This window comes from Micromonospora thermarum (assembly GCF_012034245.1).
Lineage (GTDB): Bacteria > Actinomycetota > Actinomycetes > Mycobacteriales > Micromonosporaceae > Micromonospora > Micromonospora thermarum.
Window position 1 is genome coordinate 1 of the sequence record NZ_JAATEO010000037.1, and the last position, 52,027, is coordinate 52,027.

A 52,027-nucleotide genomic window follows, 5' to 3' on the forward strand; every position below is an offset into this window, starting at 1 on the left:
GGTGCGGGCGCGGCGCCGGGTGGTGCGGGCGCGTCCGGTGGTCCCGGACTGGTGTCCGATCGTGCGGGCGCGGCGCCCGGTGCCGGAGCGGCGTCGGGTGCGGCGGGGTGGGGCGGCACCGCCTCGACCGCACCGCCCGGACCGGGCCGGTCGCCCGGTCCGCTGGAGACCGTCGCCCCCCGGTACGGCGCGGCGAGCCTCGCCGACGTCCTCCCCGCCGCGCTCGCGGTGCTCGGGGTGCCCGGCGTCACCGACGCGCTCGGCCTGACCGCGGCGCTGGCCGGCGTCCGCCGGATCGCCGTGCTGCTCGTCGACGGCCTCGGGTGGTACCAGATCCCGACCGCCGCGCCGTACGCGCCGACCCTGGCCGGTCTCACCGCCACCGTCGGCCGGCCGCTCACCTCCGGCTTCCCGTCCACCACCCCGACCAGCCTGGTGACCCTGGGCACCGGGGCCGCGCCCGGCGCGCACGGCGTGCTCGGCTTCACCCTGCGGGTCCCGGGGACCGACCGGGTCCTCAACCACATCGAGTGGGCCGGCGACCCGGAGCCGCTGCGCTGGCAGCCGGTCCCGACCCAGCTGGAGCGGGCACGGGCCGCCGGTGTGCACGTGACGGTGGTGAGCCGGCCGGAGTTCGGCGGCAGCGGGCTGACCGTGGCGGCCAACCGCGGCGGCGACTACCGGGGCGCGGCCGGCGTCGACGCGCTGGGCCGGGAGATGCTCGCCGCGCTGACCGCCGGGACCGGGCCGACCCTGGTCTCCGGCTACCACCCCGACCTGGACCGGCACGGCCACCTCAGCGGGGTCGACTCGGTGCCGTGGCGGATCGCGGCCGCCGACGTGGACCGGCTGCTGGCCCGCCTCGTGGACGGGCTGCCACCGGACGCCGCGCTGCTGGTCACCGCCGACCACGGGCAGCTCGACGTCCCGGCCGGTCACCGGTTCGACCTGGACACCGATCCGCGCCTGCGCGACGGTGTGGCCGTGGTCGCGGGCGAGCCCCGCGTCCGCTACCTGCACGTCGGGCCCGGCGCCCGCGACGACGTGGTGGCGACCTGGTCGGCGGTGCTCGGTCCGGCGGCCCGGGTACGCACCCGGGAGGAGGCGGTGGCCGCCGGCTGGTTCGGCCCGGTGCCCGAGGAGCACCTGAGCCGGATCGGGGACGTGGTGGTGGTGTGCAACGGCACGTACGCCGTCCTGGCCACCCGCTCCGAGCCGCCGATGGCGAGCCGGCTGGTCGCGTACCACGGGGCGGACACGGCCGCCGAGATGACCATCCCGCTGCTGGTCGTGCGGGGCTGACCCGGCGTTTCGTCGGGCACCGCCGCTAGCCTTCCGGCATGGGCCGCAGCCAGTCGTTGCCCCGGGGCGGCGATCCGCGCTTCGGGCCGGACGCCGACGACTCCGGTTGCCCGGTGCTGCACGTCGACATGGACGCGTTCTTCGCCTCCGTCGAGGTGCGCCGCCGGCCGGAGCTGCGCGGCCGGCCCGTCGTGGTCGGCGGCGTCGGCCCCCGCGGCGTGGTCAGCTCCGCCAGCTACGAGGCCCGACGGTACGGCGTCCGCAGCGCCATGCCGACCATGCGGGCCCGTGCGCTCTGCCCGCAGGCGGTGTTCCTGCCGCCGGACTTCACCGCCTACTCGGCGGCCTCCCGAGCGGTCATGCGGATCTTCCGGGACGTCACCCCGCTGGTCGAGCCGCTCTCCCTGGACGAGGCGTTCCTCGACGTGGCCGGCGCCCGGCGGCTGTTCGGCCCACCGGCCGAGATCGCCCGGCTGATCCGCGAGCGGGTGGCGAGCGAGCAGGCCCTCACCTGCTCGGTGGGGGTGGCGCCCAGCAAGTTCGTCGCGAAGCTGGGCTCGACCCGGGCCAAGCCCGACGGCCTGCTGGTCGTCCCCGCCGCCCGGGTGCTCGACTTCCTGCACCCGCTGCCGGTGTCGGCGCTGTGGGGCGTGGGGGAACGCTCCGCGGAGACGCTGCGCCGGCTCGGCCTGACCACGGTCGGCGAGCTGGCGCAGGCGCCGTACGGCATGCTGCGCCAGGCGCTCGGCGACGCCGCCGCCCACCACCTGCACGACCTGGCGTGGGGGCGCGACCCGCGCCGGGTCACCCCCGAGCACGTGGAGAAGTCGATCGGCGCGGAGGTGACGTTCGACGCCGACGTGGCCGACCCGGAGGAGATCCGCCGCGCCCTGCTCGGGCTGGCCGAGAAGGTCGGTGCCCGCCTGCGCCGTGCCGGCCAGGTCGGGCGGACGGTCGCGCTGAAGGTGCGCCTGGCCGACTTCCGCACCGTCAGCCGCTCCCGCACCCTCGACGTGCCGACCGATGTCGGTCGGGAGATGTTCGACACGGCCTGGGCGCTCTTCACGGCCCTCGACCCGGGTGAGCCGATCCGCCTGGTCGGCGTACGGGCCGAGGGGCTCTCGGCGGCCCGGGAAACCCCGCGCCAGCTCGCGCTCGGCGCGCCCGAGCGCGGCTGGCGGGAGGCGGAAGCTGCCGCCGACGCCGCCGCTGCCCGTTTCGGGCGGTCCGTCATAGGTCCGGCCAGTCTGCTCCGAGTCCGAGATCCGCGCCCGGACGAAAATCCGCGCCGGCCATAGGTCGTCCCGCTTTCCGACGCGCGGGGCCCCTCGTAGACTTGCGGGTAAGCAGCCAGTTGGCTGCCACGGTCTGTCGGCCCGACCGGGCCGACCCACGTGACCGGGGAGGAGTGCCGTGCCGCTCTCGGAGCACGAGCAGCGGCTGTTCGAGCAGATCGAGCGGTCGCTTGCCGAGGACCCCAAATTCGCCTCGGCCGTGCGCGCCAGCGACCCGCGTTTCCACGCGCGGCGTCGCCTGCTCGTCGCTGCCGGCGTGGTCGTCGTCGGCCTGGCCCTGTTGGTCTACGGCGCGGTGATCAAGACTCCGCCGCTGGCAGTGGCGGGGTTCGTCGTCATGCTGGCCGCGTTGGGCTTCGCGGTGCAGTCGCATCGGCGGGCGCAGTCACCCGACCTGCACGTCGTGGGCGGGACGACCACACGTCGCCGTCCGCGCGGGCGGACAGGTCGGCGTCCGTCGATCCTGGACCGGATGGAGGACCGGTGGCGGCAGCGCCCGGAGGGGCACCGCTGACCCCCTCCTGACCCCACCCCGGCGTCGCCGGGGCGGTCGCGTCGCCCGCGCTCCGGCGACGCCTCGCGCTTCCGTGCGCCCTGACGACCGCACCGAGCCCTCGCCTCGTCACGCCCCGCCCGCTCCTGCATCAAGATCGTGCTCAAACCAGGACGTAGTGGCCTCGCGGTGTCATGGTGTCAACGAGGCCACTACTTTCCGTGTTCGAGCACGATCTTGCTGGGTCGGGAGGGGGTGCCCGTCGAGAGCGTTCGAAGAAGCCGCCCCCCAAGGGGGCGGCTTCTTCACACGCGGAGCGGTGCGCGAGGGTGTCAGCGGGCGAGGCGGCTGGCGAGCAGGCGGCGCGGGCTCCAACGCAGCGTCGCCTGCCGGACCCGCCCGTAGGACGCCACCAGCCGGGCCGACCCGTCCGCCGTGGCGATACGCCAGCGCAGCAGCACCGACGGGGGGAGGACCGCCGCCACCAGGCGGGTGCGACGGTCGGCCCGCGCGGCGAGCGCGCCGCGGACCCGGCGCAGCGCCGGCAGCAGCGGCTCCCCGGTGAGCGGGTTCCGGGCGTACCGGGCCCGCTCCTCGGCCCGGCCGAGCAGGCGGACCGCAGTCGTCGCCTCGGTGTCCTCGGTGAGCGTCTCCCGGGCGAGCCGCTCGGCGGTGGCGCGGGGGGTCTCCGTCCGGTCGACCCGGAGGCGGAAGTCCACCAGGGTGTCGAGCAACTCGTCCCAGGCGGCGTGCGCGTCGGCCCGCGCCCGCTCCGCGTCGGCCAGGACCACCATGCGCCGCCCGTCGGCCGGCGCCCCGACGACGTCCGGCTCGGCGGCCTCGGGGACCGGTGCCGGGGCCCGCCCACCGCTGCGCCGCCGGCGCAGGGCGAGCCGCCGCAGCGCCGGGACGGCGAGCAGCACGAGCAGGGCCAGTACCCCGGCCGCCCACCACAGCCACACCGGCACCGACTGGGTCGGCGTCCCGGAGTCGACGGGCAGCCCCGAGGACGGGTCCTCCTGTCCCTCGTTGCGGCGCTCCGCACTGGGCGTGGCCTCCGGCTCCGCCGGGCCGGCCGTCGCGCCCGGCTCGGGGCTCTCCTCCTCCGGGGCGTCGGTGTCCGGTGCCCAGGCGGACCGGGCGGCGCCCTGGACGCCGTACGCGGGCGTGGCGTCGAACGGCACCCAGCCGAAGCCGACGAAGTAGACCTCGGTCCACGCGTGCAGGTTGCGGTTGGTCAGGGTGTACGTGCCGCCGCCGGAGTTGGCGCCGTTGGTGAAGCCGAACGCCACCCGCGCCGGGATGCCGACGGCGCGGACCAGCCACGCCATCGCGGCCGCGTACTGCTGGCAGAAGCCGACCTTGTTGTTGAGGAAGTTGACGATGTCCTGGCCGCTGGTGCCGCCCTCGGTGCTCAGGGCGTAGCTGAACCCGTTGTCCGCGGAGAAGTAGTCGTAGATCGCCCGGACCTTGTCGTACTCGGTGTTCTTGCCCTTGGTCAGGGTGTCGACCAGCGTCTCCACCTCCGCCACCCGCGGCGGCTGCAACTGCCGGCGCAGGCTGTGGTCGGCCGGGAGGGCCCGGGCCTGCCGCAGCGCCGCCGGGCTGTACGTCGTCCGCACGTACTCGAACGCGTAGCGCTTCTCCCGCGACGTCTCCCGGCCGGAGAAGACGACCTGGAGGTTCGTGTCGTAGGACCAGTTGCCGTTCAGGTCCTCGGTGCGCACCGGGTCGCCGTACACCGGGAGGTACGGCATGGCGAGGTTCTTCGTCACCTCCACCGTGGCCCGGTACCGGTTGCGCTCGACCCCGGCCCGGTCCGGCTCCTGCGGGCCCGGCAGCTCGCGGGTCACCGGGCGGCCGGTGGGGGTGCGGACCCGGAAGCCGTCCGGCCGCAGCTCGTCGGCGGCGCCGAAGCGCAGGTAGAAGGGCGCGGGCTCGTTGGTGGTGACCTTCACCAGGTCGGCGACCTCACGTTCGTTGAGCTGCCCGCTCAGCGCCGCGAAGAGGTCGATGCGGCCGGGCGAGCCGCCCTGGCCGGGCCGGCCGGTGCCGTCACCGGTGCCGGAGCCGATCGTGTCGAGCAGGCCGCCGGTCATCCCCGGCACGGCCAGCGGCACGGCGACGGCGACCGCCACGCCCACCGCCGCGAGCCGGCGACCGGCGGACGCCAGCGGGGATGCCTCCCACACGTCCACGCCCCGGCCGTCGCCGGTGAACCGCCGGCCGAACCGGCGGACCTTGTCGACGTTGTCGGTGACGAGCAGCCACAGGTACCCGGCCGCGCCGATGACGAACGGCACCGGGGGGACGCTGTCGACGTAGACCGCCACCGGCACCGAGTAGACGGCCAGCATCGGCAGGCCGGCGAGCGCCGGCCGGCGCATCCCGACCGCCACCAGGTCGACCAGGACGGCCACCCCGCCGATGCCGAGCACCGTGATGAACAGCAGCGGGTCGGTGTCCGGCACCTTGACGCCGTACGTGCGCATGTCCTCCATCGACGCCGCGGCCAGGGATCCGAAGTGCTCGAAGGTGGCCGGCGTGGGCACCAGGCCGAGCAGCTCGGAGCCGGACGGGAAGAGCCACGTCAGGGCGAGCGTCAGGCCCGCCGCCATGCTGAGCACCTGGCCCCACAGCGGCACCCGGCCCAGCCGGGTCAGCGCCGCGGCCGCGGCCACCACGGCGACCGCGATGGTGGCCTGGATCAGCCACGTCCAGCGGTCGAAGATGGCCGACAGCGGCGCCGCGGCGAGCAGCGTCGCGGCGGCCGCGACCAGGCCCAGGTTCCGGTGGGCGATCATGAGGGGAGCCTTCCGTTCATCGCATGCCGCCGGCGACCGTCTCGGCCAGGGCGGCCCGCACGGCGAAGCCCTGCGAGCCCCGCGCGGCCTGCGGCCACAGCACCGGCAGCCGGGTGCCGTGGTCGACGCCGATCACCCGCCACCCGCTCTGCAGCAGCGCGAGGGCGGCGGTGCCGTGCGCCTGGTCGGCCTCGGCCCGTGCCTTGGCCGGCAGGTTGAGCCAGGTCGAGCTGTCCAGCAGGAACGCGACGCAGGTCGCGCCGTTGCCGCGTAGCCCGGCCAGCACCTCCGCCTCGGCGGTGCTCAGCGTCCCGAACAGGCCGATGATCAGGCCGCCGTCGGAGCGCTGCCGGACCCGCTGCACCAGCGTGGTGATCTCCACCCGCTGGGCGAGGCGGACCTCCGCGAGGTGGTCGAGGAGCACGCCGTCGCCGGCCAGCTCCGTCGCGTCGACGTCCGCGCCGGAGCCGGTCACCAACCGCAGCTTGTAGCCGCCCTGCCGCAGGTGCACGGCGATGCTCGCGGCGGCGGAGACCGCCCACTCGAAGCTGGCGGTGGGCCCGTCGCCGCGGTGCCCGTACGCCCGCGTGTCGAGCAGGACGGTCGCGCGGCTCTCCCAGGGCTGCTCCTCGCGGCGCACCATCAGCTCGCCGGTGCGCGCGGTCGACTTCCAGTGCACGCGCCGCAGGTCGTCGCCCACCCGGTACTCCCGGGTCGCCGCGTCGTCCTCGCCGTGCACCGCCACCGACCGGGCCCGGCTGTCGCCGCTGCCCGCGTACTCGCCGGGAAGCCGGACCGTCGGCAGCGGGTGGACCTGCGGGATGACCGTCAGCCGGTCGGTGCTGGGGAAGGCCCGGGTCAGCTCGCACAAGCCGAACGGGTCGGTCATCCGGACCACCAGCGGGCCGACGTCGTAGCGCCCGCGCACGTCGGCGCGCACCGTGTACGCCACCGAGCTGGCCTGGTGCGCGCCGAGCCGGTCGAGCACCACCCGGGGACGGCTGCCCAGCGCGTACGGCAGCCGGTCCTCCAGGAGCAGGGTGCCGGTGGGCAGGCGGGACAGGTTCTGCAGGCGCAGCACCACCCGGGAGCTGGCCCCGACCGGCACCCGGTGCGGGTCCAGCGACCGGTGGCAGGCCAGCTTGTACCGGCTGCGGCCGACGTAGAGCGCGGCGAGCAGCGGCAGGACACCGAGCAGCACGGCCACCCGCAGCAGGTCCTTCTCGCCGAGGATCGCGGCCGAGATCGCCGCGGCGACGGCCGCGGCGAGGAAGGAACGGCCGCGGGTGGTCAGCCCGCGCAGCCCGTCGCGCACGTCACGGCCTCCGCGGCTCGTACGGGGCGCGACCGTTGCCGGTGGCGGGCCGGGTGTCGTACGGCGAGCGGCGGCGCTCGTGCGGCAGCGGCAGGCGGTGCACCAGGTCGGAGACGATCGCGTCGGTGGTACGCCGGGCGAGCTGCGCGTCGGCGGTGGGGATGATCCGGTGCGCCAGGACGGGCACGGCCAGCACCTGCAGGTCGTCGGGGAGGACGTAGTCGCGCCCCTCGAGCGCGGCGACCGCGCGGGCGGTGCGCAGCAGCTGGAGGGTGGCCCGGGGCGAGGCGCCGAGGCGCAGGTCGGGCGCCTCCCGGGAGGCGGTGACCAGGTCGACCGCGTACTGCTTCACGGCGTCGGCGACGTGCACCTGCCGGACGTGCGCGATGAGCCGCCGCACGGTGTTGGCGTCGGAGACGGGCCGCAGCTCCTGCAGCGGGTCGGTCGCGCCGTGCCCGTCGAGCATCGCCAGCTCGGCCCCGGCGTCCGGGTACCCCATCGCGATGCGGGCGGTGAACCGGTCGCGCTGGGCCTCGGGCAGCGGGTACGTGCCCTCCATCTCGATCGGGTTCTGCGTGGCGATCACCATGAACGGCGTCTGGAGCTGGTACGTCACCCCGTCGACGGTGACCTGCCGCTCCTCCATGCACTCCAGCAGCGCGGACTGCGTCTTCGGCGAGGCCCGGTTGATCTCGTCGCCGACGACCAGGTTGGCGAAGACGGCGCCGGGACGGAACTCGAAGTCGTGCGTCTCCTGGTTGTAGACGCTGACGCCGGTCACGTCGCTGGGCAGCAGGTCGGGGGTGAACTGGATGCGGCGGACCGAGCAGTCGATGGACCGGGCCAGGGCCTTGGCCAGCTTGGTCTTGCCGACGCCGGGCACGTCCTCGATGAGCAGGTGACCTTCGGCGAGCAGGACCGCGAGCGCGAGGCGTACGGTGGCCGTCTTGCCCTCGATGACCTGTTCGATGTTCGCCACGATGGCGTCACTGGCGGCGCGGAACTCGTCGTGCGGCAGCAGACCGCCCACCTCGTCCCAGGTCTGTTGTGTCACGGGCCTCCTCCTCGTCGCCTGGACGGCAGCTCTGTATAGAGCACCTGGACCCGCTGTTCGGTTCGCGCGAGCGAGCCTCGTCTGCCGCAGAAATCTCACTGGTCTCTCAGGCTAACCATGTTTCTCGCTGTCGCCGACCCCCGCAGGTAGACGGTCGGTTACACCCCGAATATTCGCCGGGACGGGGGACCGGGCCGGCTGCGTTAGGTGCCGGAGACGATCACCGAACGCTGCCGCCCGGTGGCGGGACGCCCGCCGGACCGGCGGCACGGTACACTCCGTGACATGGCCGGAGTCTTCCTGCTTCTTACCGGGCCGTGCTGATGCGCTGAACGCGCGACAGCACGGCGGCCCCTCCTGCGCGAGGGGCTTTTTTGTGCCCGTCGTCGGCCCGGTTCCGTCAGGCGGGCGGCGAGCACCGACCGAGACCGCACGAGACGACCCGCGCCGAGCGAAGCGAGGAGAGCCATGAGTGAGGCAGCCGCACCGGCCAGCGACATTCCCCCGTTCCGGTACACCGCGGCCCTGGCCGACGAGATCGAGCACCGCTGGCAGGACATCTGGGAGCGGGAGGGCACCTTCCACGCCCCCAACCCGTCCGGCCCGCTGGCCGATCCCGGCCACCCGCGGGCGGGGGCGGAGAAGCTGTACGTCCTGGACATGTTCCCGTACCCGTCGGGCGCCGGCCTGCACGTCGGCCACCCGCTGGGCTACATCGGCACCGACTGCTTCGCGCGCTACCAGCGGATGGCCGGCCGCAACGTGCTGCACGCGATGGGCTTCGACGCGTTCGGGCTGCCCGCCGAGCAGTACGCCGTGCAGACCGGCACCCACCCGCGCACCACCACCGAGGCGAACATCGCCCGGTACAAGGCCCAGCTGCGCCGGCTGGGCCTGGCCCACGACGAGCGCCGCTCGGTGGCCACCATCGACACCGACTTCTACCGCTGGACGCAGTGGATCTTCCTGCAGATCTACAACTCCTGGTACGACGCCGAGGCGAAGCGTGCCCGCCCGATCGCCGAGCTGATCGCGGAGTTCTCCGGCGGCACCCGGCGCACACCGGACGGCCGCCCCTGGGCCGAGCTGACCGAGGCCGAGCGTCGCGGGATCGTCGACGACCACCGGCTGGCGTACGTCTCGGAGGCCCCGGTGAACTGGTGCCCGGGGCTGGGCACCGTGCTGGCCAACGAGGAGGTCACCGCCGACGGCCGGTCCGAGCGGGGGAACTTCCCGGTCTTCAAGCGGAACCTGAAGCAGTGGATGATGCGGATCACCGCGTACGGCGACCGGCTGCTGGACGACCTGGACACGCTGGACTGGCCCGAGCCGATCAAGATGATGCAGCGCAACTGGATCGGCCGCTCCACCGGCGCGCACATCGACTTCCCGACCGCCGTCGAGCCGATCCGGGTCTTCACCACCCGGCCGGACACCGTCTTCGGCGCGACGTACATGGTGCTGGCCCCCGAGCACGACCTGGTCGACGCGCTGGTCCCGGCCGCCTGGCCGGACGGGACGAAGGACGCCTGGACCGGCGGGCACGCCAGCCCCCGCGCGGCGGTGGAGGCCTACCGCAAGGCGGCCGCCGCGAAGACCGACGTCGAGCGACAGGCCGAGACGAAGGAGAAGACCGGCGTCTTCATCGGCGCGTACGCCACCAACCCGGTCAACGACGCGCGGATCCCGATCTTCATCGCCGACTACGTGCTGGCCGGCTACGGCACCGGCGCGATCATGGCGGTGCCCGCGCAGGACGAGCGGGACTGGGCGTTCGCCGAGGTCTTCGACCTGCCGATCGTCCGCACCGTGCAGCCCGCGGAGGGCTTCGACGGCAAGGCGTACACCGGGGACGGGCCGGCGATCAACAGCGCCGCGCCCGACCGCGGCCTGGACCTGAACGGCCTGGGGGTCGCCGACGCCAAGGCGCGCATCACCGCGTGGCTGGAGGCGAACGGCCACGGCCAGGGCGCGGTGACCTACCGGCTGCGGGACTGGCTGTTCAGCCGCCAGCGCTACTGGGGTGAGCCGTTCCCGATCGTGTACGACGAGACCGGCGCCGCCATCGCGCTGCCGGAGGAGATGCTGCCGGTCGAGCTGCCCGAGGTGGACGACTTCTCGCCGCGCACCTTCGACCCCGAGGACGCGCAGTCGAACCCGGAGACGCCGCTGTCGCGGCGGCGCGACTGGGTCGAGGTCGAGCTGGACCTGGGTGACGGGCCGAAGCGCTACACCCGCGAGACCAACGTGATGCCGCAGTGGGCCGGCTCCTGCTGGTACGAGCTGCGCTACCTGGACCCGACCAACGCGGACCGGTTCGTCGACCCGGACAACGAGCGCTACTGGATGGGCCCGCGCGGCGAGGGCGACTGCGGCGGCACCGACCTGTACGTCGGCGGCGCCGAGCACGCCGTGCTGCACCTGCTGTACGCCCGCTTCTGGCACAAGGTGCTGTACGACCTGGGTCACGTCTCGTCGTTCGAGCCGTTCCGCAAGCTGTTCAACCAGGGCTACATCCAGGCGTACGCGTACACCGACGCGCGGGGCGCGTACGTGCCGGCGGAGGAGGTCGTCGAGCGGGAGGGCGGCTTCTACCTGGGCGACGTCCAGGTCAACCGCGAGTACGGCAAGATGGGCAAGTCCCTGAAGAACGTGGTGACGCCGGACGAGATGTGCGCCGCGTACGGTGCGGACACCTTCCGGGTGTACGAGATGTCGATGGGCCCGCTGGAGGTCTCGCGCCCGTGGGAGACCCGGGCCGTGGTCGGCTCGTTCCGGTTCCTGCAGCGGGTCTGGCGGGCGGTCGTCGACGAGCAGACCGGCGCCCTGCGGGTCACCGACGCCCCGGCCGACGAGGCCACCCGCCGGCTGCTGCACAAGGTGGTCGACGGGGTTCGGGGTGACATGGAGGGGATCCGGTTCAACACCGCGATCGCCAAGCTGATCGAGCTGACCAACGGGCTGACCCGGCTGTCGGAGACCCCGCGCGAGGTGGCCGAGCCGCTGGTGCTGATGCTGGCGCCGTTCGCCCCGCACGTCGCCGAGGAGCTGTGGCGCCGGCTGGGCCACGAGACCTCGCTGACGTACGCGGACTTCCCGGTCGCCGACCCGGCCCTGCTGGTGGCCGAGACGGTGACGTACCCGGTGCAGGTCAACGGCAAGGTACGCGGCCGGGTCGAGGTTCCCGCCGACGCCGCCGAGGCCGACGTGCGGGCGGCGGCCCTGGAGGCGGTGGCCGGTTCCCTGGCCGGCAAGGAACCCCGCAAGGTCATCGTCGTCAAGGGCCGGATGGTCTCCGTCGTCGCCTGAGCCGGTCCGCTCGCCGATCATGGAGTTGTGGTGTCCGGCTGATGCCGGTCCGGGACGTTCCGTCCCCACCACAACTCCATGATCGACCGGGGCTGGGTGGTGACAGCGCGCACCGTCGGGCGGTGGGCCTGCAGCCAGTCGTGCCAGCCCCGGATCATCGGTGGGACGCCGAGCCCGCGCAGCCGCAGCATCGCGGGCTCGCCACGGTCGGCGCCGGCCTCGATGCCGCGCCAGGTGCCGTCGAGCTAGCTCAACACCTCCCGGCCGTGCTCGTCGAACCCGAGGTGGCGGGGCGCCAGGTCCGCGCCCACCCGCTCCAGGTGACGCAGCAGCGCCGCGACGCGGTCGGCGTTCGGTCCGGGGGTACGCCGGACCGTCCCACCGACGCGGACCACGTCGGTGACGAAGCCCCCGGGCAGCGGCTCCTCGTCCGGCATCAGGTGGGCCCGAGGCGGCGGAGCCGCTCGGCGCGCCACCAGCGGCGGATGAGCACCGCGCTGGCGATCAGGCCGAGCCCGGCCGGGGCGGCGGCGAACCAGTTGACCTCGCCCGGGGAGGTGGCCGCGGCGCCGACGGCCGCGTACCCGAACGCGGTCGGCGTGGAGGCGATGAGGCTGCCGACGAGGAACGGCAGCACCCGGGCGCCGGTGGTGCCGTAGCCGTAGCTGACCAGGCCGAAGCCGGCGATCGGGAGCAGCCGGACGGTGATCACGCCGAGGACGCTCTGCCGTGCGAACCAGCCGTCCAGGCGGGCCAGGCGGCCACGGACCCGCTCGGCGACGAACTCCCGCCCGAGGAGCCGACCCACCGTGAAGCCGATCGCCGCGGCGAGCAGCGCGGCGCCGAGCGCGTACGCGGCCCCTTCCAGGGCGCCGAAGAGCGCCCCGGACGCCAGGGTGATGAAGGTGCGCGGGACCAGCGCCACGAGCAGCAGCGCCCCGCCGACGATCGCCGCGACCGGGGCGTACCCGCCCAGCCGGTCGGCGAGGTCGGGCAGGTGGGCCGGGTCCGGGCGGGGCACCACGAGCAGTGCCAGGCCGAACCCGGCGAGCAGGAGCAGCAGGACGCCGAACCGGACGGCGGACGGCTCCCGCAGCACCCGCCGGACGGCCGCCGGACCGAACCGCGGCCGGCGGCCGGCGGGGGTCACGGTCGGGCGGCGGCGGCCACCGCGGCGCGGCGCTCGGCGCGGAGGCGGTCGGACCAGGTGTCGTCCAGCGGGGGCAGCTGGTGGACGCCGGTGGCCCAGCGCAGCAGCAGGTCGGCCAGGGCGGGGTTACGGGCCAGGGCCGGCCCGTGGGAGTACGTGCCGAGCAGCTTGCCGCGCCACGCGCCCTCGGTGGCGCCGTCGTTGCCGACCCCGGCGGTGACCCGGGCGAGGGGGGCCGCCTCGGGACCGAGGTGGGTGCGGCCGCCGTGGTTCTCGAAGCCGGTGAGCGGCGGCAGCCCGAGCCGGGGGTCGATGTCGCCGGCCAGCTCGCCCACGGCCCGGGTGGGCCCCCGGTCCGACGAGAGGTCGAGCAGCTCCAGCCCCGCGCACTTGGTGCCCTTGGCGAAGAAGGAGGAGCCGAGCAGCTGGTAGCCGGCGCAGACGCCGAACACCACCGACCCCTGCGCGACGGCGCGGTGCAGGCCACCGTCGGCGATCAGCCGCTGGGCGCCGAGCGCCTGCGGGCCGTCCTCGCCCCCGCCGATCAGGTAGATGTCGGCGGTGGCGGGCAGCGGCTGGTCGGAGCGGACCTCCAGCACCTCCACGGGGAAGCCGCGCCGCTGGGCGCGGCTGGCCAGGATCAGCGCGTTGCCGCGGTCACCATAGGTGGAGAGCAGGTCGGGGTAGACCCAGACGATACGCAGACTTTCAGAGGACACGGTCCAACTCCGCTCGGATGTCCTGGAAGGCGGTGTAGTTCGCGATGACCTCCAGCCGGCCCGGCGGAGCCGCCCGGACCGCCTCGGCGAACGTGCGCACGTGCTGGAACGGCACGTCGTTGACGTCGAGCCGGACCGCCAGGTCGTACGCCCGGTCGCCGGTGATGAGCACCTGCCGGCCGCGCAGCGGGCTGAAGTCGACGTCGAAGAGCCAGGAGGTGTCCAGCCCGTCGGGGTCGCGGGCGTTGATGGAGAGCAGGGTCGGCGCCTCGTCGGCCATGTCGAACGCCTCCAGCCAACTGGCCGGGTTCTTCGCCAGCAGCAACCGGATCAGCCGTCCGTCGCGCTCGACCTGCGCGTACCGGCCGGCGACCGAGGTGACGCTGCTGAGCTTGAGCACCGCGTCGACGGGGCGTACGCCGAACTCGGCGGCGACCGCGAGGGCGGTGGCGGCGTTGCCGAGGTTGACCTTGCCGGGGAGCTGCAGCTTGACCTTGTGCCAGGCGCCGGTCGGGTCGATGACGCCGTCGTCCTCCACCGTCCAGTGCGGCTCGGGACGGCGCAGCGGGCAGCCGGTGCACCACCACTGGTCGCCCTCGCGGGCGATCGTGGAGCCGCACTCCGGGCAGACCCACGAGTCGTCGTGCCAGCGCTGGCCGGCGCTGAACCAGGTGACGTGCGGCGGCGTGATCCGGTGGTCGTGGTTCGGCGGCGGGGTGGCCGCCCAGACGACCATCGGGTCGTCGGCGTTGGCGACGACGCGGACGTCGGAGTGCTTGACCAGGGCCGCGCGCCAGAGCTGCGCCATCATGGCGACCTCCTTGGCGCGGTCGAGCTGGTCGCGGGAGAGGTTGAGCAGTGCCACCACGTGCGGCTCGGTGGATTCCAGCACCTGGGCGAGGTAGTGCTCGTCGACCTCGAGCACCGCGTACGGGGTGCTGCCGGCCTTGGCCAGCGCGGAGGTGTGCCCGGTGGGCATGTTCGCGCCGAAGGAGTTGGTGGCGACCTTGCCGAGGACGCCGACGGCGGCCGTGGTGAGGCGTGTGGTGGTGGTCTTGCCGTTGGTGCCGGAGATCAGCGCGATGGCGCGGCCGGCGGCGAGGTGGGCGAGCAGGTCCGGGTCGATCTTGAGGCCGATCCAGCCGCCGATGACCGAGCCGTCGCCGCGCCCCGCGGCGCGCGACAGCGCCGCGGCGGTCCGCGACACGGAGCTGGCCACCTTCGCCCGCAGGGGCATCTTCGCGTCCGTCACGCGAGCGAGGTTACTCCACCGGCGGGCCCCCCAGATCGCCGCCGACGGTGAACCGTTCGGCCGGTGGCGCCGCGGCGGCCGGCCGGGCGGGCATCGGCCGGACGGAGTCGATCTATGTCGGAAAGCGGACGGCGCCGTGGGAGCCGTTCCGCCCTCCACTTCGCTCCACCCTCGTTGACGTGCGGTTTTGGCCGGGCGACACGCGCGCCACATGGGCGATTCCGGTTGCGGGTGGAGGGAAGTGGAGTAGAGTGGGGCGCGATGGTGAGGCCGGGAGGGCCCACCGGCCCGGGGGGTCAGCGGCGCCGCGAACGCCGCTAGATGGGCGAGGGGGTTGGGCCGATGTTCCTCGGCACCCACACCCCGCGCCTGGACGACAAGGGCCGGTTGATCCTTCCGGCGAAGTTCCGGGACGAGCTGGCGGGGGGTGTCGTGATCACCAAAGGGCAGGATCGCTGCCTCTATGTCTTCCCGACGCCGGAGTTCCAGCGGATCGCGGAACAGTTGCGCGCGCAGCCGATGACGCACAAGGCGGCCCGGGCCTACAGCCGGGTCTTCTTCGCGAGCGCGCACGACGAGGTCCCCGACAAGCAGGGGCGGGTGACCATCCCGGCCCACCTCCGGGAGTACGCCGCACTCGACCGCGACCTGGTCGTGATCGGCGCGCACACGCGGGTGGAGATCTGGGACAAGACTGCCTGGGAGACCTACCTCTCCGAGAGCGAAGACGACTTCGCCGACATCGAGGAGGGGGTGCTGCCCGGCGGTCTGTAGGGCGTGACGGCGCCCGGCGTACTGCGAGATCTCCAGCCGCTTTCGAGTTCCTGGCATCCCTTCCCCGGTGCCAGGCGCACGATCCGATCGGGGGGCCGTGGCCGGAAGGCGGGCGGGAGCGGATGGGGATCTGGCGGTACGGCGGCACAGCGTCGTCCGACGACAGGCGCGAGACGACGGACGGTTTCAAGCAGTGGGGGTCGACATGGGGGAGCTTCGCGGCACGCACGTGCCGGTGCTGCTCGAGCGGTGTCTCGAGCTGCTCGCCCCCGCGCTGGACCGGGCGGAGCGCACGGTCCACGTCGACGCCACGCTGGGGCTGGGCGGGCACGCCGAAGCGGTGCTGGAGGCGCACCCGCGGACGGTGCTGGTCGGGCTCGACCGGGACACCGAGGCCCTCGCCCACGCGCGGGCGCGGCTGGCCCGGTTCGCCGACCGGATCCACCTGGAGCACGCCGTGTACGACGAGCTGCCCGACGTGCTGGACCGGCTCGGGTACCCGGCGGTCGACGGGATCCTGTTCGACCTGGGTGTCTCCTCGTTGCAGCTCGACGCGCCCGACCGCGGGTTCGCGTACGCGCAGGACGCGCCGCTGGACATGCGGATGGACCAGACCCGGGGGGTGACCGCCGAGGAGGTGGTCAACACCTACTCGCACCCGGAACTCGCCCGGGTGCTGCGGGTCTACGGCGAGGAGAAGTTCGCGACGCGGATCGCGTCGGCGATCGTCCGGGAGCGGGAACGCGCCCGAATCACCTCGTCGGCGCGCCTGGCCGAGCTGGTCCGGGAGAGCATTCCGGCACCAGCCCGACGAACCGGTGGACACCCGGCAAAGAGAACGTTTCAGGCTTTACGGATAGAGGTAAACAAAGAGCTGGCGGCGCTGGAAGCGGCGCTGCCGGCGGCGCTCGACCGGCTCACGGTGGGCGGCCGCATGGTGGTCCTGTCCTACCACTCGCTGGAGGACCGGCTCACCAAGGCGGCGCTCGCCGACCGGGTCCGCAGCACGGGCCCGGTCGACCTGCCGGTCGAGCTGCCCGGGACCGGTCCGACGTTCCGGCTGCTCAGCCGGGGCGCGGAACTGCCGAACGAGGTGGAGGTCGCGGCGAACCCGCGCGCCGCCTCGGTGCGGTTGCGGGCCGCGGAGCGGCTCGACCCGACCGCGGAGCAGCACCGGCGTACCGACCGCGAACGGTACCGCCGGCGGGTCCGGGCGATGCACCAACCGGGGACGGGGTCGGCCGCGCGACGGCCGGCTCCGGGGGATGGGACAGGGACGGACGAAGAGGGGGAGGGACATGACGATTGACAAGCGCGACCGCCGGGACGTGACCGGCGGCGGGCAGCGCACACCGCGGTCGGGGGGCCGGATCGCGGCGGAGCGGGCCACGCGCGTCGGCACGGGCACGCCGCGGGCGGACCGGACGGGCCGGCTGGGAGAGACTCGCGCCCGGGGGGCGCGCGAGTTCCCGACCCAGGGCACCGCGGCGCTGAGCCCGGCCGAGCGGGGTGGCGCGACCGCGACGCGCCCGCCCCGGCTGCGGGTGGCGCCGCCGGCGCCGGTGTCGGTGCCGCGCGCGCCGTTCGCGGCGCTGGTCGTGACGCTGGTCGTCGGTGGGGTGCTCGGCATCCTGCTGGTCAACACGAAGATCAACGAGAACGCGTTCCGGTTGGAGAAGCTCCAGCAGCAGCAGGCCAAGCTGGACCTGGAGCAGCAGCAGCTGAACCGGCAGATCGCCGAGGCGGAGGCGCCGGGCAACCTGACCGCCGCCGCGCGCAAGCTCGGCCTCGTCGAGGCCGGCGAGCCGGCGTACATCCGGCTGCCGGACGGCAAGACCATCGGCGTGCCGCAGCCGGCCAGCGGGCAGCCGTCGGTCACCAGCCAGCAGGGCGCCGGGGGGTAGGCCGTGCCCCCGAGATCGGAGGAACCGCGCCGGGACGCCACGGGCTCCCGGCGCGGCCCGTCCCGTGGCGACGGGACCGCCGATCCGCGTACGGGTGAGCCGGGGGTCGGCGGGATCTCCGGCGCCCGCGCGTACACCCCGCGGGGGCGCACGATCGGCGAGGATCGGCTGGGCGACGCGCGAGCCGCCCGGGCCGAGCAGCGACGCACGCCGCGCGGCGGGCGCTCCGGCGACCCGTTCCGCCCCGCCCTCCAGGTGCTCGACGGCGGGCGGGTGGGCCGGCGGGAGCCGCCGCCCCGCCGTACCTCGGTGGTCCGGACGATGCCGGAGCGCGCGCCGCGGAAGGAACCGCCCCCGCGCCGCCGCCCCGCGCGCACCGCGCCGGCCCGGCCGGCGGCCCGGCGTCCGTCCCGCAAGCCGCCGAAGCCGCCCCGGCTGGCCGACCCCAGCCGCCGGCTCCGGCTCGGCACCGCGCTGGCCCTGACCCTGTTCGCCGTCATCGGCATCCGGCTCGTCGTCCTCCAAGCGACCGAGAGCGCGGCGTACGCCGACGCCGGCCTTCCCGACCGGCTGCGTACCGTGGTCCTGCCGGCGCCGCGTGGCGCCATCTACGACCGCGACGGGGCGGCGCTCGCGCACAGTGTCGAGGCGCGGTACGTCTACGCCGACCCGACCCAGATCGAGGACCCGCAGGCGACCGCGAAGGCCCTGTCGCCGCTGCTCGGCATCCCACCCTCGGAGCTGGTGGAGAAGATGAAGCCGCGGAAGCGGCCCAACGGCAGCGACTCCCAGTTCGAGTACCTGGCCCGGGGCGTCGACGTCGCCCGGGCGCGGCAGATCATGGCGTTGGAGCTGCCGGGCATCAACACCCACCGGGACGAGCGGCGCGAGGTTCCCGGCGGCGACCTGGCCGCGAACCTGCTCGGCTTCACCAGTCCGGACATGATCGGCCTGGAGGGCCTGGAGGCCCGCTACGACGACCTGCTCGCCGGCGTCGACGGCAAGCGCGTCTACGAGGTGGGCCTGGGCGACCTCGCCGCGCCGATCCCCGGCGGGTACAGCGAGACGACGAAGGCGAAGCCGGGCAGTTCGCTCCAGCTCACCATCGACCGCGACCTCCAGTACATGGTGCAGGTCCTGCTGGCACAGCGGATGGCCCAGGTCAAGGGCTCCACCGGTGCGGCGGTCGTGCTGGAGGTCGGCACCGGCGAGGTGCTGGCCCAGGCCGCCTACCCCACCTACGACGCGGCCAAGCCGGACGCGAGCAAGCCGACCGAGCGGGAGGACGTCGCGACGAGCTTCGTGGTCGACCCGGGCTCGGTGCACAAGGCGATCACCTTCGGGGCGGCCCTCCAGGAGGGCGTCATCACCCCGGACACGACGCTGCCGGTCGCGAACGCCGTCCGCAAGGGCGACACCTGGTTCGCCGACACCCACCCGGCGGGCGGGAGGCGGATGAGCCTGCCCGGGATGATGGCGTACTCGTCGAACGTGGGCACCATCGCCATCGCCGACAAGCTGGGCAAGGACCGGCTCATCGACTACCAGAAGCGGTTCGGGCTCGGCGAGGCGACCGGCGTCGGCATGCCGGGCGAGGCGAGCGGCCGGCTCCTGCCGGCGGAGGAGTGGAGCGAGTCGTCGCACGGGTCGGTGCCGATCGGGCACAGCGTCGACGCCACGCCGCTGCAGATGGCCGCCGCGTACGCCACGATCGCCAACGGCGGCACGTACGTCGCGCCGCGCCTCGTCAAGGAGATCATCGGGCCGGACGGGAAGCGGACGAAGCCCGAGGCCCCGCCGACCCGGTCGGTGCTCAGCCCGGACACCGCCGCCGAGTTGCGCAAGATCCTGGAGGCGGTGACCACCGTCGATTCCGCCACCGGCCTGGCGGCCGCGGTCCCCGGGTACCGGGTCGCCGGCAAGACCGGCACCGGCTGGCGCCTGGTCGACGGCCGCAAGCAGCCCGGCGAGGTGGCCTCGTTCATCGGCATGGCACCGGCCGAGAAGCCCCGGTACGTGATCGCGGTCTTCGCGCACACACCCGGCGGCGGGGGCGGCGACATCGCCGCCCCGGCGTTCCGGGACATGATGCAGTTCGCCCTGCGTCACGACCGGGTTCCGCCGTCGTCCGCCGCCGCGCCGAAGTTCGAGGTCTTTCAGCGCTGACCGGCGGGAACGGGACATCATCGGTGAGTGCGGACGAACCACCGGGGCGGCTGTGCGGCCGGAACCGGACGACCGGGTAGGGTCTGACGCCGTGTCCGGCAATCCTCGCCCCCGCACCGTGACCGGAGTCCGGCTCGGCGACCTCGCCGCCCGCCTCGCCGCCGAGCCCGGCGCGGGTGCCGTCGATCCCCGGGCGGGCGCCCCGGAGCCGGTGGTCACCGGTGTGACGCACGCCAGCCAGGAGGTCCGCCCCGGCGACCTGTACGCGGCGCTGCCGGGAGCCCGCCGGCACGGCGCGGAGTTCGTCCCCGCCGCCGCGGCGGCCGGCGCGGTGGCCGTGCTCACCGACCCGGCCGGAGCCCCGGCGGCGGAGGAGGCCGGCCTGCCGGCGCTGGTGGTGCCGGACCCGCGCGCCGTGCTCGGTGACCTGGCCAGCGCCGTCTACGGCGATCCCACCGAGGGGCTGACCGTGATCGGGGTGACCGGCACCGCCGGCAAGACCTCCACGGCGTACCTGGTCGAGTCCGGCCTGCGGGCCGCCGGGCACACCACCGGCCTGATCGGGACCGTCGAGACCCGCCTCGGCGACCTGGTGATCGACAGCGTCCGCACCACGCCCGAGGCGACCGACCTGCACGCGATGCTCGCCGCGGCCCGGGAGCGGGGCGTGACCGCCCTCGTCATGGAGGTGTCCAGCCACGCCCTCGCCATGGGGCGGGTCGGCGGGGTCCGGTTCACCGTCGGCGGGTACACCAACTTCGGCTCCGACCACCTCGACTTCCACGCCGACTCGGCCGACTACTTCGCCGCGAAGGCGAAGCTCTTCGACGGCCGCTGTGCGGTGGAGGTGCTCAACCACGACGACCCGGCGCTGCGTCCGCTCTACAAGCCGGCCACCGTCACGTACTCGGCGGCCGGGGACCGGTCCGCCACCTGGTGGGCGGACGAGATCGGCGGCGACGGGTACGCGCAGCGCTTCACCCTGCACAGGCCGGACGGCCTCACCCTGCCCGCCGGGGTGTCCCTGCCCGGCCGGCACAACGTCGCCAACGCGCTGCTCGCCATCGCCGCTCTGGTCGCCGCCGGGGTGGACCCGAAGACCGCCGCCGAGGGCGTCGCCGCCTGCGGGGGCGTCCCCGGCCGGCTGGAACTGGTCCCGGCGCCCGGACCGGTGCGCGGCGTCGTCGACTACGCCCACAAGACCGACGCGATCGTCGCCGCGCTGGCCGCCCTGCGGGAGCTCAGCGCCGGCCGGCTCATCTGCCTGATCGGCGCCGGCGGTGACCGGGACCGGGGCAAGCGGCCCCTCATGGGCGCGGCGGCGGCGGAGGGAGCGGACGTGGTGCTGGTGACCGACGACAACCCGCGCACCGAGGACCCTGCCGAGATCCGGGCCGAGGTGCTCGCCGGGGCGTACCGGGCGGGCACGGACGCCCGGATCCTGGAGGTCCCCGGCCGGCGCGCGGCCATCGCCGAGGCGGTCCGCCTGGCCGAGCCGGGCGACGTGGTGGCGCTGCTCGGCAAGGGCCACGAGCAGGGGCAGGAGGTCGCCGGGGAGGTGCACCCCTTCGACGACCGCACCGAGCTGGCGGCCGCCCTGCGCGCCCGCTTCGGCGAGCCGGAGGGGAAGCGGTGATCCCGCTGCGCCTGGCCGAGGTGGCGGCCGCCGTCGGCGGGCGGCTGGTCGCCGCCGACCCGGAGGCCACGGTCACCGGCACGGTCGAGTTCGACTCCCGCAAGGTCGGCCCCGGCGGGCTGTTCGTCGCCTTCCCCGGCGAGAAGGTGGACGGGCACGACTACGCCGCCGGGTCCGTCGAGGCGGGCGCGGTGGCCGTGCTCGGCACCCGCGAGGTGCCCGGCGTGCCGATGGTGCTGGTCGACGACGCCCTCGCGGCGATGGGCCGGCTGGCCCGCGCGGTGGTGGACCGGCTGCCCGGCCTGACCGTCATCGGCCTCACCGGCTCGTCCGGCAAGACCACCACCAAGGACCTGATCGCCCAGCTCACCGCGCGGCTCGGCCCGACCGTCGCGCCGCCCGGCTCGTTCAACAACGAGCTGGGGCACCCGTACACGGCGTTGCAGGCCGGGCCGGAAACCCGATACCTGGTCATGGAGAAGGGCGCCCGGGGCGTGGGGCACGTCCGGTACCTGTGCGACGTCGTGCCGCCGCGCATCTCCGTGGTGCTCAACGTCGGGGTCGCCCACATCGGCGAGTTCGGCTCCCGGGAGACCATCGCCCTGGCCAAGGGCGAGCTGGTCGAGGCGCTGCCCGCGGACGGGCTCGCCGTGCTCAACGCCGACGACGACCTGGTCTCCGCCATGGCGACGCGGACGGCGGCGCGGGTGATCCGGTACGGCGAGGCGCCGGACGCCGACATCCGCGCGGTCGACGTGACGCTGGACGAGCGTGGCCGGCCGTCGTACACGCTGGTGACGCCGGAGGGTGACGCGCCGGTCCGGCTCGGGCTGACCGGGCGGCACCAGGTCTCCAACTCGCTCGCCGCGGCGGCGGTGGCGCGGGAACTGGGCATGCCGTTGACCGAGCTGGCCATCGCGCTCGGCGAGCTGGGTCTGGTGTCGACCCGCCGGATGGACGTGTTCGAGCGTACCGACGGGGTCACCGTCATCGACGACTCGTACAACGCCAACCCGGCCTCGATGGCGGCCGCGCTGCGCGCGCTGGCCGGCGTCGGGCAGGGGCGGCGCACGGTGGCGGTGCTCGGCTACATGGCCGAGCTGGGACCGTTCGAGCACGACGGGCACGTCGAGGTCGGCCGGCTCGCCGCCGAGCTGGGCGTCGACCGCCTGCTCGTGGTGGGCGACGCGGCCGCGCCGATCCACGAGGGCGCGAATTCGGTACGTGACTGGGGAGGAGAATCGGTGCTGCTCACCGATCAGGCGGGCGCCGTCGAGGTGCTGCGGAACGAGCTACGGCCGGGCGACGTCGTCCTGGTGAAGGGCTCCCGGTACCGCACCTGGGAGGTTGCGGACGCGCTGCGCGCCGACGCCGTGCCGGCGTCCGGGTCGGGCGGGAGCGCGAGGAGTGAGCTCGCGAGCCCCGCAGTCGCGACCGAAGGTGACCCCGCATGAGGGCGGTCATCGTCGCCGTCGGCGTGGCGTTCCTCGTCTCGCTGTTCTGCACCCCGATCGCGATCAGGGTGTTCACGCGGCTGAAGGCCGGCCAGCCGATCCGGGCCGAGGGCCCGGCGATGCACCAGGGCAAGAAGGGCACGCCGACGATGGGCGGCGTGGTCTTCATCCTGGCCACCGTCATCGCGTACGTCGCCGGCCACCTGGCCCTGACCACGCTGCCGGACGCCCAGATCGCCCAGGTCGAGCCGACCATCACCGCGCTGGTGCTGCTCGGGTTGATGGTCTTCTCCGGCGCGGTCGGCTTCATCGACGACTTCCTCAAGGTGCGCAAGCGGCACAGCGGCGGTCTCAACAAGCGCGGCAAGCTGCTGGGCCAGATCCTGGTCGGCGCGCTCTTCGGCGTGATCGCCCTGTACTTCCCCAGCAGCATGACCGACGCCGAGGGCCAGGCGACCAACACCGAGACCGTCGGCAGCACCACGCTGAGCTTCATCCGGGACATCCCGGCGCTGGACCTGACGAAGGTCGGCGCGGTCATCGTCTTCATCTTCGTGGTGATGGCGGCGACGAACGGCGTGAACCTCACCGACGGTCTGGACGGGCTGGCGACCGGCGCCTCCGTGATGGTGCTCGCGGCGTACGCGCTGATCGCCTTCTGGCAGTACCGGCACTGGTGCGCGGACCCGAACTACACCCAGGACTACTGCTACACGGTCCGGGACCCGCTGGAGATCGCCTTGATAGCCGGGGCGGCGGCCGGCGCCTGCGTCGGGTTCCTCTGGTGGAACACGTCGCCGGCGCGGATCTTCATGGGGGACACCGGGGCGCTCGGCCTCGGTGGCCTGATCGCCGGCATGGCGATGTCGACGCGGACGATCCTGCTGCTGCCGATCATCGGCGGGCTCTTCGTCATCATCACGATGTCCGTGGTGATCCAGATCATCTCGTTCCGGACCACCGGCAAGCGGGTCTTCCGGATGTCCCCGTTGCAGCACCACTTCGAACTGGCCGGCTGGAGCGAGGTCAACATCGTGGTGCGCTTCTGGATCATCGCCGGGATCGGGGTGGCCATCGCGCTCGGCCTCTTCTACAGCGACTTCCTCGCCCACGTCGGCTGACCGGGCGGGTCGTCCCCTCCGACACGCCGAGAAGGCGTGTTGCGGGGGTGGTGGCGCCCGGCAGCGGCGATGATGTACAGGTGGGGAGTGAGTCACTGCTGGCGCATGGGTGCTCGTGTGCTTTTTGGTGCGCTGTGGTAGTGGGTGACGTGGCGGAGATGCCTGCCGGTTCGTGCTCCCACCGGTGCGGGTGCCGCGCTGCGGCGAGCCGGGCCTGCCACGCTGCCGCCGTCGACGGGGACAGCTTGGTGTGAAGACGATGCAGGCGTACCGGTACGTCCTTGATCTGACGCCGGCGCAGGAAAGGGCGGTGCTAGGCCACGCCGGGGCGGCCCGGTTCGCGTATAACTGGGCTCTCAGTCGGGTGCGTGCGGTCATGGATCAGCGGGCCGCAGAGCGCACGTACGGCGTGCCGGACGTTCAGCTCACTCCGACGCTCGGTTGGTCCTTGCCGGCATTGCGCAAGGCGTGGAACGCCGCGAAGCACGATGTAGCGCCGTGGTGGGCGGAGTGTTCGAAAGAGGCTTTCAATACTGGTCTCGACGCCCTGGCCCGAGGCCTCGGTAACTGGACTGACTCCCGCAGGCGCACACGCGCCGGCAAACCGGTCAGGTTCCCCCGGTTCAAGTCCCGGCGCCGGTCCACACCCAGCGTACGTTTCACCACGGGCGCGATCCGGGTCGAGCCGGACCGCAAGCACGTCGTCCTGCCGAGGTTGGGCCGGCTGAAGCTGCACGAGTCGGCCCGCAAGCTCGTCCGTCGTCTCGACGCGGGCACCGCCCGGATCCTGTCCGCGACAGTCCGCCGTGACGGCGGACGGTGGCACGTCAGCTTCTGCGTCGAGACTGAACGCGCTGAGCGGCACCCGGCCCGACCGGACGCGACCGTCGGGTTGGACGTAGGCATCACGCATCTCGCGGTGTTGTCCACCGGGGAACTGGTCCCCAATCCACGCTACTTGGACACCGCTGCGCGGCGGATGCGCCTCGCCCGCCGCATGTCCCGCCGCGTCGGACCGGACTGGCGTACCGGCCGCCGGCCGTCAAGGCGTTGGGAGGCCGCCCGCGTCCAGTTCGCCCGCGCTCATGCTCGGGTGGCGAACCCGCGCCGCGACAATCTGCACAAACTCACCACCCGGCTCGCTGCCGAGTACGGCACGGTCGTGGTCGAAGACCTACACGTGGCCGGAATGCTGACGAATCGGCGGTTGGCGCGGCGCATCGCCGATGCTGGCTTCGGTGAACTGCGCCGGCAATTGAGCTACAAGACCGGATGGAACGGTGGCCGGCTGGTTGTGGCCCATCGATGGTATCCGTCCTCGAAGACGTGCTCGGGCTGTGGCGCGGTGAAAACCAAACTGGCCCTGTCCGAGCGCACCTACACCTGCACCACCTGCGGCTTAGCCCTCGACCGGGATCTCAACGCCGCGCGCAACCTTGCCGCGCTCCGCCCCGGCGGGCCGGTGGCCATGAAACGTCAACCCGGCACCGCCGAGGCGGGCAAGACCGGGACCGCCGCACCGCAAGGCGCGGCTGCATGAGCACTCATGAGCGCTCAGATGCAACGGAGGCGCGAGGCACTGAGGTGACGACGGAGGCCACGACCGGGCGACCGGCCGCACCGCGTACGCCGGAGGGGTCGGGTGGCCCGCCGGGCCTGCGCGGCCTGGACGCCGCCGGTGGGCTGGCCGCCCTGCGCGGCCTGCTGGACCGGCCGCTCGCGTCGTACTACCTGCTGCTGTCCAGCGCCGGCCTGCTGCTGCTGATCGGCCTGACCATGGTCTTCTCGGCGACCAGCGTGCGCGACTACGCCGAGGGCGGCAACGCCACCGCCACGCTCGCCAAGCAGGCGATCTTCGCGGTGATCGGGATCGTCGCGTTCTGGGCGTGCCAGCGGCTGCCGACGCGCACCTTCCGCGCGGTCGCGTGGCCGGCGCTCGGCGTCTCCGTGGTGCTGCTGCTCCTGCTGAACGCGTTGATGGCACTTCAGTCGCTGGCCGGGGTGCGGCGTATCGGCCCGTTCTACGCGGACCTGAACTGGCTGCATCTCGGCCCGATCCAGCTGCAACCGTCGGAGCTGGCGAAGTTCGCCCTGGTGCTGTGGGGCGCGGACGTGATCGCCCGCAAGGGCGCCAAGCTGGGCTGGTGGCGGGAACTGGCCACGCCGCTCTTCCCGGTGGTGGGGCTGCTCTTCGTGCTGGTCGGCTACAACGACCTGGGCACCATGCTCTGCCTGCTCGCCCTGGTGGTCGGGCTGCTCTGGGCGGCCGGGGTGCGGTTGCGGGTCTTCGCCACCCTCACCGCCGTCGGCCTGCTCGGCATCGGCCTGTTGGTCGCGGTCGCCTCGCTCGGCGCCGGGTCCGGCGAGCGGGGCGCGGAGAACTACCGGCTGGCGCGGCTGACCAACTTCATCGACCCGCCGCCGCCGGAGCAGTGCAAGCTCGAAGAGTGCTACCAGATGGTGCAGGCCCGGTACGCGATCGAGAACGGCGGCTGGTTCGGCACCGGCCTCGGCAAGAGCACCCTCAAGTGGGAGTGGCTGCCCGCCGCGGAGAACGACTTCATCTTCGCCGTCATCGCCGAGGAGCTGGGCGTGGTGGGGTGCGGCGTGGTCGTCGTGCTCTTCGCCGTCCTCGCGTACACCGGGCTGCGGATCGCCCGCCGGGTGGCCGACCCGTTCCGGCGGCTCGCCGCCGCCGGGGCCACCGCCTGGCTGGTCGGCCAGGCCGTCATCAACATCGGCGGGGTGGTCGGGCTGCTGCCGCTGACCGGCGTGCCGCTGCCGTTCATCTCCGACGGCGGAAGCGCCCTGGTCGTCACGCTCGCCGCGATCGGGATGCTCGCCTCGTTCGCCCGCGCCGAACCTGATGCGGCGAGAGCCCTGCATGCCCGTCCGCCGGCCCGATGGGTCCGACTAGTGTGGGCCCCGTTGCCGCCGCTTCCCGGCCGGCGCCGGGCGGGTGCCCCGCCGGCCGCCCGGGCACGGGTGCCCAGGGAGCGGCGCGGAGACGACCAGGCCGCACCGCGCGTCCGGGGAGACCGGACCGGGCGCGGGTCGGCGAACGAGAGGAGACGGTGATGGGTCCGCTGCGTTCGGTGGTGCTCGCGGGAGGTGGCACCGGGGGGCACATCTACCCGCTGCTCGCCTTCGCCGACTGCCTGCGCCGGCACGACCCCGGCGTCCGGATCACCTGCGTGGGCACGCCGAAGGGCCTGGAGAACGAGCTGATCCCGCCGGCCGGTTACGACCTGCGCCAGATCCCCGCGTACCAGCTGCCCCGCTCGGTCAACATGAACCTGGTGAAGACCCCGGGCCGGATGTGGACCGCGGCCCGCGCCGCGGGCAAGGTGATCGACGAGGTGCAGGCCGACGTGGTGGTGGGCTTCGGCGGGTACGTCTCGGTGCCGGCGTACCTCGCCGCGTGGCGGCGCGAGCTGCCCATCGTCATCCACGAGGTCAACGTGCCGCCGGGGGTGGCCAACCGGCTCGGCATGAAGTTCACCAAGCACGTCGCCGCCGGCTTCCCGCACCAGCCCGCGCAGGCCGAGGCGCTGCGCAACGCCCGGGTGGTCGGGGTGCCGCTGCGCCGTGGCATCGCCGGCCTCGACCGGCACGCGATGCGCAACGCGGCCCGCGCCCACTTCGGTCTCCGTCCCGACCTGCCGGTGCTGTTCGTCGCGGGTGGCTCACAGGGGGCCCGGTCGATCAACCTCGCGGTGTCCGGCGCGGCCAAGGAACTGGCCCGCAACGGCGTGCAGGTGCTGCACGTGATCGGCGCCCGCAACGAGCCGGTGCCGGTGCCGACCGACCTGCCGGTGCCGTACGTGACGTTGCCGTACCTGTCGCAGATGGAGCTCGGCTACGCGGCGGCCGACCTGATGCTCGGCCGGGGCGGGGCGATGACCTGCGCCGAGGTGGCCGCGATCGGGCTGCCCACGGTGTACGTGCCGTACCCGCACAGCAACCAGGAGCAGCGGCGCAACGCGCTGCCGGTGGTGGAGGCCGGGGGCGGCCTGCTCGTCGACGACTCCGAGCTGACCCCGGCCTGGGTCGAGCAGACCCTGATCCCGCTGATCCGTGACCCGCAGCGGCTCGCCGCGATGGGCGCCGCCGCGGGCGCGTACGGGCGCCGCGACGGCGACGAGGCGTTGCTCAACTTCGTCTACGAGGCGGTGGCCCGATGACCGCGCAGTTCACCCCGGCCGGCACGCTCACCGCCGAGGACCTGGGCACCATCCACCTGATCGGGGTCGGCGGGGTCGGCATGAGCGGCCTGGCCCGGCTCTTCCTCACCCGGGGCATCCCGGTCTCCGGCAGCGAGCTGCGCGAGTGGCCCTCGCTGGCCGGCCTGCGCGCGCTCGGCGGCACGATCCACATGAGCCACGAGGCGTCCAACCTCGACGGCGTGGACACCGTCGTCTACTCGTCGGCGATCCCGCAGGACCACCTGGAGATGGTGGAGGCACGCCGCCGTGGCCTGCGGGTGCTGCACCGCTCGGAGGCGCTCGCGGCGGCCATGACCGGCCGCCGGACGGTCGCGGTCGCCGGCACCCACGGCAAGACCACCACCACGTCGATGGTGACGATGGTGCTCCAGCAGGCCGGCGCGGACCCGTCCTTCGTGATCGGTGGGGAGATCTCCGAGGTCGGCTCCGGGGCGCACCACGGCACGGGCGAGTACTTCGTGGTGGAGGCGGACGAGAGCGACCGCTCCTTCCTCATCTACCGGCCGTTCGTCTCGGTGATCACCAACATCGAGGCGGACCACCTCAACACGTACGGCGACCTGGCCAACCTGGAGGCGACGTTCGCCGAGTTCGCCCGCCTCACCGACCCGGACGGGTTCATCATCACCTGCGCCGACGACGCGGGCGGCCGGCGGCTGGCCGAGACGCTGCGCGGCGAGGGCCGGCGGGTGTACACGTACGGCACGTCCGACGACGCCGACCTGCGGCTGACCGAGATGACGTCGTCGGCCAAGGGGATCCGCTACCTCGCCGAGATCGACGGGCGCTCGCTGGGCGAGTTCCGGCTGCCGGTGCCGGGGCGGCACATGGGCCTCAACAGCGCCTCGGCGGTGCTCACCGCGTACCTCCTGGGCCTGCCCCTGGAGGCCGCGGAGGCCGCGCTGGCGGCCTTCCCGGGCGTGCGGCGGCGCTTCGAGCGCAAGGGCGTCGCGGACGACGTGCTGGTGTACGACGAGTACGCCTACCACCCGACGTCGATGACGCTGGCGCTGCAGACGCTGCGGGAGGTGGCCGGCGACGGCCGGCTGATCGTGGTGTTCCAGCCGTACCGGCTCTACCGCACCCGGGACCTCCAGACGGAGATCGCCGGGGCTCTCGCGATCGCCGACGAGGTGGTCCTGCTGGAGGTCTTCGGCCCGGGCGAGCAGCGCGGGCCCGGGGAGGGCTCGGCGGCGTTGATCGAGGCGGTGCCGCTGCCGGCGGACCGGAAGGTCTTCGTCGACTCGTGGGACGCGGTGCCGGCCGAGGTGGCCCGGCGGGCCCGGCCGGGCGACGTCGTGGTGACCATGGGCGCACCGCCCATCTCGCTCATGGGTGACCAGCTGCTCGACGCGTTGGCGGTGCGCGGTGCCGGCCCGCCCACCGGCACCGTGCCGGGCGGCGAGACCGGTGGCGCGACGACGATCGGCGGCACCGTCCCGGGTGTCGCCGGCGGCGCGGTACCGGACGCGTCCACGGCCGGATGAGTCCCGGGCCGGCGCGCGGGCGCACCACCGGCGCGGACGGCGGCGGCCGCCGGGGCGCGGCCCGCCGCTGGCAGCTGGTCCGGGCCGGCAGTGACGCCGTCCCCGCCTCGACCCGCCGGTTCATGGCCCGCGCCCGGCAGCGCCGGATGCGGGCGGCGCTGCCCTGGGCGGTCGCGGCCGGCGTGCTCGCGCTCGCCGCGCTCGTCGCGTGGACCGTGCTCGGGACGGGGTTGTTCGGCGTCCGCGAGGTGCGCGTGGAGGGCGCGGAGCTGGTCACCCCGGTGCAGGTGCGCGACGCCGCCGGCGTGGCCGACGGTACGCCGCTGGCCCGGGTCGACCTGGCCGGCACCGCCCGGCGGATCGGTGCCCTGCCCGCGGTCGAGCGGGCCGAGGTGACCCGCGACTGGCCGGACGCGCTGGTGATCCGGGTGACCGAGCGGACCGGTGTGGCCGTGGTACCGCAGGGGGAGCAGTTCGTCGTCGTCGACCGGGCCGGGGTGGTCTTCCGGACCCTCGCCGAGCGGCCCGGAGGCCTGCCGCTGGTCCGGCTGGCGGCGCCCGGCCCGGCGGACGCGGACACCCGTGCCGCTCTGGACGTGCTCGCCGCGCTGACCCCGCAGCTGCGGGCGGAGCTGGTGGACGTGACCGTCGAGGGGCTCGCCCGGATCACGCTCAACCTGCGTGGCGAGCGGCGGGTGGTGTGGGGCGACGCGACCCGGGGCGAGGACAAGGCGCGGGTCGCCACGGCGCTGCTGGACCGCGAGGCGGCGACGATCGACGTGAGCGCGCCCGACGTGGTGACCTTCCGGTGAGTGTGACGTGTCCGAACGCGGCGACACGCCGCGTGGTTGCTTGGTTCGACGGGCGGGGGCGCATACGTTGCCCCGAAGAGGATCAGTGGTTGACATAACTGTAACCCTCTAGTAGAGGGTGAGGGTTTAGGCCCGAACCCCGCTGGTGAACAGCGTCCGTCGACCGCTGACCCTGGCCAAGCCGTGTGGGGCCGGCCCATGCCAATCTCGAGGGGGAAAGGACCTTCAGATGACACCTCCGCACAACTACCTGGCGGTCATCAAGGTCGTCGGCATCGGGGGCGGCGGCGTGAACGCCGTCAACCGAATGATCGAGGTTGGGCTCAAGGGCGTCGAGTTCATCGCGATCAACACCGATGCGCAGGCGCTCTTGATGAGCGACGCCGACGTCAAGCTGGACGTCGGCCGTGAGCTGACCCGAGGGCTGGGCGCCGGTGCCAACCCGGACGTCGGCAAGAACGCCGCCGAGGACCACCGCGACGAGATCGAGGAGGTGCTCAAGGGCGCCGACATGGTCTTCGTGACCTGCGGCGAGGGTGGCGGCACCGGCACCGGCGGGGCGCCGGTGGTGGCGAACATCGCCCGCAAGCTCGGCGCGCTCACCATCGGCGTGGTCACCCGGCCGTTCTCGTTCGAGGGCAAGCGCCGCCAGGTGCAGGCCGAGTCGGGCATCGACGAGCTGCGCAACCAGTGCGACACGCTGATCGTGATCCCGAACGACCGGCTGCTCGCGCTCGGCGACCGGAACATCTCCATGATGGACGCGTTCCGCACCGCCGACCAGGTGCTCCTCTCCGGTGTCCAGGGCATCACCGACCTGATCACGACCCCCGGTCTGATCAACCTGGACTTCGCCGACGTCAAGAGCGTCATGAGCGGCGCCGGCAGCGCCCTGATGGGCATCGGCAGCGCCCGCGGGGAGAACCGCGCGGTGGAGGCGGCCGAGGCGGCCATCTCCAGCCCGCTGCTGGAGCAGAGCATGGACGGCGCGCGCGGCGTGCTGCTCTCCATCGCCGGTGGCTCGGACCTGGGCCTGTTCGAGATCAACGACGCCGCCCAGCTGGTCACCGACGCGGCGCACCCGGACGCGAACATCATCTTCGGCGCGGTCATCGACGACGCCCTCGGTGACGAGGTGCGGGTCACCGTGATCGCGGCGGGCTTCGACGGGGGTGCGCCCTCGTACAAGGCGGCCGAGCCGGCTCGCAAGACCAACCAGAACCAGCCGGCGCCGCCCGCGACACCGGTCCCGCCGCCGGCCACCATGCCGGCTCCGCAGCAGTCGCCCCGCCGGGTCCTCTTCGACGACGTCGACGTGCCCGACTTCCTCAAGAACGGTTCCTGAGCCCTGCCGATGACCGACAGTCACGCTCCGGTGCGTCCCGACCGGCGTGCCGAACTCGCGGCCGGCCTCGCCCGCGTCCGCTCCCGGATCGCCGACGCCTGCGCCGCCGCCGGCCGGGACCAGGGCGAGGTCACCATGATCGCGGTGACGAAGACGTACCCGGCTGGCGACGTGGTCGCGCTGGTCGGGCTCGGGGTCACCGACGTGGGGGAGAACCGCGACCAGGAGGCGGCCGGGAAGGCGGCCGAGGTGGCGGCGGCCGGGGTGACGCCCCGGTGGCACTTCATCGGCCAGTTGCAGCGCAACAAGGCGAAGTCGGTGGTCCGGTACGCCGACGTGGTGCAGTCCGTCGACAGTGTCCGGTTGGCCCGGGCGCTGGACGCGGCGTCGGCGGCCGGCCGGGACCGGCCGTTGGACGTGCTGGTGCAGGTCAGCATCGACGGCGACGCGGCCCGAGGGGGCGCGCTGCCGGGCTCCGCCGACCCGGACGCGGGGCTGGATCCGGTCGCGGAGGCGGTGGTCGGGGCGGACGGCCTCCGGCTCGGCGGCCTGATGGCGGTCGCGCCGCTGGGCTGGGAACCGGAGCGGGCCTTCGCCCGGCTCGCGGAGGTCGCGGCCGCTTTCCGGGCGCGTCATCCGGAGGCGACGGTTCTCTCGGCGGGAATGAGCGGCGACCTGGAAATGGCGATCCGCTACGGCGCGACACATGTCCGGGTGGGCAGCGCGTTGCTCGGAATGCGTCCCACGCTGCGGTAGCCTGACCGCCAGAAGCAAATTACATCGGTGTTGTTTTGGTGGGAGCGGCATTCCCCGGATCGGGGGTCGTGGCGCGCGACGCGAATCGTGCGCCGGGGGATTGCCGGTCCGGTCCGGTGGGCAGAGATGATCCACTCGCGACAAGCGACACGGCACGGGGGTGCGTGCCGCACGGCGGACGGGAAGGGCGCGGGATGGGTGCGCTGCGCAAGGCGGGGGTCTGGCTCGGTCTGGTCGAGGAGGACGACGAGCGGGGCTACGACGACGGTGGCTACGACAAGGGTGGCTACCGCGATTCGCGGTACCGGTCGAGCCGGTACTCGGAGGACTTCACCGACGAGGACGAGGACGACGCCGACGAGCCGCCGGCGCCCCGGCCGCGGCTGGGTGACCGGGGCCGGCTGACCGAGCGGGCCGCCGCGCGGTCCGGCGACGGCGAGCGGGTGGAGACGGAGCGGCCGGAGCGGGTCGAGCGGTCCAGCGTCCGGTCCATCACGCGGTCCGCCGCCGCCGAGACGTCCGGTGCCCTGACCTACCACACCCGCGACAACCTGGCCCTGGCGCCGCAGGCACCGGCCCGTGAGCGCGCGGTCGTGGCGGACGAGGAGCAGCGGTACCAGATCACCACGCTGCACCCCACCACCTACCGTGAGGCGCGCACCATCGGCGAGCACTTCCGCGACGGCGTGCCGGTGATCATCAACCTCACCGAGATGGACGAGGCGGACGCCCGGCGCCTGGTCGACTTCGCCGCCGGTCTGGCGTTCGGGCTGCGCGGTACGATCGAGCGCGTGACCAATCGGGTGTTCCTGCTCTCACCGGCCAACGTCCAGGTCACCGCGGAGGACAAGGCCAAGATCGCTGAGGGCGGCTTTTTCAGTCTCAGTTGATCCCGCCCGAGCGCAAGGGACGTCGCCTGTCGTGTTGTCGATCGTGCTGCAGGTTCTCTACCTGATCCTGTATGTCTTCCTTTTGCTTCTTCTGTCCCGATTCGTGTTGAGCGCCGTTCTCCAGTACGGCCGACGGTGGCAGCCGGGGCGCGGGGCATCGGCGGGTCTGGAATCCGTGTGGAGCGTCACTGATCCCCCTCTCAGCGCGTTGAGGCGTGTGATCCCTCCGCTGCGAATTGGTACCGTGAGCATCGACCTGGCCTCCCTTGTGCTCCTGGTTATCCTGTTCGTGCTGATGGAGTTCGTGTTGAGGCCGTTGATCATCGGGACCACCTGATGACCGACGCGCTTTCGCGGCCGCAACTGACCCGAGGAGTTTCGATGCCGCTGACCCCGGCCGACGTCCACAACGTCGCCTTCAAAAAGCCGCCGATCGGCAAGCGGGGGTATGACGAGGAGGAGGTCGACGCCTTCCTGGACGAGGTCGAGCGCGAGCTTGCCCGTCTGATCGAGGAGAACAACGAACTGCGCGCCCAGGTGGAGCGCGGCGGCCGGGGCCCGGCCCCCGCCGGTCCCGGTGGCGACGCCCGTCTCGCCGCCGAGCTCAACGAGGTCAAGGCGCAGCTCGACCGGGTGCAGCGCGACAAGGCCGCGGCCGAGCAGGCCGCCCGCGCGATGCAGGCGGAGCTGGAGCAGGTCCGCGCCACGGGGGGCGCCGCGGTGTCCGGCGACGGCGAGCAGCAGGCGCTGCGGGTGCTGATGATGGCCCAGCGGACCGCCGACGACCACGTCTCCGACGCCCGCCGTGAGGCCGACCAGCTGCTCTCCGAGGCCCGTTCCAAGGCCGAGGAGGTCACCCGCGAGGCGCGCGCGAAGGCCGACGCCCTCGAACGCGACGCCCGCCAGCGTCACCAGGAGGCCATGGGTGGTCTCGACGCCAAGCGCACGGCGCTGCAGAAGCACATCGAGGAGCTCAAGCAGTTCGAGCGTGAGTACCGGACCCGCCTGAAGGCCTACCTGGAGAGCCAGCTGCGCGACCTCGACGGTCGCGGCCAGGGCCTGGAGGCCGAGATGAACCGCGCCGAGAGCGGCCGGGTCGCGGGCGGCAACGGCCTCGCCGCGGCCGGTCTCGCCGGCTCCTACGGCGGCGGTCGTTCCGGCACCCTGGAAGGCGGTCGCTGACCACCGGCCGGCGACCGTCCCCGGTGACGGTCGCCGGCTTCGCCACATCGGTACGACGCGGCGGGGGTGAGCCGTGATAGTCGCCAGTCTCCTGCTCATCCTCCTCGCGGTGGTGCTGCTGGTGATCGGCCTGGCCGGCGGCTCCAGCCTCCTGCTGATCATCTCCATCGCGGCCAGCCTGCTGGCCGCCGTCGCGCTGGTCGCGGGTGCCCGCCAGGTGGCCGCCGCCCGAGCGACGGCGGAACCGGTCCGGCCGCGTGGCGGTCCGGACACCACAGGCGCGTACGGGCCGCCCGTGGACACGGGCGTCCCCGTCCAGCACGTTCCTCCGACGGTCGACGACGGCGGCGCCGGGTGGCGGCAACCACCCGAGCCGCCGGCGGCCGACCCGTCGACACCGGTCGAACCGTTCGACGACGAGCCCGCCACGCAGGACGTCCCGGTGGCCGACGCCGCGCGGCTGGCCCGCCTCGACAACGAGGTGCGGGTGGTCGACGGTCGCCCCCGGTACCACCTCCCCGGGTGCCCACACCTGGTCGGCCGGGAGCACGAGCCGCTGCCCGTGGCCGAGGCCGTCGAGCTCGGCTTCACGCCGTGCGTCCACTGCACGCCGGCCACCGCCCTGCTCGCCGAGGACGGGCGGATCACCAGTGGTGGCGCGGGTGCCTGACGCGCCGGCCGGCGTCGCCCCGCTCACCGTCGCCGTCCGGGTGAAGCCCGGCTCCGCCCGTACCCGGGTCGGCGGCCGGTTCGACGGCCCGCACGGTCCCGCCCTGATCGTCGCGGTCACCGCGCCTCCGGTGGACGGGCGGGCCACCGAGGCGGCCCGCAAGGCCCTCGCCGACGCGCTCGGCGTCCGGCCCGCCGCGGTGTCGCTGCGCACCGGCGCCGCCAGCCGCGACAAGCTCTTCCTCGTCGAGAAGGCCACCCCGGACCTGGTCGGGGCGCTGCACCGCCTCCGCGACGGCTGAGGGGTGAGTCCCGGTCTGGACGTCGCGCTCCTGCTCGGCGCGGCGGTGCTGCTCGTGGCGGTCGGCGCGATCCGCCTGTCCACCCGGCTCGGCGTACCGAGCCTGCTCGTCTACCTCGCACTGGGGGTGGCGATCGGCGAGGCGGGGCTCGGCATCCGCTTCGACGACGTCGACCTCACCCGCACGCTCGGCTTCTGCGCGCTCATCCTGATCATCGCCGAGGGCGGGTTGAGCACCCGGTGGAGCACCCTGCGGCCGGTGCTGGGCCTGTCCGCCGCGCTCGCCACCGTCGGCGTGGTGGTGAGCATCCTGGTGGTCGGGCTCGTCGTGCACCTGCTGCTCGGGCTGGACTGGCGGCTGGCCCTGCTCTACGGCGCGGTGCTCTCCTCGACCGACGCGGCGGCGGTGTTCGCCACCCTGCGCCGGCTGCGGCTGCCGCCCCGGCTGGTGGCCACCCTGGAGGCCGAGTCGGGCATGAACGACGCCCCGGCCGTGCTGCTGGTGGTGCTCCTGTCCCGGCCCACCGTCGAGCACCCCTGGTGGTACGAGGTCGGCCTGGTCACCTACGAGTTGGGCGTGGGCGCCCTGGTGGGCTTCGCGGCCGGCGTGGGCGGGCGGTGGGCGCTGCGGCGGGCGGCGTTGCCCTCGGCGGGGCTCTACCCGATCGCGGCGGTGGGCCTGACCGTGCTGGCGTACGCGGCCGGCTCGGTGCTGCACGCCTCCGGCTTCCTCGCCGTCTACGTCGCCGGCGTGCTGCTCGGCAACGCCCGGCTGCCGCACCGCCAGGCCATCCTCGGCTTCGCTGACGGGCTGGCCTGGCTGGCCCAGATCGGGCTCTTCGTGCTGCTCGGTCTCCTGGTGTCGCCGAGTCGGCTGGGCGCGGCGGTGCTGCCCGCGCTGGTCGCCGGGCTCGCGCTGGTGCTGCTCGCGCGGCCGGTCTCGGTGGCCGCGTCCGCCCTGCCGTTCCGTGTCGGCCTTCGGGACCAGGCCTTCCTGTCCTGGGCGGGGCTGCGTGGGGCGGTGCCGATCGTGCTGGCCACCATCCCGCTGTCGGAGCGGGTGCCGGGCGCGGACCGGCTCTTCGACGCGGTCTTCGTGCTGGTGGTGATCTTCACGCTGGTGCAGGCCGGCACGCTGGCTCCGGCCGCCCGTTGGCTCAGGGTGGCCGCGCCGGCGGAGGCGGCGGAGATCCGGGTGGAGACGGCGCCGCTGGAGCGGATGCGCGCCGACCTGCTCCAGGTGGAGGTGCCGCCCGGCTCCCGCCTGGCCGGGGTGCACGTGGACGAGTTGCGGCTGCCGCTCGGCGCCTCGGTGACGCTCGTGCTGCGCGACGGCGTGGGTTTCGTACCCGGCCCGGACTTCCGCCTGAAGACCGGCGACAGCCTGCTGATCGTGGCGACGCACGGGGTGCGCGACCAGGCGGAGCGGCGGCTGCGGGCGGTCAGCCGGCAGGGCCGCCTGGCCCGGTGGTTTGGCGAGTACGGCGAGGACCGGGATGGTTGATCTGCTAGCGTTCCCTTTGCCCCGATATGGCATGAGTAGGGGCTGAACGACGGGGCGTCGGTGCGGCACGTTGTCGGACGCCTGTACGTTCCGTATCCTTGCCAACCTCCGGAGTGCGCTGCCCTGTGGTGGCGCGCCCGTTTCGTACCTGGGGGCGCCGAACCGGCGACCCCTGTCCAGGTGCCGCGGTCCCCGCGGCTCCGCGGCCGAGGGAGCGACGATGGCGAAGCCAGCCGACACCAGGACCGCCGGCCGCAAGCCGGTGGCCAAGGCCACCCGCAGCGCGGCGGAGACCGAGAAGATCCGGGCGGCCCTGGCGGCGCGGCGCGACGAGCTCCGCGCCGAGTACGATCAGACGCTGAGCGAGATCACCGAGCTGCAGCGCGACCGGCTGACCGACTCGGCCGGGGACGACCAGGCCGACACCGGCACCAAGACGTTCGAGCGGGAGCAGGAGATCTCCCTCGCCAACAGCATCCTGGAACGGATCACGCAGGTCGAGCGGGCGCTGGAGCGGCTCGACGAGGGTGGTTACGGCTGGTGCGAGCGGTGCGGCAACCCCATCCCGGTGGAGCGGCTCGCCGCCTTCCCGTCGGCCACCCTCTGCGTGACCTGCAAGCAGCTGGAGGAGCGGCGCTGAGCTGAGCGACGCTCCCCGGCGGCGGAGAGGAGGCGGCGCCCCGGCGCCGCCGCGAGCGTCGATGGGGAGCAGATGACCGCAGCACCGACCCCCGGACCCGGCCGCGCCGAGACGGCCGGCCAGCCCGGCACCGCCGGTGGCGCCGAGACGGCTGGCCACACCCGGCCCGCCGGCGACGCCGCGCCCGCCGACCCACCGACCCGGGGCGGGCGTACGCCGCGGCACCGGGCCCTGTCGGTACTGCTCGGCGTCGGGCTGACCTCCCTCGCCCTGGACCTGCTCACCAAGCATCTCGCCCTCCAGGCCCTCGAGGACCGCGAGCCGGTCGAGCTGTTCGGCGGCCTCGTCTACCTCAGCCTCACCCGCAACAGCGGCGCGGCGTGGAGCATCGGCGCCGACCACACGTGGGTCTTCCCGCTGATCACCGTCGGCGTGGTCGGCTGGATCCTCTGGATGGCGCTGCGCCTGCGTTCGCTGCCCTGGGCGATCTCGCTCGGCCTCGTGCTCGGTGGTGCGCTGGGCAACCTGATGGACCGGATCTTCCGGGCCCCCGGCTGGTTCGTCGGCCACGTGGTCGACATGGTCAGCCTCTTCGACCCGTACGGGCGGGTCTGGCCGGTGTTCAACCTGGCCGACAGCTCCCTGGTCTGCGGCGTCATCCTCGCGGTGCTCCTCGAGCTGACCGGCCGCCAGCGCGACGGCAGCCGGCTCGGGCGGGACGGCCGCCCGGTCGGGGCCGCCGACCCGGCGACCGGCGACGGCGAGCCGCGGGAGCGGGCATGACCTCGGCCTTCGCGGCCGGCGGCGACCAGCGTTCGCTGCCGGTGCCCGACGGGCTGGACGGCCTGCGGCTCGACCAGGCCGTCGCCCGGCTCTTCGGGCTCTCCCGGACGACCGCCGCGGCCCTCGTCGACGCCGGCGCCGCGCTCGTGGACGGCACCGTCCGGGCCAACTCGCACAAGGTGCGGGCCGGGTCCTGGCTGGAGGTGACGCTGCCGGCGCCGGCCGCCCCGCCCGCCGTGGTGCCGCAGGCCGTACCCGGCCTGACCGTGGTGTACGCCGACGACGACATCGTCGTGGTGGACAAGCCGGTCGGCGTCGCCGCCCACCCCAGCCCCGGCTGGACCGGCCCGACCGTGGTCGGCGGGCTCGCCGGGATCGGCCACCGCATCTCCACCAGCGGCGCCGCCGAGCGGCAGGGCATCGTGCACCGGCTCGACGTCGGCACCACCGGCATCATGGTGGTGGCCAAGAGCGAGCAGGCGTACACGGTGTTGAAGCGGGCCTTCAAGTACCGCGAGGTGGACAAGCGCTACCACGCGGTGGTGCAGGGCCACCTGGACCCGTTGCGCGGCACCGTCGACGCCCCGATCGACCGGCACCCCCACCACGACTACCGCTGGGCGGTCGTCTCCGGGGGCAAGCCGAGCATCACCCACTACGACACCCTCGAGGCGTTCCCGGCGGCGAGCCTCGTCGACGTCCGGCTGGAGACGGGCCGCACCCACCAGATCCGGGTGCACTTCTCGACGCTGCGCCACCCCTGCGTGGGCGACCTCACGTACGGTGCCGACCCGACCCTCGCCGCCCGGCTCGGCCTGGACCGGCAGTGGCTGCACGCCCGCGAGTTGGGGTTCCGCCACCCCCGAACGGGGGACGAGGTGCGCTTCGTCAGCGACTACCCTGACGATCTGAACCGCGCGCTGGCACTCCTGCGGGACTGACCGCGGCGGCGACCGCCCTGGAACGTGTCGACCCGACGAGGGGGACTCCCGCCCGTGCGCGCCGGTGACCTGCTGCGCCAGCTCGACCAGCAGCTGCTGCCCCGCCTTCTGGCCGCCGCCGGCCGCCTGGGCCAGGGCCCGGCCCGGCCCCGGGTGCTGCCCACGGCGGCGCTGCTCTCCTGCGCCGCCGTGCTCCTCACCGCGGTGTGGGCCACCGACGACCGTCCGGTCGGCGACCGCACGGTGGGCGAGGTGACCCGGGTCGGGGTGGCCGCCGGGGACTCCATCCCGGGCTACGTCCAGGCCGCCGCCGCCGACCTGGCGGCGCTGCCGACCACCGCCCCGACGTCCGGCGACGGCACGTACGCGCTGGTCTCCCTCTCCGCGTACCTGACACCGCAGCGGGCGGCCACCGTCCTCGGCGACGTGCCGGTCGCCGCCGTCTTCGGGCGGGTGCCGCTGCCCGACCGGCAGACCGAGATCGTCCGCATCGCCGCGCAGCGGCTGCCCGACGACGTGGTGGCCGCCATGGGCGAGGTCGCCGCCCGCAAGGACCGGGAGGCCGCCGACTACCGGGCGCGGGCCGCCGCGGTGACCGGCGGCGGCCCCGAGGAGCGCGAGCTCCGCGAGTGGTACGTCAGCGGCGCCCAGGTGGCGGCGGCGGAGGCGACGGCGTACCGCACCGGGTGCTCCTGCCTCTACGCGGCGGTGGTCCGGGCCGAGCCGGTCGCCCTGCGCCGCGTGGCGTCCCGGCCGGGGGTGCGGGTGGTGGACCCGGCTCCGGAGGTGCGCCGGCTCGACCGCACCGTCTTCACACCGCCGTTGCCGGAGCAGGAGGAGGTGGCGAGTCCGCCGACGGACGCCGCCCTCCCCGCGCCGGTCGCGCCGACCGCCGGTCCGGTCCCCAGCTCCACCGCGCCCACGCCCGGCGCCACCGCGACGTCCGCGCCGGCACCGCCAGTGATTAATTCGTCACCGGTCCCGTCGGCCGCGCCGTCGTCGCCGGCCACCTCGCAGTCGCCGGTGACCTCGGCAGACTCCTCCGACGGCCGATCGCCGGAGCCCAGTTCCTGACAGTGGGTGGGCCCGCCGGTGCGCGGACCGGTGTGGCCCGAATAGGGTTTGGTTCGTAGCCTGTCAGGCGGAGCAGGATGGCGTCGGGAGGGCGAGCCGTGGAGGGCAGCGAGACCGGCTGGGGACGGTCGGCCGAACCGGCACCGCGGTGGCGGGCGCTGCTCGACCGGGCGCGGCTGGCTGGCCGCGCCGCGGAGCAGGGCGAGTCGGACCGGCAGGCGGATTCCCCGGCGCCTGAGCCGCTGCCCCGGCGCGCCGCCGGCAACGGCTACGCCGCCCGGGTGCCGGCCATCGGGCACCCCGCGGAGCTGGCGTATGGCGCCGAGCCCACGCCCTACGGCGCGGAACCGCCGCCGTACGGCGCGGGCGCGCGGGGCGACGCGGGCTACCCTGCCGAGGCGACCTACCGGGTGGAGCCGACCTACCGCGCCGATCCGGCGTACCGGACGCCGCCGGCTCCGCGCTACACCGAGCCCGAGCCACCGTCGCCGGCCCAGTCGCGGTACGCCCTGCTCGACAACGGCTACCGGCACGCACCGGTCGAGCCGCGGTACGCGCCGCCGGGGACCGGCCACCAGCCCGAGCCCGCGTACGCGCCGCCCGGGACCGGCCACCAGCCCGAGCCCGCGTACGCGCCGCCGGCCGCCGACCGGGGCTATGCCCGGGTGGAGTGGCGGCCGCAGGCGGTGGAGAGCGAGCGCGAGCGGGCCGCGTCGGTGCTCCGGCGCGACCTGGGCACTCCCCGGGTGCTCGCGTTCGCGAACCCGAAGGGCGGCGTGCACAAGACCACGGCGACCGTGCTGGCCGCGGCGACCGTGGGCAGTGTCCGCGGCCGTGGCGTGCTGGCCTGGGACGACAACGAGCTGCGTGGCACCCTCGGGCTGCGCGCCGGCAGCGCCCGGCACGCGCGCACCATCCGGCACCTGATCACCGACCTCGCCCATATCGAGATCAAGGACGGGCCGGAGCTGCTCGACCAGTTGGACGACTACCTGCGGCACGCCTCGGACGGCTCGTACGACGTGCTGGCCGGCGAGGAGAGCCCCCGCTTCGCCCAGCGGCTCGACCAGTTCACCGTGCGCCGGGTGCTGGAGCTGCTCCGGCGCACCCACGACGTGATCTGCGTGGACACCGGCAACAACGTGGAGAGCGCCAACTGGCGCACCGTCATGCAGGCCGCCGACCAGTTGGTGGTCACCACGGTGCCCCGGGAGGACGCGGCGTTCAGCGCCGACTGGATGCTCGACCTGCTGCACGAGGTCGGCATGGGTGAGCTGGCCGACAACGCGGTGACGTTGATCTCCTGCCCGACCCCGGGCCGCACCGTTCTCCAGGCCGACCTGGAGCGCCACTTCGCCACCCGGACCCGGGCGGTGACGGTGGTGCCGTACGACCCGGCACTGGAGAGCGGCTCGTCGATCGAGTACCACCAGCTCCAGCCGGCGACCCGGGAGGCGTGGCTGAACGCCGCCGCCGTGATGCTGGAGCCGTTCGCCCGCTGACCGGCCGGGCGCGTCTCGTCCACCGGCGACCCGTCGCGGCGCCGCGCCTGAGAGGATCACGGGGTGAGCGCGGACACCCCCGACCCCGACCCCGACCGCCCCGAGCCGCGGCCCGCGGCTGTGGCAGGGCACGCCGACCCGCTGGCTCCGGCCACGCCGCGGGAGCGCCCGCCGGCTCCGGCCGCGTCGCACGCCGAGCCGGCGGCTCCGGCCGCGCCGCCCGCCGGCCCCGCCGCTTCGGCCGCAGGGGAGTGCCCGTCCGCCGGTGACCCGACGGCACCGGCCGCGCCGGTGGGGCCCGCCCCGGCGGTGGGTCCGGCGGCGGTGCCCGCCGGCGGACCGGTCGGTCCGGTGTACCCGGCGACCTGGTACGGCGGTCCGCCCCCGGTCGCGGAGGAGCCGCCTCGGCCGCGCGTCGCGCAGGCCGTGGTGGCGGCGCTCGGCCTCGTGGTGCTCGGCGCGCCGCTCGGGCTGCTCTGGGCCACGCTCGCGCCCGACACCCCGGTGGTGAAGACCGCGGAGGGCGCCATCTACGGCGAGCCGCAGCCCGAGCAGCCGATCGCCGCCGACGGCTGGTTCAGCCTGCTCGGTCTCGGCTTCGGCGTGCTGGCGGCCGTCGCGCTGTGGTTCGTGCTGCGCCGGACCCGGGGCCCGGTCGGGCTGGTCGCCGCGGTGCTCGGCTCGCTCGGCGCGGCGCTGGTCGCCTGGCAGGTCGGCCGCCGGGTGGGGCTCGCCACCTTCGAGCGGCTGCTGACGAGCGCTCCGGAGGGCGAGGCGTTCGGCAAGCCGGCGGACCTGCGGGCCGGCGGGATCGAATGGGTGCTCGGCGTGCTCCCGGTGCCGTTCGGCAACGTGCTGCTGCCCGCGTTCGGCGCCGCCGTCGCGTACACCCTGCTGGCCGGCTGGTCCCGGTGGCCGTCGCTGCACCCCGGGCCGGTGCCCGGCGTCAGTTGGGAATCGGCGGCGACGCCAGTTCCCCCAGCGGCACCGGCACCGCCCGCACCTGGCGCAGCAGAGCCGCCTCGCGGTTGAGCAGCCGCAGCTCGGCGCGGAGCCGGGCGGCGGTGTCGTCGATCGCGAGCAGCCGCTGCCGGTCGGCGACGGTCAGCGCGGCGGTCGCGGCGACCAGGTGCGACAGGACCGTCGGGTCCTCCGGGAGCTGCTCGGAGATCTCCTCCGGGTCGTTGCGGATCAGCCCCAGGTACTGCCGGAACACCGCGATCACGCGTGCGGCGAGCAGGTCGGCGGCCTCGTCCGGGGCCTCCGGCTCGGGCAGCCACTCGACCTCGGCGGTCAGGTAGGGCGCGCCGGCCCGGTCGACCTCGCCCACCCGGAACCGTCGCCGGCCCACGGTGACGATGTCGAAGCCCCCGTCCGGCAGCTCGGTCACCTGCCGCAGCTCGGCCGTGCAGCCCACGTCGTGCAGCGTGACCTCGCCGACTCCGGGCAGCGGACGGCCGTCCGGCCCCTTCGGGGCGACCTCCCAGCCGGCCCGGATCGCCACCACACCGAACTCGCGCGGCGACCCGTCGGGAAGATCGACCAGGTGCCGGACGAGGGCCCGGTAGCGCTCCTCGAAGATGTGCAGCGGCAGCACCAGGCCGGGGAAGAGGACGGTTCCGAGCGGAAACACCGGCAGCCGCGCAGTCACGCGTCGAGCGTAGCCGGATCCGGTACCGGCGGCGTGTCCCGGCTCACCGTCCCGCCGTGCGGGCGGTGCCGGTCGTCGCCGGATGTGTCCGCCTAGACTCGCAAGGGTGCTGAACCGGATCGACCTGCGCGGCGGTGTCCGTGACCCGCGCCGCCTGTTGCCCCGTGCCCAGCTCGACGTGTCCGTGGCCGTCGAGCGGATCCGCCCCCTCGTGGAGGCGGTGCGCGAGCATGGCTACCCGGCGATCCGGGAGGCGAGCGAGCGGTTCGACGGGGTCTCCCCGGAGGTGCTGCGCGTGCCCGCCGAGGCGATCGCCGAGGCCGAGGGGACGCTCGACGCGCAGGTGCGCGCCGCGCTGCTGGAGTCGATCACGCGGGCCCGGCGGGTGCACGCCGACCAGCGCCGCACCGACCACACGACCCAGGTGGTGCCCGGTGGCACGGTCACCGAGCGGTGGGTGCCGGTCGACCGGGTGGGCCTGTACGTCCCCGGCGGCCTCGCGATGTACCCGTCGACCGTGGTGATGAACGTGGTGCCCGCCCAGGCCGCCGGGGTGCGCTCGCTGGTCGTGGTCAGCCCGCCGCAGAAGGACAACGGGGGCCTGCCCGACCCGCGCGTGCTCGCCGCCTGCGCCCTGCTCGGGGTGGACGAGGTCTACGCCGTCGGCGGTGCGCAGGCCGTGGCGATGCTCGCGTACGGCGCCGCGGTCGACCCCGCCGGCACGGTCTTCTGCGACCCGGTCGACATGATCACCGGCCCGGGCAACATCTGGGTCACCGCCGCCAAGCGGCTGCTGCGCGGCGTGGTCGGCATCGACGCCGAGGCCGGTCCGACCGAGATCGCCATCCTGGCCGACGACACCGCCGACCCGGCGCACGTCGCCGCGGACCTGGTCAGCCAGGCCGAGCACGACCCCCTCGCGGCGAGCGTGCTGGTCACGCCGTCGACCGCGCTGGCCGACGCCGTCGACCGGGAGCTTGCCCGCCAGGTCCCGGCCACCAAGCACGCCGAGCGGGTCACCACGGCGCTGTCCGGCGAGCAGAGCGGCATCGTGCTCGTCGACGACCTCGAGGCGGGGCTGCGGGTGGTCGACGCGTACGCGGCCGAGCACCTGGAGATCCAGACCGAGAACGCCCGCGAGTGGGCGCTGCGGGTCCGCAACGCCGGCGCGATCTTCGTCGGCGCCTGGTCGCCGGTGTCGCTCGGCGACTACTGCGCCGGCTCCAACCACGTGCTGCCCACCGGCGGGTGCGCCCGGCACTCGTCCGGCCTGTCGGTGCAGTCCTTCCTGCGCGGCATCCACCTGGTGGAGTACACGCGGGACGCGCTGCGCGAGGTGGCACCGCACGTGGTCACCCTGGCCACCGTCGAGGACCTGCCGGCGCACGGCCAGGCGGTCAGCGCGCGCTTCCCGGGGGAGACCCCGTGAGCGAGCGGAGCGAGCGAACCATCGGGCTCAGCGCTCGCCGCCCTCAGGGCGGCGCCGAGCGGAGCGAGGCGGCGGCATGAGCGCCCTGGACGACCTGCCGATCCGGGACGACCTGCGCGGCCGGTCCCCGTACGGGGCGCCGCAGCTCGACGTGCCGGTCCGGCTGAACACCAACGAGAACTCGTACCCGGTGCCCGAGCCGGTGGTGGACGCCATCGCCAAGGCGCTCGCCGTCGAGCTGCGCGACCTCAACCGCTACCCGGACCGGGACGCGGTGGCCCTGCGCGCCGACCTGGCCGCGTACCTGGAGCACGGGCTCACCGTCGACCACGTGTGGGCGGCCAACGGCTCCAACGAGATCCAGCAGCAGCTGCTCCAGGCGTTCGGCGGGCCGGGGCGCAGCGCGCTCGGCTTCACGCCGGCGTACTCGATGCACCCGCTGCTCGCGCTCGGCACCGGCACCCGGTGGGTGCCCGGCCGGCGCGGCGCCGACTTCGGCCTGACCGCCGACGAGGCGGTGGCGCAGGTCCGGGAGCATCGGCCGGACGTGGTGTTCCTCTGCTCGCCGAACAACCCCACCGGGACGGCCCTCGACCCGGCCGTGGTCGCGGCCGTGCTCGACGCGGCGCCGGGCATGGTGGTCGTGGACGAGGCGTACGCGGAGTTCGCCCGACCCGGCACGGTCAGCGCCCTCGCGGTGCTGCCCGGGCACCCCCGGCTGGTGGTGACCCGCACGATGAGCAAGGCGTTCGGGTTCGCCGGCGGGCGGCTCGGCTACCTCGCCGCCGACCCGGCGGTGGTGGCGGCGGTGCAGCTCGTCCGCCTGCCGTACCACCTGTCGGCGCTCACCCAGGCCGCCGCCCGCGCGGCGCTGGCCCACCGCGACGCCCTGCTCGGCGCCGTCGCCGCGATCATGGAGCAGCGGGACCGGATCGTGGCCGAGCTGCGCGCCCGGGGTTACCGGGTGGCCGACAGCGACGCCAACTTCGTGCTCTTCGAGACCGGTGGTGACCAGGCCGCCGCCTGGCGGACGCTGCTGGACGCCGGGGTGCTGGTCCGCGACGTCGGCCTGCCGGGCTGGCTGCGGGTCACCGCCGGCACCCCCGCCGAGACCGACGCCTTTTTGTCTGCGATGGAGAAGCTGTCATGAGCCGGACCGCCCGGATCGAGCGGGTCACCAAGGAGACCAAGGTCCTCGTCGAAATCGACCTCGACGGCACGGGCCAGGCCGAGATCAGCACCGGTGTCGGCTTCTACGACCACATGCTCCACCAGATCGCCCGGCACGGTGGCTTCGACCTGACCGTGCAGACCGTCGGCGACCTGGAGATCGACGCCCACCACACGATGGAGGACACCGCGCTCGCGTTGGGCGCGGCGTTCGACCAGGCGCTGGGCGACAAGGCGGGCATCCGGCGGTACGGCTCGGCCACCGTTCCCATGGACGAGGTGCTGGTCCGGGCCGCCGTCGACCTGTCCGGCCGCCCGTACGTCGTGCACGACGAGCCGGCGCTCGCCCCGTACATCGGCCCGGTCTACCCGACCAGCATGACCCGGCACATCTGGGAGTCCTTCGGGCAGTCGGCCCGGATCACCCTGCACGTGGACGTGCTGCGGGCGGCCCGCCCCGGCGGTCACCCGGACGCGCACCACGTGGTGGAGGCCCAGTTCAAGGCGGTCTCCCGGGCGCTGCGCGAGGCGACCGCGATCGACCCGCGGTCGGCCGGCGTGGTGCCGAGCACGAAGGGCGCGCTCTGATGGCGAGTCTGCTGCCGATCCTGCTGCTGGTCCTGGCCGGGGTGCTGGCCGGTGGGGTGCTGTCGTTGCACCGGCAGGGGGCCCCGCGTGGAGCGGTGGTGGTCACCGCGGTGCTGGCCGTGCTGGCCGCCGTGGCCGGCGGGTTGTGGCTGCTCCCGGGGGAGGGGTCGTGAGCGAGCGGTACAGCGCACCGGCGTCGCCCGGCGGCGCCGACCGGAGGGGGGCGGCATGAGCCGTGTGGTGGTGCTGGACTACGGCTCGGGCAACCTGCGGTCGGCGGAACGCGCGCTGGCCGCGGCCGGCGCCGACGTGACGGTCACCGACGACCTGGCCGCCGCCGCCGACGCGGACGGCCTGGTGGTGCCGGGCGTGGGCGCGTTCGCCGCCTGCATGGCGGGCATCGAGGCGCTCGGCGCCGGCCCGGTCATCGCCGGCCGGGTCGCCGCCGGCCGGCCGGTGCTCGGCATCTGCGTCGGCATGCAGGTGCTCTTCGAGCACGGCGACGAGCACGGCGTCGTGACGAAGGGCCTCGGGCTGCTGCCCGGAGGGGTGTCGAGGCTGCCGGCCCGGCGACTGCCGCACATGGGATGGAACACGGTGCGCCCGCCGGCCGGCTCGGTGCTCTTCGCCGGCCTGCCCGACGACAGCCGGTTCTACTTCGTCCACTCGTACGCCGTCGGCGACGTGGCCGGGCTCGCCGTCGCCGGCGCCGCGGTCACCACCGCCCGCCACGAGACCGAGTTCGTGGCGGCCGTGGAGCGCGGCCCGCTCTCCGCCGCCCAGTTCCACCCGGAGAAGTCCGCCGACACGGGTGCCGCGCTGCTGCGCAACTGGCTCGCGACGCTGCCCGCCGGTGACTAGGCGGGTGGCTGGGCCGGGGAGTGCCGCCGGGGGTGCCCGGTGAGCAAGGAGCGGGCGCGGCGCCGGGCCGTCCGGGAGGCGGAGGCGGCGCGGGAGCGGGTGATCCGGGAGCGGCGGCTGGCCCACCGGGCCCGCCGTCGGGCGCTGGCCCGCCGGGTGACGCCGACGCTGCGCCGGGGGCGGACCGGCCGGCTGCCGCGGCACAGCCGTGGGGAACGCGCCGCGATCGTGGTGCTGACCGGGGCGGCGATCCTGCTGATCTGGTCCCTGGTGGACGATCTGGCGCTGCGACTCGCCCTGGTCGCGCTGCTGCTGCTCGTACTGCCGGCGATCGTGGTGATCGCCCTGGACCGTCGTACCTGATCCGAGGAGAGAATCCGTGAGCCTCACCCTGTTGCCCGCCGTCGACGTCGCCGACGGCCAGGCCGTCCGCCTCGTGCAGGGCGCCGCCGGCAGCGAGACGACCTACGGCGACCCTCTCGACGCCGCGCTCGCCTGGCAGCGCGACGGCGCCGAGTGGATCCACCTGGTCGACCTCGACGCCGCCTTCGGCCGGGGCTCCAACGCCGGCCTGCTCGCCGACGTGGTGCGCCGGCTCGACGTGAAGGTGGAGCTGTCCGGCGGCATCCGGGACGACGCGTCGCTGCGCGCCGCGCTGGCCACCGGGGCCACCCGGGTGAACATCGGCACCGCAGCCCTGGAGGATCCGGAGTGGTGCGACCGGGTCTGCGGCGAGTACGGCGACCGTGTCGCGATCGGGCTCGACGTGCGTGGCCGTACCCTGTCGGCCCGGGGCTGGACGCGGGACGGCGGTGACCTCTGGGAGGTGCTGGAGCGCCTGGACAAGGCCGGGGCGTCGCGGTACGTGGTCACCGACATCACCAAGGACGGCACGATGCGCGGGCCGAACCTGGACCTGCTGCGGGAGGTCTGCTCCCGCACCGACGCGCCGGTGATCGCCTCCGGCGGTGTGTCCACGCTGGACGACCTGCGGGCCCTCGCGGCGCTGGAACCGGTCGGGGTGGAGGGCGTGATCGCCGGCAAGGCGCTCTACGCCGGCGCCTTCACCGTGGCCGAGGCCCTGGCGGTCCTCGCCGAGGCGTAGGCGGGCTCCGGCGCCACTCCGACCCGGAGTGGCGTCCGCCCAAATCAATTGTGCACAACTTGACTGTGCGCTACGGTTCTGGGGTGACCGATGATCTGGTGCTGCGGCGGCAGGTGTGCTTCGCGCTCTACGCCGCGTCACGCGCCCTCACCGACGTGTACCGGCCCATCCTCGACGGGCTCGGCCTGACCTACCCGCAGTACCTGGTGCTGCTGGTGCTGGGGGAGCGCGACGAGGCGGCCACCGTCTCCGCGCTCGGCGAGTGCCTGCACCTGGATTCGGGCACGCTCTCCCCGCTGCTCAAGCGGCTGGAGGGAGCGGGTCTGGTGGTCCGGCGGCGGTCCGCGGCCGACGAGCGGCGAGTCGAGGTGGAGCTGACCGCGCAGGGGCGGGCCCTGCGCGAGCGCATGGCGGACGTGCCGCAGCAGGTGGCCCGGGCGACCGGGTTGGCCACGGCGGACCTCGTCGCGCTGCGCGACACCCTCACCCGGGTCACCGAGACGATCCATCGACAGAAGGAGCAGTGACGACCATGCAGGTGCTCTACACCGCCCACGCCACGGCCACCGGCGACGGCCGCGACGGTCACGTCCGTACCTCCGACGGCACCGTCGAACTGGACCTCGCCGCGCCCAAGGAGATGGGCGGCGCGGGCGACGCCGCCAATCCGGAGCAGCTGTTCGCCGCCGGCTACGCGGCCTGCTTCCACTCCGCGCTGCGCATGGTCGGCCGCCGGGCGAAGGTCGACGTCACCGGCTCGGTCGTCGAGGCGGAGGTCGGCATCGGGCCGAACGGCAGCGGCGGCTTCGGGCTGACCGTGGCCCTCGTGGTCGACCTGCCGGCCGTGCCGCGGGAGGCCGCCGAGCAGCTGGTCGCCCAGGCCCAGCAGGTCTGCCCGTACTCGAACGCGACCCGGGGAAACGTCGAGGTGGCCCTGCGCGTCCGCGAGGCGCTGGCGGCGTGACGCCCCGGCGCCCCCGCCCGCGTACGACGAAGGGACGCCCGTGACCACCAACCGCGAGATCCACCTGGCCGCCCGCCCACAGGGCTGGCCCGCCTCGTCACCACCGAAGTCCCGACCCCGGGGCCGGGCCAGATCGTGGTCCGCAACACGTACATGTCCGTCGACCCGTACATGCGCGGGCGGATGAACGACGTCAAGTCGTACGTGGCCCCGTTCGCCCTGGACGCGCCGCTGGACGGCGGGGCGGTCGGCGAGGTGGTGGCCAGCGAGGCCGACGGGTTCGCGCCCGGCGACACCGTGCTGCACGGGCTCGGCTGGCGGGAGTACGCGCTGCTCGACGCCAAGGCCGCCCGCGTGGTCGGCAGCGCCGGGTCCCGGCGAAGGTCGACCGGTTGAAGGCCCTCGGCTTCGACGCCGCCTTCGACTACCACGACGGCCCGGTGCGGGACCAGCTGCGCGCGGCCGCCCCGGACGGCATCGACGTCTACTTCGACAACGTCGGCGGCGAGCACCTGGAGGCCGCCATTGGCGCGATGCGCCTGCACGGCCGGGCCGCCGTCTGCGGCATGATCGCGCAGTACAACGCCACCGAGCCGCCGGCCGCGCCGCGCAACCTGGCGCTGCTCATCGGCAAGCGGCTCACCCTGCGCGGCTTCCTCGTCGGCGATCACGGCCACCTGCGCGACGAGTTCGTGCGGGAGGTCGCCGGCTGGCTGCGGGACGGGAGGCTCGCGTACGACGAGACGGTCGTCGACGGCATCGAGAACGCCCCGGCGGCCTTCCTCGGCCTGCTCCGCGGCGAGAACCTGGGCAAGATGCTCGTGCGGCTGTGACCGACGCACCCGCCGGTGGCCGGCCTCACAGGTCGGCCACCGGCGGACGCGCGTTGGATAGGCTCTCGGCATGACGGTGGCGGTACGGGTCATCCCCTGTCTGGACGTGGACGCCGGACGGGTCGTCAAGGGCGTCAACTTCCTCGACCTGCGGGACGCCGGCGACCCGGTCGAGCTGGCCGCGGCGTACGACCGCGCCGGCGCCGACGAGTTGACCTTCCTCGACGTGACCGCCTCCTCCAGCGACCGCGGCACGATGCTGGACGTGGTCCGGCGCACGGCCGAGTCGGTGTTCATCCCGCTGACGGTCGGCGGCGGGGTGCGGCAGGTCGCGGACGTCGACACCCTCCTGCGCGCCGGTGCGGACAAGGTCGGCGTGAACACCGCCGCCATCGCCCGCCCGGAGCTGATCGCCGAGATCGCCGACCGCTTCGGCCGGCAGGTGCTGGTGCTCTCCCTCGACGTGCGCCGCGCTCCGGCCGGCACGACGCCCAGCGGGTTCGAGGTCACCACCCACGGCGGCCGGCGCGGCACCGGCATCGACGCCGTGGAGTGGGCGCGGCGGGGCGCCGAGCTGGGCGCGGGCGAGATCCTGCTCAACTCGATGGACGCCGACGGCACCAAGGCCGGCTTCGACCTCGACCTGATCCGCGCGGTGCGGCAGGTGGTCGACGTTCCGGTCGTCGCGAGCGGCGGCGCGGGCGAGGTCGCCCATTTCCCGCCGGCGATCGGCGCCGGCGCGGACGCGGTGCTCGCCGCCAGCGTCTTCCACTTCGGCGAGCTGAGCGTCGCTCAGGTCAAGGACGCGCTGCGCGGGGCGGGCCACCCCGTCCGCTGACCGCTCCGTCGCGGTCCGGCGCGCGGTCTCGCGTACCCGGACCGCGCCCCGTCAGTCCCGACGGGCGTGGTTCTCGGGGGAGCGCCGGGGCGCCGGGATCGACCGCACCACGTACTCCTGCACGGCCGCCGCGTGGTCGGCCTCCTCCAGGTGCCACTCCGCGTCGCCGGGCGTGTGGCGGCGGCTGAGCGCGCTCTGGACCGCGTCGACGGTCGTCGCCAGCCCGGCGTTCGGGCGGGTGCGCCAGAGGTGCTCGCCGTCGGGGGTGATGCGGAACCAGCCGTCGGTGACGCTCACCAGCCCCGCGCCGACCAACCGGCGGACGGCCATCTCGACGTCGTGCCGCTCGGGGATCGACTGGTTGAGGTGGTCGGCGGTGGAGAGCACGTCGGCGAGGCGTACTCCTTCGGGGCGACGGCTGGACGCCGCCCGGCGGTGCCGGCCCGCGCCGCTCGCGATCACCAACGAGACGAAGATCCAGGCGTCGGTCCACCGCCAGCGGTCTTCCACCATGGCCAGATTCTGCCGGCCGTCTCCGCGAAAGAAAACACCCCCACCCCGTGTACCACCCCACTGTCACCCGCCGGTAACCCTCCGAGTTCTCCCGCGCGATCTTGCACTTCCGGCCCGGACGTAACGGGGCACAGGCCGCGAAAAAGGGGCCGAAAGTGCAAGATCGCGCGGGTCAGGGGGTGGCGGAGGTGGGGGAGGTGGGGGTGGTACACGGG

Annotated in this window: 49 protein-coding genes and 2 pseudogenes; 41 read left to right on the top strand and 10 right to left on the bottom strand. The window is 74.3% G+C overall.

The genetic code is table 11. The annotated features are described in order from the left end of the window. Window positions 1–162: 162 nt before the first annotated feature. The 3 genes from HCJ94_RS25380 (at window position 163) to HCJ94_RS25390 (ending at window position 3,111) form a co-directional block, all read left to right on the top strand. On the top strand, window positions 163–1,302 hold the full coding sequence (locus tag HCJ94_RS25380) for an alkaline phosphatase family protein (protein ID WP_168003605.1): 1,140 nt from the start codon (window positions 163–165) through the stop codon (window positions 1,300–1,302). 38 nt (window positions 1,303–1,340) lie between these two features. Next, the gene (locus HCJ94_RS25385; protein WP_168003563.1) at window positions 1,341–2,600 is read left to right on the top strand and encodes a DNA polymerase IV; all 1,260 of its coding nucleotides are present in this window, start codon (window positions 1,341–1,343) and stop codon (window positions 2,598–2,600) included. Window positions 2,601–2,715: 115 nt separating this feature from the next. After that, complete coding sequence (locus HCJ94_RS25390; protein ID WP_168003564.1) at window positions 2,716–3,111, top strand: SCO2097 family morphological protein; 396 nt, start codon at window positions 2,716–2,718, stop codon at window positions 3,109–3,111. Window positions 3,112–3,422: 311 nt separating this feature from the next. Here the strand turns inward: HCJ94_RS25390 and HCJ94_RS25395 are convergent, their stop codons facing one another. The 3 genes from HCJ94_RS25395 to HCJ94_RS25405 are packed head-to-tail and all read right to left on the bottom strand — an operon-like array spanning window position 3,423 to window position 8,263. After that, window positions 3,423–5,894, bottom strand: a complete 2,472-nt coding sequence (locus HCJ94_RS25395; RefSeq protein WP_168003565.1) for a transglutaminase TgpA family protein — start codon at window positions 5,892–5,894, stop codon at window positions 3,423–3,425. A 16-nt stretch (window positions 5,895–5,910) separates the two neighbouring features. After that, window positions 5,911–7,209: a DUF58 domain-containing protein gene (locus tag HCJ94_RS25400; protein ID WP_168003566.1), complete on the bottom strand. Its 1,299-nt coding sequence runs from the start codon at window positions 7,207–7,209 to the stop codon at window positions 5,911–5,913. A gap of 1 nt (window position 7,210) precedes the next feature. Then, on the bottom strand, window positions 7,211–8,263 hold the full coding sequence (locus tag HCJ94_RS25405) for an AAA family ATPase (protein ID WP_168003567.1): 1,053 nt from the start codon (window positions 8,261–8,263) through the stop codon (window positions 7,211–7,213). Between the two features lie 468 nt (window positions 8,264–8,731). Here HCJ94_RS25405 and leuS point away from each other — a divergent pair, with 468 nt between their 5' ends. Further along, window positions 8,732–11,572 (top strand): leucine--tRNA ligase, encoded by a 2,841-nt coding sequence (gene leuS / locus HCJ94_RS25410; RefSeq protein WP_168003568.1) that lies wholly within the window; start codon window positions 8,732–8,734, stop codon window positions 11,570–11,572. A gap of 17 nt (window positions 11,573–11,589) precedes the next feature. On the opposite strand, the gene HCJ94_RS25415 is transcribed toward leuS, so the two are convergent. The 5 genes and pseudogenes from HCJ94_RS25415 to HCJ94_RS25435 form a co-directional block, all read right to left on the bottom strand. Then, a complete protein-coding gene (locus HCJ94_RS25415; protein ID WP_168003569.1) occupies window positions 11,590–11,763 on the bottom strand; it encodes a hypothetical protein in 174 nt (57 codons plus the stop codon). Between the two features lie 57 nt (window positions 11,764–11,820). Then, window positions 11,821–12,009 (bottom strand): annotated as a pseudogene (locus tag HCJ94_RS25420) (aminoglycoside phosphotransferase family protein); the annotation flags it as partial. Then, a complete protein-coding gene (locus HCJ94_RS25425) occupies window positions 12,009–12,722 on the bottom strand; it encodes a TVP38/TMEM64 family protein (protein ID WP_373684459.1) in 714 nt (237 codons plus the stop codon). The gene HCJ94_RS25425 and the pseudogene HCJ94_RS25420, both read right to left, overlap by 1 nt. Continuing rightward, complete coding sequence (locus HCJ94_RS25430; protein WP_168003571.1) at window positions 12,719–13,441, bottom strand: type 1 glutamine amidotransferase; 723 nt, start codon at window positions 13,439–13,441, stop codon at window positions 12,719–12,721. Before HCJ94_RS25430 ends, HCJ94_RS25425 begins: the two co-directional genes overlap by 4 nt. Continuing rightward, window positions 13,431–14,678 (bottom strand): MurT ligase domain-containing protein, encoded by a 1,248-nt coding sequence (locus HCJ94_RS25435; protein ID WP_168003607.1) that lies wholly within the window; start codon window positions 14,676–14,678, stop codon window positions 13,431–13,433. The genes HCJ94_RS25430 and HCJ94_RS25435 overlap by 11 nt, the downstream gene beginning before the upstream one ends. A gap of 357 nt (window positions 14,679–15,035) precedes the next feature. Here HCJ94_RS25435 and mraZ point away from each other — a divergent pair, with 357 nt between their 5' ends. From mraZ to HCJ94_RS25565, 26 genes are all read left to right on the top strand, one after another. Beyond that, on the top strand, window positions 15,036–15,467 hold the full coding sequence (gene mraZ, locus HCJ94_RS25440) for a division/cell wall cluster transcriptional repressor MraZ (protein WP_168003572.1): 432 nt from the start codon (window positions 15,036–15,038) through the stop codon (window positions 15,465–15,467). Window positions 15,468–15,672: 205 nt separating this feature from the next. Next, window positions 15,673–16,776, top strand: coding sequence for a 16S rRNA (cytosine(1402)-N(4))-methyltransferase RsmH (gene rsmH, locus HCJ94_RS25445; RefSeq protein WP_168003573.1), 1,104 nt, complete (start codon window positions 15,673–15,675; stop codon window positions 16,774–16,776). Beyond that, entirely contained in the window at window positions 16,766–17,371 is a 606-nt protein-coding gene (gene ftsL / locus HCJ94_RS25450; protein WP_168003574.1) for a cell division protein FtsL, read from the top strand. Before rsmH ends, ftsL begins: the two co-directional genes overlap by 11 nt. Window positions 17,372–17,374: 3 nt before the next feature. Beyond that, a complete protein-coding gene (locus tag HCJ94_RS25455) occupies window positions 17,375–19,537 on the top strand; it encodes a peptidoglycan D,D-transpeptidase FtsI family protein (RefSeq protein WP_168003575.1) in 2,163 nt (720 codons plus the stop codon). Between the two features lie 52 nt (window positions 19,538–19,589). After that, window positions 19,590–21,173, top strand: coding sequence for a UDP-N-acetylmuramoyl-L-alanyl-D-glutamate--2,6-diaminopimelate ligase (locus HCJ94_RS25460; protein WP_507236338.1), 1,584 nt, complete (start codon window positions 19,590–19,592; stop codon window positions 21,171–21,173). Continuing rightward, window positions 21,170–22,627 (top strand): UDP-N-acetylmuramoyl-tripeptide--D-alanyl-D-alanine ligase, encoded by a 1,458-nt coding sequence (locus tag HCJ94_RS25465; protein ID WP_168003576.1) that lies wholly within the window; start codon window positions 21,170–21,172, stop codon window positions 22,625–22,627. The genes HCJ94_RS25460 and HCJ94_RS25465 overlap by 4 nt, the downstream gene beginning before the upstream one ends. Next, window positions 22,624–23,748 (top strand): phospho-N-acetylmuramoyl-pentapeptide-transferase, encoded by a 1,125-nt coding sequence (mraY, locus tag HCJ94_RS25470; protein ID WP_168003577.1) that lies wholly within the window; start codon window positions 22,624–22,626, stop codon window positions 23,746–23,748. The genes HCJ94_RS25465 and mraY overlap by 4 nt, the downstream gene beginning before the upstream one ends. 259 nt (window positions 23,749–24,007) lie before the next feature. Continuing rightward, on the top strand, window positions 24,008–25,288 hold the full coding sequence (gene tnpB / locus HCJ94_RS25475; protein ID WP_168003609.1) for an IS607 family element RNA-guided endonuclease TnpB: 1,281 nt from the start codon (window positions 24,008–24,010) through the stop codon (window positions 25,286–25,288). Between the two features lie 143 nt (window positions 25,289–25,431). Beyond that, window positions 25,432–26,826, top strand: coding sequence for an FtsW/RodA/SpoVE family cell cycle protein (locus HCJ94_RS25480; protein WP_240944516.1), 1,395 nt, complete (start codon window positions 25,432–25,434; stop codon window positions 26,824–26,826). After that, window positions 26,826–27,932 (top strand): undecaprenyldiphospho-muramoylpentapeptide beta-N-acetylglucosaminyltransferase, encoded by a 1,107-nt coding sequence (gene murG / locus HCJ94_RS25485; protein ID WP_168003579.1) that lies wholly within the window; start codon window positions 26,826–26,828, stop codon window positions 27,930–27,932. Before HCJ94_RS25480 ends, murG begins: the two co-directional genes overlap by 1 nt. Then, a complete protein-coding gene (gene murC / locus HCJ94_RS25490; RefSeq protein WP_168003580.1) occupies window positions 27,929–29,461 on the top strand; it encodes a UDP-N-acetylmuramate--L-alanine ligase in 1,533 nt (510 codons plus the stop codon). Before murG ends, murC begins: the two co-directional genes overlap by 4 nt. Then, window positions 29,458–30,273, top strand: coding sequence for a cell division protein FtsQ/DivIB (locus tag HCJ94_RS25495; protein ID WP_168003581.1), 816 nt, complete (start codon window positions 29,458–29,460; stop codon window positions 30,271–30,273). Before murC ends, HCJ94_RS25495 begins: the two co-directional genes overlap by 4 nt. Window positions 30,274–30,502: 229 nt before the next feature. Further along, the gene (gene ftsZ, locus HCJ94_RS25500; RefSeq protein WP_168003582.1) at window positions 30,503–31,618 is read left to right on the top strand and encodes a cell division protein FtsZ; all 1,116 of its coding nucleotides are present in this window, start codon (window positions 30,503–30,505) and stop codon (window positions 31,616–31,618) included. Between the two features lie 9 nt (window positions 31,619–31,627). Beyond that, the gene (locus tag HCJ94_RS25505) at window positions 31,628–32,374 is read left to right on the top strand and encodes a YggS family pyridoxal phosphate-dependent enzyme (protein WP_168003583.1); all 747 of its coding nucleotides are present in this window, start codon (window positions 31,628–31,630) and stop codon (window positions 32,372–32,374) included. A 194-nt stretch (window positions 32,375–32,568) separates the two neighbouring features. After that, window positions 32,569–33,264, top strand: a complete 696-nt coding sequence (locus HCJ94_RS25510; protein ID WP_168003584.1) for a cell division protein SepF — start codon at window positions 32,569–32,571, stop codon at window positions 33,262–33,264. Between the two features lie 31 nt (window positions 33,265–33,295). Next, window positions 33,296–33,601 carry a YggT family protein gene (locus tag HCJ94_RS25515; RefSeq protein ID WP_168003585.1) on the top strand — a complete coding sequence of 102 codons (306 nt, stop codon included), beginning with the start codon at window positions 33,296–33,298 and terminating at the stop codon, window positions 33,599–33,601. Between the two features lie 44 nt (window positions 33,602–33,645). Further along, complete coding sequence (locus tag HCJ94_RS25520) at window positions 33,646–34,446, top strand: DivIVA domain-containing protein (RefSeq protein WP_168003586.1); 801 nt, start codon at window positions 33,646–33,648, stop codon at window positions 34,444–34,446. A gap of 73 nt (window positions 34,447–34,519) precedes the next feature. Then, on the top strand, window positions 34,520–35,116 hold the full coding sequence (locus tag HCJ94_RS25525; RefSeq protein ID WP_168003587.1) for a hypothetical protein: 597 nt from the start codon (window positions 34,520–34,522) through the stop codon (window positions 35,114–35,116). Beyond that, on the top strand, window positions 35,109–35,417 hold the full coding sequence (locus HCJ94_RS25530) for a DUF167 domain-containing protein (RefSeq protein WP_309227428.1): 309 nt from the start codon (window positions 35,109–35,111) through the stop codon (window positions 35,415–35,417). The genes HCJ94_RS25525 and HCJ94_RS25530 overlap by 8 nt, the downstream gene beginning before the upstream one ends. Window positions 35,418–35,420: 3 nt before the next feature. After that, the gene (locus HCJ94_RS25535; protein ID WP_168003589.1) at window positions 35,421–36,920 is read left to right on the top strand and encodes a potassium/proton antiporter; all 1,500 of its coding nucleotides are present in this window, start codon (window positions 35,421–35,423) and stop codon (window positions 36,918–36,920) included. Window positions 36,921–37,140: 220 nt separating this feature from the next. Further along, window positions 37,141–37,560: a TraR/DksA family transcriptional regulator gene (locus tag HCJ94_RS25540; protein ID WP_007463005.1), complete on the top strand. Its 420-nt coding sequence runs from the start codon at window positions 37,141–37,143 to the stop codon at window positions 37,558–37,560. A gap of 72 nt (window positions 37,561–37,632) precedes the next feature. Further along, a complete protein-coding gene (gene lspA / locus HCJ94_RS25545; RefSeq protein ID WP_168003590.1) occupies window positions 37,633–38,343 on the top strand; it encodes a signal peptidase II in 711 nt (236 codons plus the stop codon). Beyond that, a complete protein-coding gene (locus HCJ94_RS25550) occupies window positions 38,340–39,284 on the top strand; it encodes an RluA family pseudouridine synthase (RefSeq protein ID WP_168003591.1) in 945 nt (314 codons plus the stop codon). Before lspA ends, HCJ94_RS25550 begins: the two co-directional genes overlap by 4 nt. 54 nt (window positions 39,285–39,338) lie before the next feature. Continuing rightward, entirely contained in the window at window positions 39,339–40,358 is a 1,020-nt protein-coding gene (locus HCJ94_RS25555) for a hypothetical protein (protein ID WP_168003592.1), read from the top strand. Window positions 40,359–40,435: 77 nt separating this feature from the next. Continuing rightward, window positions 40,436–41,860, top strand: coding sequence for an AAA family ATPase (locus tag HCJ94_RS25560; RefSeq protein ID WP_168003593.1), 1,425 nt, complete (start codon window positions 40,436–40,438; stop codon window positions 41,858–41,860). A 63-nt stretch (window positions 41,861–41,923) separates the two neighbouring features. Then, entirely contained in the window at window positions 41,924–42,892 is a 969-nt protein-coding gene (locus HCJ94_RS25565; RefSeq protein ID WP_373684460.1) for a DUF2567 domain-containing protein, read from the top strand. On the opposite strand, the gene HCJ94_RS25570 is transcribed toward HCJ94_RS25565, so the two are convergent. After that, window positions 42,807–43,511 (bottom strand): LON peptidase substrate-binding domain-containing protein, encoded by a 705-nt coding sequence (locus HCJ94_RS25570; RefSeq protein ID WP_168003594.1) that lies wholly within the window; start codon window positions 43,509–43,511, stop codon window positions 42,807–42,809. The genes HCJ94_RS25565 and HCJ94_RS25570 overlap by 86 nt on opposite strands. A 106-nt stretch (window positions 43,512–43,617) precedes the next feature. Here HCJ94_RS25570 and hisD point away from each other — a divergent pair, with 106 nt between their 5' ends. The 11 genes and pseudogenes from hisD (at window position 43,618) to hisF (ending at window position 51,299) form a co-directional block, all read left to right on the top strand. After that, on the top strand, window positions 43,618–44,940 hold the full coding sequence (gene hisD / locus HCJ94_RS25575) for a histidinol dehydrogenase (RefSeq protein ID WP_168003595.1): 1,323 nt from the start codon (window positions 43,618–43,620) through the stop codon (window positions 44,938–44,940). Between the two features lie 76 nt (window positions 44,941–45,016). Beyond that, on the top strand, window positions 45,017–46,090 hold the full coding sequence (locus HCJ94_RS25580; RefSeq protein WP_168003596.1) for a histidinol-phosphate transaminase: 1,074 nt from the start codon (window positions 45,017–45,019) through the stop codon (window positions 46,088–46,090). After that, the gene (hisB, locus tag HCJ94_RS25585) at window positions 46,087–46,698 is read left to right on the top strand and encodes an imidazoleglycerol-phosphate dehydratase HisB (protein ID WP_168003597.1); all 612 of its coding nucleotides are present in this window, start codon (window positions 46,087–46,089) and stop codon (window positions 46,696–46,698) included. Before HCJ94_RS25580 ends, hisB begins: the two co-directional genes overlap by 4 nt. Beyond that, window positions 46,698–46,871: a CG2302 family histidine operon protein gene (locus HCJ94_RS25590; protein ID WP_168003598.1), complete on the top strand. Its 174-nt coding sequence runs from the start codon at window positions 46,698–46,700 to the stop codon at window positions 46,869–46,871. Before hisB ends, HCJ94_RS25590 begins: the two co-directional genes overlap by 1 nt. 55 nt (window positions 46,872–46,926) lie before the next feature. Then, a complete protein-coding gene (hisH, locus tag HCJ94_RS25595) occupies window positions 46,927–47,559 on the top strand; it encodes an imidazole glycerol phosphate synthase subunit HisH (protein ID WP_168003599.1) in 633 nt (210 codons plus the stop codon). Between the two features lie 39 nt (window positions 47,560–47,598). Continuing rightward, window positions 47,599–47,922 carry a hypothetical protein gene (locus HCJ94_RS25600; protein ID WP_168003600.1) on the top strand — a complete coding sequence of 108 codons (324 nt, stop codon included), beginning with the start codon at window positions 47,599–47,601 and terminating at the stop codon, window positions 47,920–47,922. Between the two features lie 16 nt (window positions 47,923–47,938). After that, the gene (gene priA, locus HCJ94_RS25605) at window positions 47,939–48,664 is read left to right on the top strand and encodes a bifunctional 1-(5-phosphoribosyl)-5-((5-phosphoribosylamino)methylideneamino)imidazole-4-carboxamide isomerase/phosphoribosylanthranilate isomerase PriA (RefSeq protein ID WP_168003601.1); all 726 of its coding nucleotides are present in this window, start codon (window positions 47,939–47,941) and stop codon (window positions 48,662–48,664) included. Between the two features lie 83 nt (window positions 48,665–48,747). After that, entirely contained in the window at window positions 48,748–49,191 is a 444-nt protein-coding gene (locus HCJ94_RS25610; RefSeq protein ID WP_168003602.1) for a MarR family winged helix-turn-helix transcriptional regulator, read from the top strand. A 5-nt stretch (window positions 49,192–49,196) separates the two neighbouring features. Next, a complete protein-coding gene (locus HCJ94_RS25615) occupies window positions 49,197–49,628 on the top strand; it encodes an organic hydroperoxide resistance protein (protein ID WP_168003611.1) in 432 nt (143 codons plus the stop codon). Window positions 49,629–49,668: 40 nt separating this feature from the next. Next, window positions 49,669–50,461: pseudogene (locus tag HCJ94_RS25620) on the top strand (NADP-dependent oxidoreductase). Between the two features lie 70 nt (window positions 50,462–50,531). Beyond that, a complete protein-coding gene (gene hisF / locus HCJ94_RS25625; RefSeq protein ID WP_168003603.1) occupies window positions 50,532–51,299 on the top strand; it encodes an imidazole glycerol phosphate synthase subunit HisF in 768 nt (255 codons plus the stop codon). Window positions 51,300–51,350: 51 nt separating this feature from the next. Here the strand turns inward: hisF and HCJ94_RS25630 are convergent, their stop codons facing one another. Beyond that, window positions 51,351–51,812 carry a hypothetical protein gene (locus HCJ94_RS25630; protein WP_168003604.1) on the bottom strand — a complete coding sequence of 154 codons (462 nt, stop codon included), beginning with the start codon at window positions 51,810–51,812 and terminating at the stop codon, window positions 51,351–51,353. Window positions 51,813–52,027: the final 215 nt, after the last annotated feature.

What these genes read in the sequence shown, in the direction of transcription:
- HCJ94_RS25385 (WP_168003563.1), top strand. Translation starts at nt 1,341, where the DNA reads ATGGGCCGCAGCCAGTCGTTGCCCCGGGGCGGCGATCCGCGCTTCGGG.
- HCJ94_RS25395 (WP_168003565.1), bottom strand. Translation starts at nt 5,894, where the DNA reads ATGATCGCCCACCGGAACCTGGGCCTGGTCGCGGCCGCCGCGACGCTG.
- leuS (WP_168003568.1), top strand. Translation starts at nt 8,732, where the DNA reads ATGAGTGAGGCAGCCGCACCGGCCAGCGACATTCCCCCGTTCCGGTAC.
- HCJ94_RS25415 (WP_168003569.1), bottom strand. Translation starts at nt 11,763, where the DNA reads ATGCTGCGGCTGCGCGGGCTCGGCGTCCCACCGATGATCCGGGGCTGG.
- HCJ94_RS25435 (WP_168003607.1), bottom strand. Translation starts at nt 14,678, where the DNA reads ATGCCCCTGCGGGCGAAGGTGGCCAGCTCCGTGTCGCGGACCGCCGCG.
- mraZ (WP_168003572.1), top strand. Translation starts at nt 15,036, where the DNA reads ATGTTCCTCGGCACCCACACCCCGCGCCTGGACGACAAGGGCCGGTTG.
- rsmH (WP_168003573.1), top strand. Translation starts at nt 15,673, where the DNA reads ATGGGGGAGCTTCGCGGCACGCACGTGCCGGTGCTGCTCGAGCGGTGT.
- ftsL (WP_168003574.1), top strand. Translation starts at nt 16,766, where the DNA reads ATGACGATTGACAAGCGCGACCGCCGGGACGTGACCGGCGGCGGGCAG.
- mraY (WP_168003577.1), top strand. Translation starts at nt 22,624, where the DNA reads ATGAGGGCGGTCATCGTCGCCGTCGGCGTGGCGTTCCTCGTCTCGCTG.
- tnpB (WP_168003609.1), top strand. Translation starts at nt 24,008, where the DNA reads ATGCAGGCGTACCGGTACGTCCTTGATCTGACGCCGGCGCAGGAAAGG.
- murG (WP_168003579.1), top strand. Translation starts at nt 26,826, where the DNA reads ATGGGTCCGCTGCGTTCGGTGGTGCTCGCGGGAGGTGGCACCGGGGGG.
- murC (WP_168003580.1), top strand. Translation starts at nt 27,929, where the DNA reads ATGACCGCGCAGTTCACCCCGGCCGGCACGCTCACCGCCGAGGACCTG.
- HCJ94_RS25495 (WP_168003581.1), top strand. Translation starts at nt 29,458, where the DNA reads ATGAGTCCCGGGCCGGCGCGCGGGCGCACCACCGGCGCGGACGGCGGC.
- ftsZ (WP_168003582.1), top strand. Translation starts at nt 30,503, where the DNA reads ATGACACCTCCGCACAACTACCTGGCGGTCATCAAGGTCGTCGGCATC.
- HCJ94_RS25505 (WP_168003583.1), top strand. Translation starts at nt 31,628, where the DNA reads ATGACCGACAGTCACGCTCCGGTGCGTCCCGACCGGCGTGCCGAACTC.
- HCJ94_RS25510 (WP_168003584.1), top strand. Translation starts at nt 32,569, where the DNA reads ATGGGTGCGCTGCGCAAGGCGGGGGTCTGGCTCGGTCTGGTCGAGGAG.
- HCJ94_RS25520 (WP_168003586.1), top strand. Translation starts at nt 33,646, where the DNA reads ATGCCGCTGACCCCGGCCGACGTCCACAACGTCGCCTTCAAAAAGCCG.
- HCJ94_RS25540 (WP_007463005.1), top strand. Translation starts at nt 37,141, where the DNA reads ATGGCGAAGCCAGCCGACACCAGGACCGCCGGCCGCAAGCCGGTGGCC.
- lspA (WP_168003590.1), top strand. Translation starts at nt 37,633, where the DNA reads ATGACCGCAGCACCGACCCCCGGACCCGGCCGCGCCGAGACGGCCGGC.
- HCJ94_RS25550 (WP_168003591.1), top strand. Translation starts at nt 38,340, where the DNA reads ATGACCTCGGCCTTCGCGGCCGGCGGCGACCAGCGTTCGCTGCCGGTG.
- HCJ94_RS25560 (WP_168003593.1), top strand. Translation starts at nt 40,436, where the DNA reads ATGGCGTCGGGAGGGCGAGCCGTGGAGGGCAGCGAGACCGGCTGGGGA.
- HCJ94_RS25580 (WP_168003596.1), top strand. Translation starts at nt 45,017, where the DNA reads ATGAGCGCCCTGGACGACCTGCCGATCCGGGACGACCTGCGCGGCCGG.
- hisB (WP_168003597.1), top strand. Translation starts at nt 46,087, where the DNA reads ATGAGCCGGACCGCCCGGATCGAGCGGGTCACCAAGGAGACCAAGGTC.
- HCJ94_RS25590 (WP_168003598.1), top strand. Translation starts at nt 46,698, where the DNA reads ATGGCGAGTCTGCTGCCGATCCTGCTGCTGGTCCTGGCCGGGGTGCTG.
- hisH (WP_168003599.1), top strand. Translation starts at nt 46,927, where the DNA reads ATGAGCCGTGTGGTGGTGCTGGACTACGGCTCGGGCAACCTGCGGTCG.
- HCJ94_RS25615 (WP_168003611.1), top strand. Translation starts at nt 49,197, where the DNA reads ATGCAGGTGCTCTACACCGCCCACGCCACGGCCACCGGCGACGGCCGC.
- hisF (WP_168003603.1), top strand. Translation starts at nt 50,532, where the DNA reads ATGACGGTGGCGGTACGGGTCATCCCCTGTCTGGACGTGGACGCCGGA.
- HCJ94_RS25630 (WP_168003604.1), bottom strand. Translation starts at nt 51,812, where the DNA reads ATGGTGGAAGACCGCTGGCGGTGGACCGACGCCTGGATCTTCGTCTCG.